We start from the raw sequence: 57,671 nt of genomic DNA on the forward strand, positions 1-57,671 counted from the left end.
GCCGACGACACAGCTCAGTTCCTCGGCCGGCGCGCGGAAGGCCACCGAGCGGCGCAGCCCCGAAACGTCCTCGAGCAGGCCGCGGACCGTGTCCTCCCCGCCCGGATCGATGGTGGCGACGAGGAACACCGCCGCCCTGGCCGGCGGGACGATGACGGGCTGCGGTTCGACCACGGCAGTACGCCTCCTCATGAGGTCCTGGAGACACGAGGGCCTTGGAACCAAGTCGTCGGGTCCTTGGAACCAAGTCGTTCCAGCATGGCGCTGCCCGGTCGGCTCGGCAGGTCGTACGCAGTCCGGCGCCGCGACCGGCGGAGGGGCCGACGGGCCGGGGTTGGCTTTACGGGGAGCGGTCGGGTACACCCGTGCCGTGCTCTTTCGTCAGCTGGAATACCTCGTCGCCCTCTCCCGGGAGCGGCATTTCGCCCGTGCCGCCCAGGCCTGCCATGTCTCCCAGCCCGCTCTGTCGGAGGCGCTGCGCAAGCTGGAGGAGGAACTCGACGTGCCGCTGGTGCGGCGTGGCCGCAAGTACGAGGGCCTCACCCCGGAGGGGGAACGCATCGTCGTATGGGCGCAGCGGATCCTCGCCGACCGGGACGCCCTCAAGGACGAGGTGGATGTCCTGCGCAACGGCTTGAGCGGCAGGATGCGGATCGGCACCGTGCCCACCGCGTCCGGTGCCGTCGCCGAGTTGACCGGCCCGTTCTGCGCGGCGCACCCGCTGGTCACGGTCGAGGTGACAGCGGACATGCAGTCGGGGGACATCCTGCGGCAGCTGCAGAACTTCGAGCTCGATGCCGGGGTGACCTATCTGCGCGAGGATGTGTCGGAGGGTGGCTTCCACACGGTGCCCCTGTACCAGGAGCGGTACGTGCTGCTGCTCACGACCGCCGACGGGCTGGCCCGGCGTACGTCGGCCACCTGGGCGGAGGCGTCGCGACTGCCGCTGTGCATGCTGACCCCGGCGATGCAGGGACGCCGGGTGCTGGACGAGCTGTTCGCGCAGGCGGGGACGCAGCCCTCGCCCCGACTGGAGACCGACTCCGTAGCGGCGCTGTTCGCCCACGTCAGGACGGGCCAGTGGGCGGCCATCGTGCCGCATGCCTGGCTCCATGTGTTCGGTGTCCCGCACGGTATGCGGACGGTGCCGCTGATCGAACCCGCCGCGGCCGTGCCCGTGGGCCTGGTGGTCGCCGCCAGGGAGCCCGGTTCGGTGATGGCGAGGGCGCTGACGGACATCGCCCGCACCACCGACGTGGCCTCGGCCCTGGAGCGCGTGCCGGGGGATCCGGGGCGGTAGCCGACGGCGCCGGGCGCGGCTGCGGCTCCCCTGGCGTGCACTGCCGTCGCCTTGGAACGGCCGACTGGTGTCTGCCGCCCGGTCCCGCGGAGCTGTCGGCCAAACGGCCCGGGCCCGCGGCCGCCGGACGCGGTGGCTCGACTCGGCGGTCGTTGGGCAGCCCAGCCCCCCGGTCGCTGGGCGCATCAGCTCAGCTCCACGACCGCCGGGCGCATCAGCTCAGCTCCACGACCGCCGGGCACGGCCACTCGGCTCCGGCGATACCCGGCACCGCGGCTCAGCCCCGCAGGGGTCACGCGCGACGGATCAGCGCCGCCAGTGCCGAGGGCGGCGGCCCGGCTCCGACTACGCCGGGCACGGCAGATCAGCAGCGCATGGCCGAGCGCGGCCACTCAACCCCACAGGATGCCGCACCCGGCAACCCAGCCCCGCAGCCGCCGAAGGCCGCAGCCCGACTCGGCGACGCCGGGCGCCACGGCCCAACCCAGCAGGTGCCACCTGGCAGCTCAGCCCCGCAGATGCCGAGCGCGGCCACTCAACCCCACAGGATGCCGCACCCGGCAACCCAGCCCCGCAGTCGCCGAAGGCCGCGGCCCGGTTCCGGCGACGCCGGGCGCCCCCGTCGGCCCCCACGTGAGCCCTCGCGTGAGCCCGCTTCAAACCCCCACCAGCACACGTCAGACCCCCCACCAGCACACTTCAGGCGCCCGCCGCCCCACGTCAAACCCGCCTCAGCCCACGTCAGCCCACCGGCTGCGGCTGGAGTCGTTCCGCACCGGCGTACACGTTCATCGACGTACCGCGCAGAAAGCCGACCAGGGTCAGCCCGCTCTCGGCCGCCAGGTCCACGGCCAGCGAGGAGGGGGCCGAGACGGCCGCAAGCAGGGGGATTCCGGCGAGCACGGCCTTCTGCACCAGCTCGAAGGAGGCGCGGCCGCTGACCATCAGCAGGGTGCCGCGCAACGGCAGCAGGTCCGAGCGCAGGGCGTGTCCGACGACCTTGTCCACGGCGTTGTGCCGGCCCACGTCCTCCCGCATGCACAGCAGTTCGCCGTCGGCCGTGAACAGTCCGGCCGCGTGCAGGCCCCCGGTGCTGTCGAACACCTTCTGCGCCGCACGGAGCTTTCCGGGCAGGGAGGCGAGGAGCTCCGGGCCCACGCGCAGCGCGTCCTCGGCCACGGACCACCTCGTGGCCATGCGCACCGCGTCCAGGCTGGCCTTGCCGCACAGCCCGCACGAGGAGGTGGTGTAGAAGTTCCGCTCCAGCGACGCGCCGGGCACGGCCACGCCCGGGGCCAGGCCGACGTCCACCACGTTGTAGGTGTTGCGGCCGTCCGCCGTGGCGCCGGCGCAGTAGCGGATGCCGGTCACCTCGCCGGCGGCATGGACGACGCCCTCGCCCGCCAGGAATCCGGCCGCGTGGTCGAAGTCGTCGCCCGGGGTGCGCATGGTCACGGTGAGGGGGCGCCCGCCGACCCGTATCTCCATCGGTTCCTCGGCGGCCAGGGTGTCCGGCCGGGCGGAGGGTACTCCGTCGCGGATCCGGAGCACCCGCCGCCGTACCGTCACTCGTCCCATGGACCTGCTCCTCTCCTGCGGATCCCAGGTGCTCCAGGTCGCTCAGCCGGCGGCGCGCGTGGGCTCCAGGCGGATCAACACGCCTTTGGACGTAGGGGTGTTACTGATGTCGGCGACACTGTCCAGCGGCACCAGGACATTGGTCTCGGGGTAGTAGGAGGCCGCGGAGCCGCGGCTGGCGGGATAGGCGACGACACGGAAGTCCTCCGCCCGGCGCTCCAGCCCGTCGTGCCAGACGGCGACCAGGTCCACCCGGTCGCGGTCGGCGAGCCCGAGGGCGGCCAGGTCGGCGGGGTTGACAAGCACCACCCGGCGGGCGTTGTGGATGCCGCGGTAGCGGTCGTCCATCGCGTACGGCACGGTGTTCCACTGGTCGTGGGAGCGCAGCGTCTGCAGCAGCAGATGGCCCTCGGGGATGTCCGGCATCGTGAACTCGTTGACGGTGAAGACGGCCTTGCCGCTCGGCGTCCGGAACACGCGCTGGTTCACCGGGTTGGGCAGCCGGAAGCCGCCGGGCCTCGCGACCCGGGCGTTGAAGTCCTCGAAGCCCGGTACGACCCGGGAGATGCGGTCGCGGACGGTGCCGTAGTCCGCCTCGAACTCCTCCCAGGGGATGGCGGGTTCGTCGCCGAGGGTGCGGCGGGCCAGCCGGCTGATGATCGCGACCTCGCTGAGCAGGTGCGGGGAGGCCGGCGCCAGGCGGCCGCGGGAGGCGTGCACCTCGCTCATGGAGTCCTCGACGGTGATGAACTGCTCGCCGGACGCCTGGATGTCGCGGTCGCTGCGGCCGAGGGTGGGCAGGATGAGGGCCGTATCACCGCAGACCGTGTGGGAGCGGTTGAGCTTGGTCGAGATGTGCGCGGTGAGCCGGCACCGCCGCATCGCCTCCTCGGTGACATGGCTGTCGGGGGTGGCCCGGACGAAGTTGCCGGCGACGCCGAGGAAGAGCTTCGCGGTGCCGTCGCGCATGGCCCGGATGCCGTCGACCGAGTCCAGTCCGTGCTTCGCGGGCGGGGTGAAGCCGAACTCGCGGCCCAGGGCATCGAGGAACGTCTGGGGCATGCGCTCCCAGATGCCCATCGTGCGGTCGCCCTGGACGTTGCTGTGGCCGCGCACCGGGCACACGCCCGCGCCCGGCCGACCGACATTGCCGCGCAGCAGCAGGAAGTTGACGACCTCACGGATGGTGGGGACACCGTGCTTGTGCTGGGTGAGGCCCATGGCCCAGCAGACGATGATCTTCCCGCTGCGCAGCACCCGGTCGTGGACGCTTTCGATCTCCTCCCGGGTGAGCCCGGTCGCGGTGAGGACGTCCTCCCATGCGACCTTCCGGGCGTGGTCGGCGAAGTCGGCGAAGCCGGTGGTGTGGGTGCTGATGAAGCCGTGGTCGAGTACGGTGCCCGGGCGCTCGTCCTCGGCCTCCAGCAGCAGCCGGTTGAGGGCCTGGAACAGGGCGAGGTCGCCGCCGGGCCGGATCTGCAGGAACTGGTCGGCTATCGCGGTACCCCGGCCGACCACTCCGCGTGCCTTCTGGGGATGCTTGAAGCGGATGAGTCCGGCCTCCGGCAGCGGATTGACCGCGATGACCTTGCCGCCGTTGCGCTTGGTCTCCTCCAGTGCGGTGAGCATCCGCGGATGGTTGGTGCCCGGGTTCTGTCCGACGACGAAGACGAGGTCGGCGGTGTGGATGTCGTCCAGGGAGACGCTGCCCTTGCCGATGCCCAGGGTCTCCATCAGTGCGGATCCGCTGGACTCGTGGCACATGTTGGAGCAGTCCGGCAGGTTGTTGGTGCCGTAGGCGCGGGCGAAGAGCTGCAGCAGGAAGGCGGCCTCGTTGTTCAGCCGGCCGGAGGTGTAGAAGAGGGCCTCGTCCGGGGAGTCCAGCCGGCGGAGCTCGTCGGCCAGTATGTCGAGCGCCTCGTCCCAGCCGATCGGTTCGTAGTGTTCCGCACCGGGCCGCTTGATCATGGGCTCGGTCAGCCGACCCTGCTGGTTGAGCCAGTAGTCCGACTTGGCGCCCAGTTCGGCGATCGGGTACTGGCGGAAGAACTCGGCGGTGACCCGGCGCGAGGTGGCTTCGTCGCTGATGTGCTTGGCGCCGTTCTCGCAGTATTCGTTGAGGTGCCGCTTGCCCGGTGCGGGCTCGGGCCAGGCGCAGCCCGGGCAGTCGAATCCCTTGACCTGGTTGATGTTCAGCAGGGTCAGCGCGGTACGTCGTACGGTCGTCTGCCCCAGCGAGTACTCCAGTGCGTGTGTCACCGCCGGGACACCGGTCGCCCAGCGCTTGGGCGGGGTGACCGACAGATCGTCCACGGGGTCCTCGTTACCGCTCATCTTCCGGTCCGCCTCTTTCTCCGATGGGCACTGCGGGGCAGCATCCGCCTCTTTCCGGAGACACGTCAAAGAGGTGTTTTCGATGGCGTGATAAGCGCGGGTTATCGGATAGGCGCCACCTATCGGCACCCAAGTGGGGCCTCTTTGACTTCCTCGGACGGCTCACCAACGATGACCCGCATGACGGCATCCCGGACGCACCCGGCCGATGGCCCGGCACCGCACGGACCGCGAACCCAGCCGGACCCGCTCCGGGCCGCGCGGGCCTGGGAGACGGCCCGCGCGATCGCCCGGTCCTGCGCCGGGCACCCGCTGCCCGCGGTCCCCCGCGTTCTCACCGACGCGCTGGGCCACGCACTGGCCGAACCGCTCGTCGCGCTCACCGACCTGCCCCCGTTCGCGACCGCCGCGATGGACGGCTGGGCCGTGGCCGGACCGGGCCCGTGGCGGCTCGGCGGCACCGGCGTCCTGGCCGGCCGGGAACCCGGGCCGCTCGCGCCGGACTCGGCCGTGCCCATCGCCACCGGCGCGCCGGTGCCGGCCGGCGCGACCGCCGTACTGCGGCGCGAGCACGGCGCGGCGAACCCCGAGCGCGGCCTGCTGTACGACCGCTCCCCCGCGCCGGTGCCCGAAGGCCGCGACATCCGGCCGCGCGGCCAGGAGTGCCGCTCCGGTGAGCCGCTGCTGCCCGCCGGCACCACCGTGACCGAACGGGTGCTGGGCCTGGCGGCCGCCGCCGGGTACGACCGGCTGACGGTGCACCGTCGGCCGAGTGTGGAACTGCTGGTCCTCGGCGACGAGTTGCTCCGGCACGGCGTGCCGCGCGGCGGACGGGTCCGGGACGCGCTCGGGCCGCTGCTGCCGCCGTGGCTGCACGCGTGTGGCGCCGAGCTGATCGGCCATCGTCTGCTCGCCGACGACCTCGACGCGCTCCGGGAGGCCGTACGCCGCTCGCCCGCCGACGTCGTGGTCACGACGGGGAGCACAGCGGCCGGACCGGTGGACTTCCTGCACGACACGCTCCGGGCGGTGGGCGCCCGGCTGCTCGTGGACTCCGTGGCGGTACGGCCGGGTCACCCGATGCTGCTCGCCGAGCTGCCGGCCACGGCCGACGGCCGGGCACGCCGACTGGTCGGGCTGCCCGGCAACCCGCTCGCCGCGGTGGCCGGCATGGTCACGCTGGCCGACCCGCTGTTGCGCCACCTCGGCGGGCACTCCGGCGCCGAGCCGGTCAGGCTGGTGGCCGGCTCCGCCCTGCCGGGGCATCCGCGGGACACCCGGCTGCTACCCGTGTTCACCACGGGGCAGGAGGTGACGCCGCTGCCGTTCGACGGTCCGGCGATGCTGCGCGGCCTGGCCCTGGCGGACGGCCTCGCGGTGGTGCCGGCGGCCGGCGTGCCGGCCGGCACCGGAGTGGACGTGCTGGAGCTGCCCGGCCGGTGAGGCCGGCCACTCACCCAGCTCGACGGCACGATTTGGCGCCATCTGGCGGCGCCAACCGGTGCCACCCAGAATGGTGCACCCTTCGCAGCACGTTCACCCCGTCCGAGGCCCCGGAGCAGACCGAGGACACCGTCAAGGTCCGCGCCCGGACGGGTTGGGGCAACATCGACATCCGCCGTGCCCAGGCCTAGCGTGGTGGGATGCAGCACGAGGTGACCGATGCCGACACCGCGGTGGCGGTGGGCAGCGGTGACGTGCCGGTGCTCGCCACCCCGCGGCTGATCGCGTGGCTGGAGGCGGCCACCGTGCGGGCCGCCGCCTGCTTCAGCGACTCCGGTCGGACCACCGTCGGCACCGAGGTGCGGGTCCGGCATCTGCGGGCCACGCCGGTCGGCGGCCGAGTGGAGGTGAGCGCCGAACCTTCCGCCTCCGTCGCGGGCGGGCGCCTCACCTTCGTGGTGCGGGCCGTCGACAGCTCGGGCCGGCTGGTCGCCACGGGCGAGATCGACCGGGCGGTCGTCGACCGGCAGCGGTTCCTTGCTCGCGCCCTGGACTCGGCAGACCACTGACGACCGGGCTCGTCATACGGGCGTGTGTCCCCGAAGGTACTCGCGTACGGCCGCGGGGAGTTGGACGTCGGCGGTCTCGGGGATCGGCGCCCAGCGCACCTGCTCCGGGGTGAGAGCGGCCCCGTCCGACGGCGTCCCGCTCAGCACCTGGCACACCACCGCCGCCGTACCGTCCGGGGGTGGACCGTCGTGTCGGGCCAGGGACTCCGTGCCGTCGACGAGGTACCCGGTGAGTTCGTAGACGACGCGCGCCGCGGTGGCCTCGGCGGGCTCGGCCGGGTCGGGAGTGCCGGACGGCAGTGCCCAGCCGTGGCCGTCCTCCACGAGCAGCAGCCGGCCGTCGTACAGGACGACCGCCTGCACCACGCCCTCGGCGGGCTCCAGCGTCATGACCGACCACCAATCCCCCGGCGCGCGCGGCCGGTTTCCCCTCCGCCTACCCAGACCTGGCAGGTCATGCACCAGCGCCGTGTCATTTCCAGCTGCTGGGCTCAGTACAGCACCGGCAGGTCTCCGGGTCGTACCCGCACCGTCACCGGCAGGGCGGCGTCGACCTCCCCGTCCGCGCCGTAGGGAACGGGCCTGTTCGCCTCGATGCGCAGTTCCCTGCCGCGCAGCACGCGCACCTCGGGGCGGTGCACATGACCGCCCGTCTTCAGCTCGTTCATGAGGGTGAAGAAGAGCCTGCGCGGTGCCTCGCGGATCATCACCACGTCCAGCAGGCCGTCGTCGACACGCGCGTCGGGGGCGATGAGCCGACCGGAGCCGTAGTAAGGGGAGTTGGCGGCCACGACGGTGTAGCCGCGGTGGGTGTGTTCCTCGCCGTCGACGGTGACGCTGTAGTCGGCCGGCCGCCACGTGGTGACGGCACGCAGGCCGCCCGCGTAGTAGGAGGCGGAACCCCGCAGCAGCCGGGCGTGGTTGGCGTGCCGGTTGGCCACCGCGTCCACGCCGGCGTAGACGCTGCCCAGGACGACCGTCCGCGGGTGGACGGCCGACTCCACCTCGATGGTGTCGACCGGCCGTGGCTCGGCGTGCAGCAGGATGCCGGCGAGTGCCGCGGGGTCGGCGGGCAGTTCGAGGGCGCGGGCGAAGTCGTTGCCGCGTCCCGCGGGCACCAGGCCGAGGACGGTTCCGGTGCCGCTGAGTGCGCCGCCGATGCCGCCGGCGATGCCGTCGCCGCCGACGGCCAGCACGATCCGGCCGCGCTCACCGGCGCGGCGGGCGATGTCCTGGGCGTGGGCGAGGCTGTTGCTGTACTCCGTCTCCAGTTCGGCCCCGGCCTCGCGCAGCAGCCGGGCCAGGTGGAGCAGGGTCGCCGCCCCGGTGGAGCCGCCCGCGGTGGGGTTGACGACGGCGGTGAACTGTCGCATCGGTGTGCCTCCGAAGCAGGCGGATCGGGTGGGGTCGGTCAGCGGATCGGTGGGTCAGTCGGTGGGGAGCAGGACGCCGGGGTTGAGCAGGCCCTCAGGGTCCAGGCGGCGCTTGACGGCACGCAGGGCCGAGATGCCGAGCCGTCCGGCCTCGCGGACGTACCAGTCGCGGTGGTCGGTGCCGACTCCGTGGTGGTGCGAGATGGTTCCCCCGGCCGCCAGTACGGCCTCGTTGGCCGCGTGCTTGGCGGGCGTCCAGTGCGCCACCGGGTCCTCACCCTGGGCGCTGACGACCGTGAAGTACAGCGAGGCGCCGTTCTCGTAGACGTGGGAGATGTGGCACATCACCAGGGGTGGGGTGCCGGCTTCGGTGAGGGTGTCGGTGAGCGCGCTGCGTACGGCCGTGTAGAGGTCGGGGATGCGGGACCAGAAGGCGGCGGTCTCCAACGTCTCGGCGAAGGCGCCGACGTCGAGGAGGGCGTCGCGCAGGTACGGCGCCGAGAAGCGGCCATGGGCCCAGCGTTCGCCCGGTTCCGCTCCCACGAGAGTGCCGCCGCAGGCGGTGAGGACGGCCGCCGCCTGCTCCCGGCGCTGTGCGGTGTCCTCGGCCGTGCCCTCGTAGCCGGTGATGGCGAGACAGCCGGCCGCGCTCTGCGCCAGGTCGCCGCCGATGGCGTCGGGCTGGGCCAGGCCGATGAGGGTCTCGGTCTCGTCGGACAGCCGCAGCACGGTCGGCCTGGGTCCGTCCTGGGCCAGCCTGCGCAGCGCGGCGGCGCCCTCCTCGAAGGAGGCGAACCGCCAGCCCTCGTAGATCCGCGCCCGCGGCACCGGGCGGATCCGTACGGTGACCGATGTGATCACGCCGAAGGCGCCCTCCGAGCCGAGGATCAGCTGGCGCAGGTCGGGTCCGGCGGCGGAGCGCGGGGCGCGGCCGGTCTCGATCGTTCCCTCGGGGGTGGCGAGGGTCAGGCCGAGGACCATCTCGTCGAAGCGGCCGTATCCGGCGGAGGCCTGGCCGCTGGAGCGGGCGGCGGCGAAGCCGCCGATGGTGGCCCACTCGAAGGACTGCGGGAAGTGGCCGAGGGTGAAGCCGTGTTCGGCGAGCAGGGCCTCGGCCTCGGGGGCGCGCAGACCGGGCTGGAGTACGGCGGTGCGCGAGACGGGGTCCAGGTCGAGCAGGCCGTTCATGCGGCGCAGGTCCAGGGCGATGAACGCGGTGCGCTGCGGGGCGAGTCCGCCGACGACCGAGGTGCCGCCGCCGAAGGGGACGACGGCGAGGCCGTGTGCGGCGCAGGCGCGCAGCACGGCGAGGACCTCGTCGTGGGAGGCTGGCAGGACCACGGCCTGCGGGACGTCCGCGAAGTCCCCGGTGCGGATGCGCAGCAGGTCGGGAGTGGACTTGCCGCGGGTGTGCCGGATGCGGCTCTCGTTGTCGGTGCGGACGTGGTCCTCACCGCCGACGGCCTCGGCGAGCGCCTTGAGCGCGGCCGGGGAGGCCGTGCTGGCGGGCAGTTCGATGTCCTCGAGGGTGAGGGCGGGGGTGGTGCGGGGCTTGACGCCGAGCAGGTCGCGCAGCAGTCCGGTCACCGAGTCGGGCAGCGGTGCCGCCTTGGCCGGGTCGCCCCAGCCGTTCCACAGCATGTCCATTGAACGGTCGTCCTCACAGGTCGGTGTACTCGGTGTCCTCGGTTCACGCGACGGCCGGCGGGCCGCGCCGGGGGGGACGGTGTCTGCTCCGCCCGACCCCGGGGCGTTACACTGTGACACATGACGCCTATTCGTCACAACGGCTCGGACAACGATCATGTGCTCGACGCGGTACGCGACTGTGTGCTGGCCGTCGGCGTCCGCCGCACCACCCTCGCCGACGTGGCCCGCCGCGCCGGTGTCTCACGGATGACGCTGTACCGGCGCTGGCCGGATCTGCGGACCCTCGTGGGCGATCTGATGACCCGCGAGTGGATCGACGTGGCCACCCGCGCCATCCCCGAGCCCGCCTCCCGCACGGACACCCGCACCCGGATCGTGGACGGACTGGTGGCAGGCGTCGAGACCTTCCGGGCGCACCCGCTCTTCCGCAAGATCGTCGACGTCGACCCGGAACTGCTGCTCCCCTATGTGCTCGACCGGCGCGGAGCCAGCCAGGAGGCGCTGCTGGCGCTGCTGGCCGACGGGCTGCGCGACGGCCACGCGGACGGCTCCGTGCGCCCCGGGCATGTCGAACGGCAGGCCCGCGCCCTGCTGTTGACCGTGCAGTCCTTCACCCTGTCCCTGCGCACGATGACCGACGAGGACGATCCGGAGCTCGACTCCGCCGCCTTCCTCGGCGAGTTGCGCACCCTCCTGGAGAGGACCCTCACGCCATGAGTCACACCCGGGCCGACGCCGGCTCGTCCCTCAGCGCACACCGCCGTCGCCGGGAACTGGCCGAGGCCGCCGACGGCAGGGTCGCCGACGTCCTGGTCGTCGGGCTCGGCGCCACCGGGGCCGGAGCCGCGCTGGACGCGGCGGCCCGCGGCCTTGACGTCGTCGCGGTGGACGCCCACGACCTGGCCTTCGGCACCTCCCGCTGGAGTTCGAAGCTCATCCACGGCGGGCTGCGCTATCTGGCCTCCGCGCAGTTCGACGTGGCGCACGAGAGCGCGGTCGAGCGCGGGGTGCTGATGACCCGCACCGCCCCGCACCTCGTGGCCGCCCAGCCCTTCGTCCTGCCGCTGACCCCCCTGGTGTCCCGGGCCCAGGCCTCGCTGGCGTGGGCCGGGTTCCGGGCCGGGGACATGCTGCGGCTGGCCGCCCGGACCCCGCGCCAGGTGCTGCCCGCCCCGCGCCGGCTGTCGGCGACGGAGGCCCGGCATCTGGCGCCCTCGGTGCGCTCGGCCGGACTGCGCGGCGGACTGCTGTCCTGGGACGGCAAGGTGACCGACGACGCCCGGCTGGTCACGGCCCTGGCCAGGACGGCCGCCGCGCAGGGCGCCCGGGTGCTGACCCGGGTCAGGGTGCTGGAGCTGACCGGCACCGGCGCCCGGATCCGCGACGAACTCACCGGCGAGGAGGGCGAGATCAGGGCCCGCGCCGTCATCAACGCGGCCGGGGTGTGGGCGGGCGAGCTCGTCGAGGGCATCCGGATCCGGCCCTCCCGCGGCACCCATCTGGTCCTGCGCTCGGAGCGGCTCGGCACCCTGCCGGCCGGCCTGCACATCCCCATCCCCGGCGAGACCAACCGCTTCGTCCTGGTCCTGCCCCAGGGCGACGGCCGGGTGTACGTCGGTCTCACCGACGAGCCGGTCGACGGCGGGATCCCGGACGTCCCTGAGGTTCCCGAGACCGACATCGGCTTCCTGCTGGACGTGCTCGGCTCGGTCCTGGACACGCCGGTGGCCCGGGACGAGGTCGTCGGCGCCTTCGCCGGACTGCGCCCCCTGCTGGACACCTCCGGCCACGACGCCCGAGACGGAGCCCCCGCCCGCACCTCCGACATCTCCCGCCGGCACGCCGTGCTGACGTCCCCCGACGGCATCACGACCATCGTCGGCGGCAAGCTCACCACCTACCGGCGGATGGCCCAGGACGCCGTGGACGCCGCGACCGCCGCGCGGGGCCTTCCCGCCGCGCCCTCCCCCACCGCCGCGCTGCCGCTGGTCGGCGCCGCCGCACCCGACCGGCTGCGCACCCTGTCGGCACCCCGGCGCCTGGTCCGCCGCTACGGCACGGAGGCGGAGGCCGTCCACGCCCTCGCGGCCGAGGATCCCGCCCTGGCCGAGCGGGTCCTGCCGGGCCATCCGGTCACCCGCGCGGAACTGCTGTGGGCGGTACGGCACGAGGGCGCACTGGACGAGTCGGATCTCCTGGACCGGCGCACCCGCATCGGGCTCGTACCCGAAGATCGCGCCGAGGCGCTGGCCGTGGCACGGGAAGTACTGGACGAAGCGGCCGCGCGACGCTGACGCGCCGACCGCCTTGCCCGGGCGAGGCGGTACCTGTTGTCGGTGGTGATCTCCGATGGAGGCGGCCTGGTCACGTCCCCGACGCAACCGGGCGGGCAGCGCGGCGGAGGCGCCCCTCCGCAACCGGGCAGGGCTCGCTGAGGCGCAGGCCGTGCGGCCTTGAGGTGCCGGCCGGCTGGACCGAACGGCGCAGGAGAGCGGGAGCGTCAGAGCAGGCGGCGGATGTCGCCGCGGACGCGGTAGAAGCCGCCGGCCGCGGGGTGCAGGGCGTCCACGACGTAGCGGGCGCCCGGCTGGCGTATCGCCCGCGGGAACTGGACGTTCCAGGAGGTGTCGTAGCCCTCGGACACCACATGCACCCGGAGTCGGCCGCCGTCCTGCACGCACTCGACCACGACGGCTCCGGCCGGTGCCTGTGTGACGGTGGCCACCGCGGCCACGGCGGTGGCGGGCTGGTAGGTCGGCAGAGCCGCGGCAACAGCACGCGGTCCGGGCTTCAGTCCCGCCGCCAGTCTTGCCCGCGACAGCGGCCGGCACGTGCCGGTGGCGCTCGGTCGGTGCGCGACCTCGAGGGTTCGCCCCTGGCGCATGTACTTTTTATCCGAGCGGCGCAGCTGCTTCTGCGTGCGCCGCGTCACAACGGCCATCACCCACCGATGAGTTCGGTGAACCGCCCGGTGTCGATGTTGCCGCCGGAGGCGATGATGCCGATGCGGCGCGGGAGGTTTTCGACGCGTCCGGCCAGGAGTGCGGCCAGGCCGGTGGCGCCGCTGGGTTCGAGGACGATCTTCAGGCGTTCGAAGGCGAAGCGCATGGCGGCGACGATCTCCGCGTCGCTGACGAGGGCGATGGCGTCGACCAGGCGCCGGTTGATCTCGAAGGTGATCTGGCCGGGCGTGGACAGGGCCTGCCCGTCGGCGATGGTCCTGGGCACGGGCACAGTGACGCGGGCGCCGCTCTCCAGGGACCGCTTGGTGTCGTCCCCTGCCTCCGGCTCCACGCCGATGACCCGGACAGCGGGGTGCAGGGCTTTGGCGGCGGTGGCGCTGCCGGCGATCAGGCCGCCGCCTCCGACGGGCACGAGCAGGGCGTCGATCGGGCCTGTCTCGTCGAGGAGTTCCAGGGTCGCGGTGCCCTGTCCGGCGATGACGTGGGGATGGTCGTAGGGCGGGATGAGGGCCAGCCCGCGGTCCTCGGCCAGCGCCGTACCGAGCGCGGTGCGGTCCTCGGTGTAGCGGTCGTAGGTGACGATCTCGGCACCGTATCCGGCAGTCGCCTCCCGCTTGAGGCGCGGGGCGTCCTCGGGCATCAGGATGACGGCGCTGGTGCCGAGTTCGCGGGCGGCGAGGGCGGTGGCCTGGGCGTGGTTGCCGGAGGAGTAGGCGGCGATGCCCTTCGCCAGCTGGTCCGGGGAGAGCTGGGCGGCCGCGTTGTAGGCGCCGCGGAACTTGAAGGCGCCGACGCGCTGGAAGTTCTCACACTTGATGAACACCTCGGCGCCGACGAGGGCGTTCAGGGTGCGGGAGGTGACCACGGGGGTGCGGTGCGCGACGCCTTCGAGGCGCGCGGCGGCCGCACGGATGTCGTCGTACGTTACGGGCGAAGCGGCGGCCATGGCGGTCTCCGGAAGCTGCCTGGACGGATTTTCCATTCTTGGACTCGAACTCTATGAAGATCGGCGCCCTGCTGTCCAGGGAGAGGCGGGACGGACGTTCGCTTCCGTCACTGACCAGGCTGCGCCTCAGGACCGGGCGAGGACGCAGAACTCGTGGCCCTCCGGGTCGGCCAGGCACGTCCACGGGACGTCGCCCTGGCCGACGTCGAGGTCGGTGGCGCCGAGGGCCCGCAGCCGGGCCACCTCCGCTGCTTTGTCGTCACCGGGGCAGGGCACCAGGTCAAGATGGACGCGGTCCGGCACGGTCTTCACGCCGGGCGTGCGGAGGAACTCGAGATACGGGCCGACACCCTTGGCGGAGCGCAGCACCGCATGATCGTCAGTCACCTCGCACAGGGTCCAGTCCACCGCCTCACCCCAGAACCGGGCCATGGCCCGCGGATCCGCGCAGTCGACCACCACCCGGGCGATCGGTCCGGTGTCCCGGTAGATGTCCCGCGGCTCCAGCACGCAGAACTCGTTGCCCTCCACGTCGGCGAGAACCGTCCACGCCACGTCACCCTGACCGACGTGCGCGGGCGTCGCACCGAGATCCCGGAGGCGCGCGACCAACTCCGCCCGATGGGCTGCGGAGGCGGTGGCGAGATCGATGTGCACACGGTTCTTTGTGGCCGTCTTGGGTTCCGGCACGGCGATGACGTCGACGCAGACGCCGACCGGGTCCAGCCAATCGAAGCCGGCGGGTTTGGCGGCGGTCGCGCCGGGTTCCGAGCTGGAAACGCTCCATCCGAGCGCCTCCGCCCAGAACCGGCCGACCGCCGAGTCGTCAAGAGCCTTTACGTTCACCAGAACCGGTCGCAGCGCCATGCCGGCGATCTTACGCATCCGCTCTGCAACGACATCCGCACTGTCGCCGAACGGAGATCAACGCACCGCCCTCATGCTCAGCTCGCCAACCAGACCAGGCCGGTTGCGGCGTGGTGATCGACGCGGCCTGGCTGCGAGCGCCGGGTCCGCCGGCCGGAGCGGGCGGCGCCGCGGCGGCGGCGAGCCTGGGCCACTCCGCTCTCGCAGGGGAGCCGAGCACGTGCTCGCCGTGCAGCCCGAAACGCGTTCGCCGGTCTCGCCGGTGCTCGTGGATGCCCGGATCAGCCCGTACCGGGCGAAACTGAAGTACAGCGCTTGCGTGGACTGCAAGTTGTAGGTCGTCCCCTGCCCAGTGGGCGCAACCGGCGAGGACGGCCCGTGCGACGCCCTGACCTGTACGGCCACAACCAGACCGCACGACGTACCCGGATGGACAGGACCAGACCACGGAGCGCGGACACCCCCGGCGCACGCACCGAGCGGCGGCGAGGCCCGGACGAGCCGGGGTGGGAGGGGCGGGGAACGACCCGAGCGCAATGGATTCACCGTTCCCCGCCCCCGGCGCGTCGGCCCGCCTCGTCACGGACACGGAGGGACGACCCGCGACCGGTCGGACGAAGCTTCGACTCACCGATCTTGTTCCGACCTTCCGACGCCCGCGACGTGCAGGCCAGCGGAGCCGGTCCGGCCGGGTGACGGGCCCCTCCGCGCAGGGGACGGGACGGCGGTTGAGGGGCGCCCCGTACAGGGGGCGGGACGGCGGGTGACACTTGGGCCGCGCACGTCACGCTGAGGCCGGCCACGGATGCCGCCTCCGCTCGCACGGTGACCGGAAGCAGGCCACGGGCGACACCACGCCGAGCCAGGCAGCAGGCGTACGGCGCCCACCCTCGCACGGGGTCCGGAGCCATGCCGCTTGCGACATCCCGCGCCGGACGGACCCTGGCCGGCGGAGAGAGGCAGATGGAGCCGCCGCATGAGCCGCGCCCGGCGGGCAGCAACTCTGGCCGTTCTCCGCCCCCGCCCCCGCCTCCCAGGTGTGCCTCATGCTCCCCTCACCACTGCGTCCCCATCGCCCAGGACGGGGCCCTCATCCCTGTCCGACGGCTCCACTCGGCGGAACCTCCGCTGGTCTCGGTGCCGGCCCGCGCTGGACAGCGCCGCTGCCGGCTGAGCCGGACGCCCAGCGCCTCCTGGGCAGGGCGCGGGCGAGGGCGGCACCGGTCACGCCCACGCCGTAGGCGGAGGTGAGGAGGGTGAACTCGCGCGTCTCGGCGGCCGGATCGACGTCGGCCTGGCTGTCGAAGACCCACACGAGAAGCTCGCACGCGCTCGCACTGCGGTCGCGCTGCGCCTGGCCAACGCCCCACAGCTCGGCCAGGCAACCGTCGTTGCCGCAGGTGCCCGAGCCCAGGACGTCCCCGGGGCGCACACCCGATCCGTTGCCACTGCCAGCCGCCACACGCCGCACCGCACCATCCTGAGCTCGGGGAACTCCCCGCGCACCCCGGATAGTTGATGTGGGAAGCTTTGGCCAACCGTTTGCGGGACCGAGGCCGTGACGGTCGTGGAGAGGAGCACAGCGTGACTCAGGACGGCGGCCAGTCCGTGCACATCGACACCAGCAAGCCGCATCCCGCACGGATCTACGACTACCTCCTGGGCGGCAAGGACAATTACGAGGTGGACCAGCTGGCGGGCGACCAACTGGCCGCGGCGGCCCCCGAGGTGTGGATCTCCGTGCGGGCCAACCGCGCCTTTCTGCACCGTGCGGTCCGGTACGTCATCGACAGCGGCGTCCGCCAGATCCTCGACATCGGCACCGGGCTGCCCACCTCGCCGAACGTGCACGAGGTCGCCCAGGAGCTGGCTCCGGACGCGCGCGTCGCCTATGTCGACAACGACCCGATCGTGAAGGCGCACGGCGACGCGCTGCTCAGCCGGGCCGGCACGACCAGTATCGTGCTCGCCGACCTGCGCGATCCGCAGTCCGTCATCGATCATCCCGAGGTCCGCCGGATCATCGATTTCGACCGGCCGGTCGCCCTGTTCCTCGTCGCCATCCTCCACTTCATCCGTGACACGGACGAGCCGGAGCGGATCGTGGCCACCCTGCGCGACGCGCTTCCGGCCGGCAGCTTCCTGGTGCTCTCGCACGCGACGGGAGACTTCGCCGACGACCGCAGCGCGGCCGAGGCCGTCTACAACAGCGCGACCGCCACCATGAACCTGCGGTCCCGCGACAGGGTCGAGGGGTTCTTCGACGGGTTCGAACTGGTCGAGCCCGGCCTGGCCCAGGTTCCCTTCTGGCGCCCGGACACCACCCCGCCGCCCGGCTCCGAGGCCATCGGTTTCTACGGCGGCGTGGCCCGCAAGAACGCCTGAAACCTGGATCACCGGGTTTCAGGCGCGGGTGCACCGGCACTGTTCGCCGGCGCGGTTTCCACGGCTGCGCTCCGCTCGTCGACCGCATCCGGCGTTGACACGGGCTGTGCACGGCCGTGCACACGGCCCTCGGCCCGCCGTGCCCGTGCTCGTGCGCCGCCTCGCCGGGGACGGCACCGGAGCGTCCCGGGGACGGCGTCGGCCCGCACGTGCCGGCCGTGCCTGGTGAGGCTCGCGTGTTGGTGCGACGCTGGGTGAAGAGGTCTGCGACGAGGGGCATCCTGGAGGGCCGATGGGACGCGACGTCCCGGCGCTCGTCTTCACCCGCGAGGACCGCCGCCGGTACCGGATCAAGATGCACGCGTGCCTGGACACGTTGGCGCAGATGCTGCGCGAGGCACGGTTCGAGTCCGAGCGGCCGCAGGTCGGTCTGGAGATCGAGCTGAACCTGGTCGGCGACGACGCCGAGCCGGCGATGCGCAACACCGATGTGCTGAAGGCGATCTCCGACCCCGCCTGGTCCACCGAGCTGGGCCGGTTCAACCTGGAGATCAACGTGCCGCCCCGGGGGCTGACCGCGGGCGGACCCGACGCGTGGGAGTCGGAGATCCGCGCCGCGCTGAACCACGCGGACGAGCGGGCCAGGTCGATCGGCACACGGCTGATCATGATCGGTATCCTGCCCACCCTGCGCCAGCAGGACATCGGCGAGGAGACTCTGTCGGAGAACCCGCGCTACCAGTTGCTCAACGACCAGATCTTCGCGGCCCGCGGCGAGGACCTGCGCATCGAGGTGGACGGCGAGGACCGGCTGCGCACCTACGCGGACACCATCACCCCGGAGGCCGCGTGCACGAGCACGCAGTTCCATCTCCAGGTGTCCCCCGAGGAGTTCGCCCCGTACTGGAACGCGGCACAGGCCATCGCCGGGGTCCAGGTGGCGCTGGCGGCGAACTCACCGTTCCTGTTCGGCAAGGAGCTGTGGCACGAGACCCGCATCCCGCTGTTCGAACAGGCCACGGACACCCGCCCGGAAGAGATCAAGGTGCAGGGCGTACGTCCCCGGGTGTGGTTCGGGGAGCGCTGGATCAACAGCGTCTTCGACCTGTTCGAGGAGAACCTGCGCTACTTCCCCGCTCTCCTCCCGCTGTGCGACGAACAGGACCCGGCGGAGACCCTGGACAGCGGGGACATCCCGGAGCTCGGCGAACTGACCCTGCACAACGGCACGATCTACCGCTGGAACCGCCCGGTGTACGCCGTCTCCCACGACCTCCCGCACATCCGGGTGGAGAACCGGGTGCTGCCCGCTGGCCCCACCGTCGCCGACACCCTCGCCAACGGCGCCTTCTACTACGGCCTCACCCGGGCCCTGGTGGAGGAGGAGCGGCCGGTGTGGTCGCGGATGTCGTTCGCGGCCGCCGAGGACAATCTGCACACCGCCGCCCGGCGCGGCATCGACGCCCCGTTGTACTGGCCCGGCATGGGCGAGGTGCCGGTGCCGGAGCTGGTACTGCGCCGGCTGCTGCCGCTGGCGCACCAGGGGCTGGAGCAGGCCGGCATGGACGAGGCGTGGCGGGAGCCGCTGCTCGGCATCATCGAGCAGCGCTGTGTGACGGCACGCAACGGCGCGGTGTGGCAGAAGGAGATGTTCCACCACCTCGACGCCACCACGCGCGCCGGCCGCCATGAGGCGCTGCGCCGGATGACCCAGCTGTACATCGACTACATGCATCTGAACGCGCCCGTCCACACGTGGCCGGTGGACTGAGCCTGCTGAGCCGCACCAAGCCGGTCTGCCGTGAGGTGTCACCCTTGAGGCGGCTGACGTCGCCCACGAGGTGGGCTATCGCACCGGCCCGCACTCGTCGACGAGCACGGTCGGTTCCCCGAGGAACACGTCACCGTCGACCGGGCCGTAGGCGACGTTGAAGGTGTTGAGCGAGTACGACCAGTCCGCCGTCCCGGAGCTGCTGCTGTGGCGGTGGTTGAGCTGCCACCGCACCCACTGGCCGGGCCGCGGCCGCACCGCCGGCGGCCTGCGGGGCCGGAGCGGCACACGCTGTGGGCGAACACCCGGAGGCCGCAGTCCCGTTCGCACAGGCTGACGGGCATGCCGTCGAGATCCGTCCGGCTCTCCTCGGCCGTGAAGTCCTGCCGCTCGGTCACCCATACGACGTGCGCGCGGTCCAACGGCACGTCGGGCAACGGGAATCCGACCGGCACCGCGTTCCGCCGGGCCGCGGCCGCGCCACCGCGTGACCGCTTGGTCCAGACGGTCCGCACCCACTGTGCGGTGATGTCCATGGCCGGACCGCGCCCTACGCGGGCGAGCCGGCCGGCCGTCGGCGCTACGCGCCGGGGCACGGCGGGGTGTCCGGCAGGTGGGCCTTCGCCCACTCGCCCAGTTCCCGAAGCGCCGGCTCCAGGGCGGCCCCCGCCTCGGTCAGCCGGTAGGACACGCGCAGCGGCGGTCCCTCGTCGACCTCGCGGAGCACGAGTCCGGCCGCACCGAGTTCCGCGAGCCGGTCGGACAGCATGCGCTCGCTGATGCCGGGGACGGCCCGGCGCAGGTCGGCGAAGTGTGCGGGCTGTTCCACCAGGACGGCCACGATCGGGCCGCTCCAGCGTTTTCCGAGCAGCTGGAAGACACGGGTGATGCCATCGTCCACCCGTTTGCACGCCGCGCTGTCGTGTGTCACGTCCGCCGCCATGCGATCAGGGTACTACCTCGATGTAGGGGGATGAAAAAAAGTAAGCCCCTGTGCTAAAGATAGTCCTGTACGAAAACTCAGCCAGTGCTGAGCCACGGGGATAGCCCTGTCCCTTTTGTCTTCTTTCTGGAGTCACTATGGCCACCTTGCTGCACATCGACTCGTCCGTGTTCCCGACCGAGGCCTCGGCCTCGCGCGCCGTGGCGGAGGCCTTCCGCGCGCACTGGCAGGAGCAGCACCCGGACGGCACGGTCGTCCACCGCGACCTCGCGGCGCAGCCCGTCCCGCACATCAGCGCCGCCGCGCACACCGCAGGCTTCGCCGACCCGGCCTCGCACACCCCGGAGCAGGCCGCGGCCTTCGCCGAGCGTGTCCGGCTGATCGAGGAGCTGGAGCAGGCCGACGCGGTGCTGATCGGCGCCCCGATGTACAACTACTCGATCCCCTCGACCCTCAAGGCCTGGCTGGACAACGTGATCCTCTTCGGCCGCACCGCGGGCGAGACCCAGTCGGCGAAGGGCACCCCGGTGACGGTCGTCGCCAGCCGGGGCGGCGCGTACGGGCCGGGCACCCCGCGCGAGGGATACGAGTACGTGCAGAACTACCTCTCGGCCGTCCTCGCCGACGCCCTCGGCCTGGACCTCGACTTCATCGTCCCGGAGCTGACCATGGCCCCGCAGAACCCGGCGATGGCCGAGCTCATCCCGCTGTACGAGGCCTCCCGCGACCGCGCCCTGGAGGAGGCCGCCGCAAAGGCCAAGCAGCTCGCGGAGCGCCTGGCGGCCTGACCAATCCACCCCGGCCCCGGCGCCGTCCTGAACGCGGCGCCGGGGGCGGTGCGGCGGCGTGGGTGAGCGGCAGGTCGCGCAGGCCGTACGCGACGAGGACCGCCCACGGTCCCGGCGGGCAACCGGGGCCGGAGGTCGCCATGCGGACGATCGAGACCGGCCCGAGAACCGGTCGCGGCCACGGATGTACTGTGCAACGACCTGCTCAACGCCCCCGTGCACGGACACCTGAGGAGTGGCACCCGTTGGCCGCCAGCTACTTCGAGCGCATAGATCAGCATCGCTACAAGCCCACCCCGCACGCGAGCGGCGCGTGGGACACCGACGAGATGCACTTCAGCCCGCTGGGCGGACTCGTGATCCACGCGATCGACCAGTACCGCGCCGAGCGCCCGGCGAGCGGACTGCTCCTGTCCAGGATCAGCTTCGACATCCTGGGGCGCCTCGCCCTGGACGAGTGCGAGATCCAGGTGGAGTCGATCCGGCCCGGCCGCACCATCGAACTGCTCGAAGCGGTCGTCCGCATCGCGGACCGGCCGGTGGTGCGGGCCCGCGCCTGGCTGCTGACCGAGGTGGACACCAGCGCAGTGGCCGGCGATGCCGAGGCGCGCCTCACCCCGCCGGACGGACTCGCCGGTCACTCCCTGGCCTCGCTCTGGCCCGGCGGCCACTGCGCGTCCGTGGACGTCCGGCCGGTCACCCCCTCGGAGCCGGGCCGCGGCACGGTCTGGATCTCCACGGACCTCGACCTCGTCGCCGGCGAGCCGTGCAGCCCGGTCGCCTCCTATGTCGCCCTCGTCGACACGGCCAACGGCATCGCCGTACGCCGGCCGCCGACCGAGTGGATGTTCCCCAACGTCGACCTGACGATCCATCTGCACCGGCAGCCGGCGGGCCGCTGGGTCGGCCTGGACACCACGGTCGCCTTCGGCCCCACCGGCCAGGGCCTCACCAGCAGCGTCCTCCACGACGTCCACGGCCCGGTCGGCCAGGCCCAGCAGACGCTCACGGTACGGCCACTTCCGGGCCGGTGACCGCCCGTTGGGCCGGCTCAAGGGTCGAGGTTCCATCGCTCGGGAAGGTCGGCGTCACAGAAGACACAGACGAAATGCTCCTCCCGGACAATGTTGTGCTGCCCGCAGGTGCAACACCGGCGGAACACCACCTCATGGGTGAAGGCCCCGGGGCGTTCGAACCCGGACCGGTCGAGCGCCTGCGCGACCGCCGGCCATGAGTCGGTGTCCGGGCAGTAGCCCGTCGACTGGTTGCTCACCTCCCGCACCACCCATCGGCCGGTGTCCTCGCCGAAGCGGATCTCTCCCGCGCTCAGCACCGGCTCGCCGCCGGCACAGGCCACATGCTCGGACCGGCGCGGGGCCAGCCGTAGCGCGCCGTCCAGGCCGATGACGTAGGTGAAAGGCTCGGCCAGTTCCTCGCGCGGCCGGGTGGCGGCCCAGTCCGCGAACTCGTCCGCCGTACGAATGACGGTGCCGGTGTCTCCCGGCCGGACGGCGGCCTTCACGTCCTCGGGGCCGACATATCGATAGCTCCGAAGGCTCCGTCCCGACGCGTTCATGCCGGTCACGGTAGGGCATGGGGCGGTCCGCGCGACCGGCCCGTCCGCGACCGGCGGCGCTCGGCCTGGTCGCACCGGCCCTGAAGCGCGGCGACGAGGACACGGTGGACCGCTGGACCCCGACGATCCTCGCCCAGGAAGGCCCGGGCGGCGACCGCGGAGCGCATGAGGTGACACCACGCGACCACTCCGACGCCGGCCCGATCCGGGTGGCCGGGCGCTCCCTCACTCCCGAGCGGCCTCCGCCGCATCGCTCAGGTCCTGCGTACCGGCCTCCCCGTCCGTACGCGTCGCCCCCACCGAGGCCAGCCCCACCGCCGCGACCCCCGTCCACTGGGCCACCGCGAGGTGCTGCCGCAGGAACACCAGTCCGATCAGCGCGCCGACCGCCGGTTCCAGGCTGGTCAGCACCCCGAAGACGCGCGGTGTCAGGCGACGCAGTGCCTCCAGCTGGAACGTGTAGGGCACGACGCTGGACAGCACGGCGACCGCCGCGGCCACGGCGAGGGTGCCCGGGTCCAGGAGGCGGGTGCCCGCCTGTGTGATGCCGTACGGAAGGCTGAGCAGCGCTCCGAAGGTCACGGCCAGCGCCAGGCCGCGGCCGTCGGGGACGCGGCCGGCCAGCCGCTTGCCGGCCAGGATGTATCCGCCCCAGCAGCATCCCGCGACGGTGGCGCAGGCGATGCCGGTCCCGTCCAGGGCCGTGCCGGTGCGGCTGAGCAGGAGGACGCCGGTGACGGCGAGGCCTGCCCACAGCAGGTCGGGGACGCGGCGCGAACCGCACAGGGCGATGGCGAAGGGACCGAGGAACTCCAGGGTGGTGGCGGCGCCGAGCGGCAGCCGGGCGACCGCCTCGTAGTACGCGAGGTGGTGCACGGCGAGCAGGGTTCCAGCGGCAGCCGCGATACCGAGGACGGCCCGGTCGCCGCGGATCCGGGGCCGCCACAGCGCGGTGAGCGCGAGCGCGGCGATGGTCAGCCGCAGAGTCACCACTCCGGCCGGTCCCACGGCGGGGTAGAGACGGGTCGTCAGCGCCGCTCCGCCCTGCAGGCCGAGGATTCCGCCGAGGACGAGCCCCGGGGCCGGTACGGCGGCGAGTCCCCGGCCCAGGGCGAGGACGGCGCGCGCACGAGGTGTCAGGCACTGACTGATGGTTATCGGCTCCCGGTACGGCTGTCCTCGTACCCTAGGGTGGCGCCCCGTCGGTGATCAACACGGTGGGCCGGGTGGCACGGCCCCGGGCGCCACCGCTTGGCGTGCTGTCATGCGCGTGGACTACTCACCCGAGTCCATGACGACCGGGGCGTTCTACCGTCTGCTCACCTCCGTCGTCGTACCCCGGCCGATCGCCTGGGTCTCGACGCTCGCGCCGGACGGCGAGACGGCGAACCTCGCCCCGCACTCGTTCTTCACCATCGCCTGCACCGATCCGCCCGTCGTGCGGTTCATGTCGGTGGGGCGAGTTGACGGCTGACGATACGGTCGTGGCGCAAGGGAGGGTCCACCTCTGACGAGGTGTGATGCTTCATCGCCACGGCCAACGGCGTGTCACCAGGGCGGCCAGATGTACCGCCAGCAGAGGAAGAACCTCCTGGTCTCGTACTCGCCGAAGAAACTTGGCTTCTTCTGAGTGCCCAAAGAACTGAGCCAGACGTTCTCGGCCGTTCAGTGCTGAAGAGGCTTCAGTACGCCCAGGCGTTGCAACTCCACAATGTGTTCGGCTGCACGTCGGGGCGCTTCCCCGCCGGTGATCAGCACACCGGCTTCGATGTTGCGCCTTGCGGCGGACTCGGTCAGGTTGGCGCTGCCGAGGAAGAGGGTGTGACGATCGGCGACGGCGAGCTTGGCGTGCTGACGGGAGCGGGCCTGCCGGGCCGGGTTCCGGGCCCAGGTCCACAGCTTCACGCCGGGCGCCGACGCGAACGCGTCGGCGGGCTCCTTCCCCGACAGAAGTCCGCCGGCACCGGCCAGGGTCTCGACCACGACGTGCGTCTGCACGCCTCTGTCCACGGCCTCTGTCAGGGCACGTATCAGGGCGGGGTAGGGACGAGCCGCGTACGTCATGGCCAGCAGTTCGTGCTCGGCCGCGTTGATGACCTCGATGAGCACCTGGGCGGTGGCACGGACGGGTACGGCAGGTGTGGAGGGACCACTCCACACCGTGCGGACCCGGACGGTGTCCCGGGCCTTCTGCCGGGCGGCGACGTAGCCGCGCAGATAGGCAGCCGCCTCGGCCGGCGGCACCGACTCCGACTCGATGGCGTCGCACAGTCGCGCCACGGCCTCGCCGGCCGCCGGCGTGGCCAGTGCAGTCAGGATCCGTTCCCGGGAGCGTGCCTGAGCGAGCAGCCCGACCAAATCCTTGGTGCGGGAGAGCCCGAGGGCCGCCACGGCGGCCTCGGCAGCGGCCTCGAACCCAGGTCGGCTCACGGCAGCAGACCGACCGGCGTCAGCACCGGTTCCTTGTCCCCGGCCAACGGGACGAGGAAACGACGGTCCAGGAACCGGTTGCCGCGTTCGCACGTCGTCTCCGAGACGAAGAGGCAGACGTGGCACGCGGCTCCGTGGAGGAAGTCGGCCGGATCGTGCGGAAGGCGCTCGGCGCAAAGCGGATCGGCCGAGCAGTGACCGGCGTCGGTCAGGGCCCGGCGCACGATCCGGTCGAACTCGCGCTCCTCGGCGAGGGAGACCAAACCACCCAAGGTGCCCTCGGAGTCGGGAACCGCGGTGTATATGAGGATGCCCGTCCTCGGATTCTGCTCGTCTCCCGCGTATATACGCTCGGCGAGCGAGGCGGAGTTGTACCCGCATTCCAGGGCGATGGTGCGGATCAGCAGGTGGGACAGGGTGTGCAGGGCGATGTACCGTGCTCCGGGCCAGCCGTAGTAGGGGTCGAAGTCACTCGTCTTGCGGTCCGACTTCCGGTTGGCCCGGAATCGTGCGTAAGCCTCTCTGTGTGCCTCCATCTGCGCGGACTTCTCCATGCGGACGGCCCACTCCGCCATCAGACCGTCCCGCACGCGCAGGAAGATACCCTCGCCGCGGACCTCACTCGCTGGCACCCAGTTGCGGACTCCGCGGGACAGTTCCACTCGCGTGGCGATCTCCGGGGATTCCGGGTCAGGTGCGTCGAGCCGGGTGAAACCGATCAGCGCCCGTGCCTCACGCAGCCGCTCGACCTGCCTGATGTCGGCGAACAACTCGCTCAGACGGGCCGGCACCGGGACCTGCCGCAGTGCGAAGTCGTCACTGGGAGCAGGGACGGGTCCTGAAAGCGCATCCCATTCTGGGCCGAAGAGGTCGGCCTGAACGTCGGGCGCGGAGGGAGCCGGTCCGGCCGTCCCCTGTTTGCGCGCTGCGATGGCCGCGACCGCGGCGTCGGCGTCGAACTCCTTCAGGAAGGCGAACTTCGGCATGCGCGCCATGAAGTCGAACTGGATCCGGTCTTCGATGAGTTCGAGGTCAGGCCAGTGGTCGTCGAGGAGCTTGTCGATGTCTCCGCCCTGGACCTTGGGCAGGGCCAGCGCGCTGAGAGTCAGCGGGAACCACTGGTTGGAGGCGCCCGCCACCATCAGGACGGCCTCCTGCGCGCAGCCGTTCGAATCGAAGGTGCCCAGGTGCGGATGCCGCCCGCGGCATGAAGGCAGGTTGCGGCGGCCCCGCTCCCCCATGGCTTCCCGGATGTTGCGCTTGACGCCGCAGGCGACGCATTCGATGGTGACGTTGGCCGCCTGGTTGCCGCCGTGGTCCTTCATGCGCAGCTTCGGACGTGGGGTCTTGCCGCAGGGCTGGCCGTGGTGCACGTACGCGGTGTACGGGAACTCGTCGAGATGCCCTGCGGTGCAGACCAGGGTGAAGCGGGCGGCCACAGCGAGTGGCTTGCCCCGCTTGCAGTCGTGGACGAACTTGGCCTCGTGAGGTGTCCGTGGGTTGGAGTTGAAGAACGCGAACTCTCCGGAGTCGACGGCCGCCAGCACGTTGCACGCGGTGCAGCGCAGCCACTGCGGGAAGGGCGTGACGGGCACGCCGACTCCCTGGGCCGCCCAGCCCTTCGGATCCGTGTCGGCGCCCTCGAGCCAGGGAGCGGCCCGCAACTGCTCGACCTGGCCGCGGCCGTAGCGCTGGAGGGACCGGTTGACCGCGGCGCGGAGGCGGGGCTCGTCGATGTCGTAGTCGGTGATCCCGGAATGGCTCCAGGAATCGATACCCCGGATGAGGACCGAGAAGTTCGGCAGGTCGACGAGGGCGCCGACACCGGCGGTGAACATGAGGTGGCTGGGCCGTACAGCACCGACCCTGCGGTTGCCGGCATGGGTGCTCATCGCTGTGCCTTCCTGGTCGTGTCGGCCGTGAGGGGCCCGTACTCGTCACTGTCCACGGTGGTCACCGTTTCGGGGTCGGCGTCGGAGTCGGTCGCGGGCGTGCCGAACGTCCAGGCGGGTCCACCGCCCGAGGCTTCTTCCAGGAACGCTCCGCCGCCGGGCAGGAGCAGGTTGATCTCGTTCTCCGTCTCACGCATCGACATGCCGACGGTCAGCTCGGTCCACCGGGATCCGTCGGCCCGTCTGAGCAGTCCGTTCACGACGGTCGTCTTGTGCTTCTCCTTGCGGTAGCCGAGCGCTGAGCTGCTCTCGTCGCGCTTGCGGCGCCATTCGTCCTTCAGCCGGTCCAGCCGTTCGCTCAGGTACTGGCGCGGCCGGTCGCCGCCCACCCGTTCGGCGCGTTCCAGAAGCCGCCGTTCGATGTCCTGCGCGAGCGGCCCGTCGAGGTCGACGTGGTGGGCGTCGAGGTTGCGGGAGGTGTCGTAGGCCGCGTGCCGCAGCGCGGCGACGTAGGTGGCGGCGACGCCACGGTCGAGTGCGCGGCGGGTGTACGGGGTGACGGAGAGGGCCTCCACCTGACGGTAGAACGTCGCGTGGTAGTGCTCGAAGTCCTCGTAGTGCGCGAGGTCGCGGGGCCGCGACCAGTTGTAGAGGGTCACCACCAGTCCTGGGCGCCTGGCGTCACGGCCGACGCGGGAGGACGCCTGGATGTACTCGGCGGTGTTCTTGGGCTGGCCGACGACCAGCATGAGGCCGAAGCGGGAGACGTCGACACCGACCTGCAGCATCGAGGTGGCGAGGACCACGTCGACGGCCTGCCGGACGGTCGGTGTCATGGAGGCGCGGGGCTCTCGCTTCTCTTTCATGGCGGCGGCGTACTCGCGGATGAAGGCGCGCCGTCGCACCGAGGTGTCACGCTCGGGATCGAACTCGATCTCCAGCCGCTTCAGGGCGGCTCCGATGTCCGCCGAGGAGATTCGGGAGGTCAGCTCCTGAATGCTGAGCATCCCCGTTTTGCTCACGATGCGGTCCGAGAGCGTGTCCTGGCCCTTGCGGCTGCCGTTGGCACGCACCCGGGTGGTGATGTCGTCGTCCATGTACCTTCGCATGCCGGCGAGTTCGCGGGTCGCGTTGAAGTACCCGACGAGCGTCATGTACGGGTCCGCGGGGCTGCCGTAGTCGTCGAAGAGCTGCTGTCCGGCGAGCAGCAGGATCTCCGCGACGCGGATCTCGGCGGCTTTCAGTCGCGTGCCGTGCGCGCACACTCCGAGGTAGCGACGGCCCGGGTTCTCCCGGCTCAGTTCCACCTGCCGGGAGAAGAAGGTGTCGCCGACGTCCAGCACCTGGGGCGGGAAGACGGCGACCTCGCGGCCGAAGACACCGCGCACCTGGTCGGCGGCCCGCTTGGTGGTCGCGGTGGACGCGACGATCTTGGGGCCGGTCTCCTGACGTCGTCCGTGGGCGTCGGTGAAGCTCCACGTGCACAACTGGTCGACGGCGCCTTCGAAGAGGCCCACGGTGGTGCCGAGTGCCCCGGATATCAGGTGCAGCTCGTCCTGGATGATCAGGTCCGGGGGTCGCAGGCGGGTGACGGGCTGGGCGGTGACGCCGGGCAGGGCGCCCCGGGCGTTGTGCCGGCCGCCGCAGCCGGTCTTGGCGTCCAGGTCGTCGTGCCGGTACCCGTGGCGGGGGCAGAGCTCGGTGACCCTGCCGAACAGCAGGCCCGCGTAGCCGTTCCAGGGGAGCTGGGCGAACTTGTCGACCGTGGCGATCAGCAGCGAGGGCGCCAGCCGGTAGATCTCCTCGTCGACGGTGAGGACCGGAATACCCTCCCCGAGCGATTCGCGACGGGAGAAGGGGCAGCAGTCCTCTCCCTCCCCGCGCGGACAGTACAGCAGGATGCGACGGCGGCCTTCGTCGTACTCCATGTTCGAGCGGGCCGTCAGTCCGCTGCCGCACCAGGGGCAGGTGAGGACCTGAAGGACGCGGGCGTGCTTGTCGCTGGCGCTCTCCTTGGCCTCCGCGATCTGTTCCTTCGCCTCGTCGAACCAGTTCGGCGAGACGGAGGTGCCCACCCAGAGCCCGATGCGGAAGGGTGTGGAGCCCCAGCGCCGGTCCCGTCCGAACTCCTCGCGGCGCAGCACCTCGCAGGCGCTCACCAGTGCAGCGGCGCGCTGGAACTGCTGGGCCGTCAGCAGTCGCAGGGTGTAGCGCATGAGCACGCCCACCCCGGCCTCGCCGCTGCGGGCCTCGGCTCCCGAGCCGATCGTCCCCTGCAGGCGTCTGAGCGCGAAGGTGTAGGCGGCCAGGCCCAGATACGCCTCGGTCTTGCCGCCGCCGGTCGGGAAGAAGAGCAGATCGACGAGGGCTGCCCGGCCGGTGCCGCGGTGCGGGTGTCCGGGCTGGGTGAGGGAGCCGATGTTCAACAGCACGAAGGCGAGCTGGAACGGGCGCCAGCTGGCTGCCGCCTTGCCCTTGGCGTGGACCTCCTCCTGGGCCTCCCGGTAGGAGAGGGGGTCGTTCTCGCGGCCGGCACGGGCGGCCGCGACGGCGGTGTTGCGTCGCTGCAGGGCCATGGCCCGGTTGGCGAACCGGAAGGCCGCCAGGGCCGTTTCGTCGGCCAGGAGCCGGTCGATGCCGAGGGTGATGCGGTCACAGACCTCGAGTGCCTGCTCGATCGCGACCTCGGCCGATTCGCGCAGGTCGCCGGGGAGTGAGCGGGCTGCCCGGCGCTGCTGTTCCAGCCAGGCGCCGTACCCGTCGGCCAGCGGAGCGAGGGCCGCGCCGAGATCGGACCGGCGGCCGGGCACGGCGAGCGCGGCCAGTTCGTCCATGCCCAACTCCAGCCCCCGGAGCAGGCCCTGGTCCTCGAGTGCCGGGGCGGTCGTGGCCCTCACGTCGTACTCGGGGAGCCAGACGGTGGTCAGGCGATGGGCGTTGCGTTCGCCGTCACGGACGTGCGCGTGCACGGCCACGTTGCGGCCCTTCGCCTGGCTGAGGCTGTCCCGGTAAAGGAGACGCAGCCGCCGCTCCTCGGGGTCCTCGGGAACCTTGCCGGGGCCTGCCGTGTCGAGCGGATCGTCGACCGGCAGGAAGACCGCGGCCTGGTCGTCGGGGAAGGCGGTGACGTCGATCTCGGTCTGGAAGAGCCAGTGGGCGTCGCGTGCGTCCCGGCTGTCCGGCTGCCGGTTCACCAGGGCCAGCTCGACTATGCGCAGGTCTTCGGCATCCGTGCGGCCAGTGTGCCGGCGTACCTGCACGTCGAGGACGACGGCTTCGCCGTCGAGTTCGACGGCCCGGTCGCCCCAGCCCGTCACGTCGATGTCCACCAGGTGCTCCACGGGCTCACGCGACCAGACCCTGCGGGTCGTCCCCCGCTCGGTGGCTTCCTCCGACTGCGTGTACCGCCCCCAGCGGACCACGGCGCTGAGCGTGCCGACGGAGGCCGGGACGGTGAAGGACAGCCCCATGGACGACGCCCAGATATGCCCGGCGGCCTGCGGGCTCAGCCGGTCCTGCAGGTCGCTGTCGTCACCTTCCTGCTCGTCGCCCGACTCGCCGTCCGCGCTCTGTGCCGCCGCCCGGGCGATCCGTTCCGTGGTGACGGCCTGGGGGCGGGGACCGAGCATGCCGACCAGGTAACGGTCACGCGGCCCGGAGGAGGCACTCGGCAGGGTCTCCGTCTCGCCGTCCCAGGGGCCGAGCAGGTCCCGGCGGATGTAGCTGACGAGTGCGTCCCGGACCGCGTAGGAGTCCCCCGCCCGGAACGTCTGGGGAACTTCGTCGAGGGGGTGTGGGACAGCGGCCTGGGCAGGCTGGGCCGGCATACGGTGGGTCCTTTCGGACAGTCCGTTGGGATTCGGGCGTGCGCCGATGGTGTGACGGCATCAAAAATATAGAATGTTGACTGAGTTCACACAATGATTCCCGGAGGCTCCGTCTCCCGGCATCCCGATCAGTCTCTAGTCTGGTGCCCGCCCGCCGTCCGCCCGTGACCCGAGGACGCCCATGCCCCGTCTCGCCCTCTCCGACGACTTCGTCGCGGATCTGATCTCGTTGCAGAGACCGGTTCAGAAGGACGTCAACGACGCGATCCAGATGTTCCGGGGCCTGACCGTGCCTCAACTTCACGCCAGCAAGGGAATGCATCTGGAGAAGCTCGAAGGAGCGCGCGACCCCCGGATCCGCACGATTCGGATCACCCGGTTCTACCGAGGGGTTCTCCTCGCCCCAGACGACGGGAGCGGGCTGTACACGCTGCTGCGGGTCGCACCGCACGACGAGGCGATCAACTGGGCCTGCAAGCGCGCCTACTCGGTCAACGGGGCCACCGGCGGACTGGAGGTCCGCAATGTCGAGGCGCTCGAACAGATGGAGACCTACTTCGAAACGAAGGCGGTCGAGGTACCGGCACGTCTGTTCGCCCAGCACTCCGACACCGTGCTGCGCGACCTGGGCATCGACGATCAGGTGCTGCGGCTGGCGCGAGTGTGCGTCACGGCGGACGACCTGACCGTCATGGCGCCGCCCATGATGCCCTCCGACCAGTACGAGGTGCTGGAGTACCTGGCGGCAGGCTACTCGCCCGAGGACGTCTGGGAGCAGCTGATCGCTCCGCGCGGGCAGACGGTCCGCACGGCCGAGGACCGGCCGTCCGTCACGCTCAGCGAGGCGATCCTCAACACGCCGAACCGCATCGTGGAAGTCACCGGCCCCGGTGAGCTGGAGCGCATCCTCACCGAGGATTTCACCCGCTGGCGCGTCTTCCTGCACCCCGCCCAGCGCCGGTACGCCTACCATCCCGGATTCAACGGACCCGCTCAGGTGACGGGCGGCCCAGGCACCGGCAAGACCGTCGTCGCGCTGCACCGGGTCCGGCATCTGCTGCGCTCCGGGCACGAGGGCGACCGGATCCTGCTCACCACCTTCACCAACGCCATGGCGGCCGCCCTGCGGGACAGCCTCGCCCTGCTGCTCGGCGACGCCGACGCCCACCTGCTCGACCGGGTCGACGTCACGACGGTGGACTCGCTGGCCGCCCGGGTCATACGTGAGGCGAGGGGCAGTTCGCCGAAGCCGTTGTCAGCGGCAGCCGAGAAGAGCGCCTGGACCCGTGCCGCCGCCCGCGAGGACCTGCCCTGGTCCGAGCGCTTCCTCTCCCAGGAGTTCCGGAGCGTCGTCCTGGCTCAGGGCCTGCGGACGCCCGAGGAGTACCTGCGCTGCGTGCGCAGGGGGCGCGGGACGCAGGTCGGACGGGTGCAACGGGCGCGGCTGTGGCGGGTGATGGAACGGTTCACGGCGGACCTGACCGCGCGCGACTCGGCGACGTACACCATGCTCTGCGACCAGGCCGCCCGGATCCTGGCCGAGAAGGGGCCGCGCTACCGTCACGTAGTGGTGGACGAGGCGCAGGACCTGCACCCGGCCCAGTGGCGGGTACTGCGCGCCTGCGTCGCCGAACAGGACGATGACCTGTTCCTCGTCGGCGACCCCCACCAGCGCATCTACGACTCCCGGGTCTCGCTTCGCTCGCTGGGCGTTCATGTGCGGGGACGCACGTCCCGGCTGCGCATCAACTACCGCAGCACTGAGGAGATCCTGCGCTGGTCGGCGTCGCTCCTGGACGGTCAGCCGGTGGGTCGGCTCGGTGAGGACGACGACGATGAGGGCGCCCCCGACTCGCTGCGGGGCTACCGGTCAGAGCTGCACGGCCGCGTTCCGGTGGCCCGCGGCCACGCCGGCCAGGACGACGAGCTGCGGGCGCTGGTGGAGCAGATCCGGGTCTGGGTGGACCAGGACGGCGTCAAGCTGTCCGAAGTGGCGGTGTGCGCCCGGTTCAACACGCTGGTCGACGCCGTCATCACGCGTCTGCGCCGGGAGGGCCTCCCGGTGGTCGCGGTAAAGGACGACCCGGGCCCGCACGTGTCGGGTGTGCGCGTGGCGACGATGCACGCGATGAAGGGACTCGAGTTCCGCTGCGTGGCCGTCGTGGGCGTGACGTCGAGCGTGCTCCCCTTCGCTCCGCAGGTGACGCCCGCAGACGAGGACGCCGTTCAGCACCGTTCCGATCTGCTGGCCGAGCACTGCCTGCTCTTCGTCGCCTGCACGCGGGCGCGTGACGCACTGGCCATCTCCTGGAGCGGTCAGCGCAGCCGCCTGCTGGACCCGGTCGCCGGCTGAGACACGCGCGGCCCTGTCACTTGCGCGGTACGTGTGACAGGGCCGACGGTCGAAGAGCTCAGGCCCTTATCTCCCGGACGACGACCGAGCGCTTCTTGCCCTGGGACGCGTCGTACGAGATCTCGCGTCCGGCGGGCTGCCACATCAGCGCATGGCCGAGGGGGGACGACGGAGAGACGATGTCCGCCTCCTCGGTGGATAGTTCGGCGACGGTGTACAGGGTGTCCTCTTCGAGTTCGCCGTCGAACTCCAGGACCAGTAGCGCGCCCGGGATCACCACGTCCGGGGCGGTCGGTTCCCGTCCGACGCCGACGGCGTCGAGGAACGTCCGCAGGAATGCGAGGCGCTTCGTGCGCCGGTCACGCTGGTCGGCCCGCGTCTTCCTGAGGAAGACGAGCTGCGCCGCGTCGGCCCCGTCGGGTGTCTCGTCGGGGGCGTCGAGGGCCGCCTGCAACTGCTGCGCCTCCCGCACCAGCCGCTGGAAGGCCGCGGCGGGGATCTGCCGGACCGGTAGTGAGCCCGGCGTGACCGGCGCCGGCACCGGACCCTCCGCCGGCCGGGCCGGGCCCCCGGAGGGCGCGGTGCCGGCTCGGTTCTTCGAAGAGACCATGGACGGCTTCGCGGGGGCCGGCATCGCCTCCAGGACCGGTCCGCGCAGCGAGTCGCGCGGATCCACGGGCGCCGGTACGGCCTCCACGGCGACGGCGGCGGCTTCCGTCGCCGTTGCCGTACCGCCCCAGTCCTCGCTCGGTTCGCTCCCGCGCTCGGTCACCACGCTCTCGTCGTCCGGCTGCGTCCCGCCGCGCCCGGTGTCGGGTGCGGTGTCCGACTGCTCCGTCTCCTCCCGCACCGGCTCGATGCCCAGCCGTTCCAGCTCGGCCCACAGGGGCGCCAGCGCCTGCTCGCGGTCGAGGTGGAACCGGCTGCCCCGGATCCGGACGAACGTCCAGTCGACGCGTTCCAGGTCTCGCTGTCGGGCCGCCGCGGTGGAGGCGTCCTCGCCTTCGGCGAAGGCGTCGCCGTCGCAGGCGACCGCGAGCCGGCGCGTCCCGCCCTCCACCACCAGATCGAGGGTGTGGCGCCCCACCTTGTATCCCGGGCGGACCCGATAGCCCCGAGCCGTCAGTTCCAGGTAGACCTTCTGCTGGAACAGACTGTCGAACGCTTCGTGCCTGGCGTCGGGCAGGACCTCGCCCTCGACGGCGGCGGTGTCCTCCTCCGCGGGCCGGGTGAGGTGGTCGAGCCACCGTCGGCGCAGGTCGTTCTCGTGGAACTGTTCGGCGCGCGCGCTGTGGAACACCCACACCTGGTCCTGAGCGCGCGAGGCGGCCACATTGATCCGCTGCTCGTAGGTCTTGCCGTTGAAGCCGCCCGGCACGGTTCCGGCGCCCGTGGACGGTGAGTTGACGCAGGAGACGAACATGACGTGCCGCTCGTCGCCCTGGAAGTCCTCGGCGTCGCCGACCCGGATGCGCCGCTCCTCTCGCTGCTCGTAGTCGAGGCGGTCGGCCAGCAGGTTTTCCAGTTCCGCCAGGTGGCCCTTGCTGGCGCGGAGACTGATGACCCCCATCGTCTTCCCGTCGTAGGCCGGGTCGGCGCAGCACCGCACGATGGCGTCGACGAGCGCCTCGGCCTCGGCGGGGTTGCACAGCCGGGAGTTGGCGCCGAGGGCTTCACCGTGTTCGACGTGCACGGTGCGGACCGGGGGCAGCCGGTCGGCACCGTACTGCCGCAGGGGCAGCAGATCGCGGTTGTAACAGAGGTCGTTGGAGAAGGAGATGATCTCCGGCATGCACCGGAAGTGCTCCTTGAGCATGAGCGTGCCGCGGCCCGCCGAAAGGGCTTCGGTGAGGTCGAAGAAGCTGGAGTCGGGGCCGAACAGGCTGCGGACGTCCGGTTCCAGCGCGGTGAGCAGGCGGTCTCTGAGGTGGAAGTACTCGTCCTGCTTGAGGCCGACGTTGGACGGGCTGACCTGCTTGCTGTCGCCGACGACGACCATCCGGTCGGCGAGCCAGCTCAGCAGCATGGCCTCCAGGCCGGACTGGCTGGCCTCGTCGACGATGACGACGTCGAACATGCCGGGCCGGTCCATGGGCACTGTCTCGGCGACCTGGTGCAACGGCATGATCCAGGCCGGCACCGCCGTCTGTGCCTTGCGCAGTGCGGCCTGGGCGTCGCGCCGGTAGCGGTGCTGGTACTTGCCCTTGATGCGCCGGGCGGCCTGCTGGTAGGCGCTGAGCGCCCGGGACTGGTCGCCGGTGAGCAGGCCGAGGCAGCGGTGCCAGGCACGGGCGGCGGCGAGCCGGGCGAGCATGATGCGGGCCTCGTCGTCCGCCTCCGTCAACCGCTTGCGCAGGGCACGTTCGGCCTCGGGGTCGGTCAGCCGCTCCATGCGCTCACGCCACGCCGACCAGGCCCAGGCCTTGGCAAGCGCGGGCAGCCGGGTGTCCCAGGCGGTGTCCTCGTGGGTGGCCGTGATGCGCTCGGCCAGAGCCGGAAACGCCTCGCGGACACAAGTGAGGGCCGTGTCCTGTTCGGCCCGCAGCCGCGCGGCTTCCCGCACCTCGGCCATCTCTTCGCTGAACGAGCGGTAGCCTTCGGGATCCCGGTCGCGTACGGCTTCGAGGGCGCGCACGACCGCGGGTGCGGCACTGGGCCGGTCGCTCCAGGCACGCAGCAGTTCCTCGGTGTCCGCGATGACCTTGCGTGACTCTTCGGCCGCGCGCAGCGTGGTCGCCGCGCGCAGCAAGGTGCGCACGGCGTGCTCGATGGAGGCGTTGTGCCAGGTGGCGACGGCGAGCGCCGGTGAGGTGGCCGCGGCGGTCAGGACGTCGGTACGCGCGGCGGCGACAGCGAGCAGCGCGTCGAGCACCTCCGCCTCCTGACGCAGCCGTGCGAGACGGGGCCCGTGTCCGTGCCAGGCGGTGGCGGGAGTGCCCCACTCGGACTCCACCTGGGCCAGGCGCAGTTCGAGCCGAATGCGGGCGAGGACGACAGCCGCCGTCGGGACGTCCTCCGGAGTCCGTCCGTCGACCCGTACGGCGTCCACGAACGCGCCGACCGTCTTCGCCAGCTTGGAGCGCATGCCGAGGGGCCCGCGCAGCTTCTGGCCCTGACCGAGCCCGTCGTGCAGAGCGGTGGCCTGGGCGAGCGCCGTGGCCGGGTCGTACTGGTCCAGGCCGCTGACCATGGCCGTGCCGAGCGTGGCGAGCGAGGCGTCGACGGCGGCGAGGGCATCGGAGACGGCGGCCCGCCGGCTGCGCGCCTGCCAATCCTGGCCCTCGGTCACCTCTTTCAGCAGCACCGCGGCCCAGTCGCCGGCCGGAGCGGCGAGGGACGCGGCACGGGCGCGGGCGGCGGAGAAGGCGTCGAGCGCCGAGGACAGCCGCTGCTGTTCGGCCTCGCTCAGGCTCCGCACCGCGGCGTCGTGCTCCGCGCACAGGGGATCCCGGCGCGCGGCGGCATGCGCGTCCTCAGCCGACCGCACGACCCGCACGGCCTCCTCGAAGTCACCGGGACTCGGCAGCTCGGAGGGTCCGGGCACCTCGGCGGCCAGGGCCTGGTGGTCCGGGGTGTACGCGCGGGTGGCGTGCAGCAGGCGCAGGGCCTCGTCGGCGGTCAGGGCGGGCTGCTCCTGCGGGACGGGGCCGAGCCAGTCGTATCGTCCCGTCTCCGCGGTGAGCCGCTCGGCTATCTCCTGGAGGCTGCCGCTGTAGTCGCCGATCTCCGCCTCGAAGCGGTGGGTTTCCTGCTCGCGCAGCACCGCGAGGTCGCGCAGCATGGCCTGCTGAGCTGCGCGGGCCTTGGCGAGTCGGGACTGGAGCGCCTTGACCGCCTTCCAGGAGGCCTTCTCGTCGTAGCCGGCGTACTCGCTGAGAATCTTGTGCACGGACGCCTCCAGCTCGCGCTGGGCGGCCGCGCCGTCCTCGGTACGGCTCACGCACAGGTCGCGGACGGACTCCGGAAGCTTGTCCCGCAGCACGCGCAGGGCACGCGGGGTGTGGCTGGTGATGAGGACCCGCTTGCCCTGGGCCAGCAGGTCCGTGACCAGGTTCGCGATGGTGTGCGTCTTGCCGGTGCCGGGCGGACCCTGGACGACGACGAGCCGGTTGGCGCGCAGGCGTTCGGCGATCGTGCGCTGCTCCTCGTTGGCGGGCAGGGCAAAGTACATCTCGTCGCCGTCGGTCGCGGTCCCGCCCTCCGCCGCCGCGAGGTCCGCCGCGGTGAGCGCGCCGTCGCGGCCCGCGATGTAGCTGAGCAGTTCGGTGGGCGGGGTGCCCGCGTCGATCTGCCGGGCGATGGACTTGAGCGCGTCCATGGTCGAGCGGCGGCTGCGTTCCCGCAGGACGAGCGCGGGGGTGAGTCCCACCTGCGGAACGTCGAGGCTGCGCGGCTTGGCGCGCTCCACGGTCGGTGCGTAGCCGCCGGCGCTGTGCGCGGCGTTGACCCAGCTGCGCAGGGCGGTGTGCACGGCGTCGAGGTGTTCGGGGTCCGTTACGTCCGAGGCGCCTTCCAGTACCTCGACGATCTTCTCCCGCACGGGACCCGGCACGTGCTGGGCCCCTTCGAGCATGCCCTCTTCGAGTTCCAGTCCGGCGCCGGTCGGATCGGGGGCGGCGGTGAGCGTGCCGGTGGACGGATCGAGCCGGAGGGTGGCCCGGTGGGTGACGAGGTGCCGTTCCACCCGCTGCCCCGCGGCCGTCTGCCAGGTCAGGCGGCCGAGACCGAGCACGAGTTCGTAGGCCTCGCCGAGGTTGGCGGCGTCCTCGTGCATCTTGTGCAGCCGGTCATACAGCCTGACGACGGGGTCGATCGCGCGGCGCCGCTCCGCCCACGCGAGCCATTCCTGTGCCCAGGCGGCGTACAGCTTCTCGATCTTCTCCCGCTGGGGGTGCTCGTCCAGCTCGTGGTAGGTCTTGTCGAGCGGGATGCCCTGCGACCAGTCGGGAAACTCCGGTTCGATGCGCCGGCGCAGGTGTGGGGCGCTGGTCTGCTTGAAGTCGCGGATGCGGTTCTCGTCCACCCAGGGGGCGAGCAGAGCCTTGGGGTGCGGCGCGTCCTCGCGCTCGGGGCGGGTGACGGTCAGCCAGGCCGGCTCGTCGGTGCCGAGCATGCCGTCGATCATCACCTCGACACCGTCGTCGTCGGGCAGTTCGTCGAACCACACGGTGCCGGCCGCGCCGTCCAGCGTACGCACGGGGCGTGTCTTCGACTCCTCCGCCTCGGCGAGGAAGCGGAAGATCTGCCGCACGCGTGCGGCGTCGAGCTCGTCGGCGGAGAGTTGAGGTGCGGGTGACGGCGTGGCCTGGCGCCCCGGGCCGGCCGGCTGCGCGGGGACGGCGTCGAGCGTGGCACGGGCGCTGTGCTGCTGCCCGAATCCGCCGGTGCGGATGCCGGGGTCGCCGGGCTCTGCCTGTGTGGGGCTGACACGGGACAAGGACGCGGCGGCGGTGCCCAGGGTGGCCGGCACCGCAGTCGCGGCCGTGGTGAAGGTGACACTCTCCCGGTCGTGCGTCCCCCGGAAACGGACCTCGATGTCCAGGTCGTCGGCGGTTCCGGCGGGGATGCTGTAGGCCCACGTGGCGGAGAGCCTGCGTCCCGTGCGCAGGGTGCCCTCCAGCTCGCCGTCGAGCAGATCACCGCTGTAGTCCTGCACCTGACGGGCCGTCTTGCCGTACGGGCCGCCGCGCACCAGCAGGGTGATCCCGTCCACGTCGACGGGCCGCCCGGTGCCGTTGCTCAGGTGCAGGGTGCAGCGCACCAAGTCGTCACCCGGCCGATACCCGTGACTGTCGTCGGCGTCGGCCAGATCGTAGGGCATGACGTCGTCCACCCGTACATACAGGCCGTCGTCGTACTGGTAGACGGAACCGACCGGCCGCAGGCCGTCACCCGGCACGCTCTCATCCTGACTCACACGCCCCACCCCACTGTGTGCTGAGGGCCAGCTCATGACCCGTTCAGTGACATCTCGCCCAGCCGCCTCAAGCCGCCCACAAGGCGCCCCCCAGCGCGCGAACTTGAGTGTGAACTGAGCACACGCGGGGAGCGTATCAGCAACTCCTGACAGCACTGCCGCCTTGAGACCAGCCGGGCCGCAAGCTCAACGTTGAGCGATCAAGCAGCGACTTCAGGGCGCCCCGGCGTCAGGACAGACGTCGGCGTCGGCGACGGAAAGGCCATTGACTCAGTACACAACCTCACGGCAGGATCTCGATGGCGTCACCCGTGCATTGTGCGTGACGTCCCTCCCGGAGAAGGGCAATCGCGCCATGGACATGCAAGTGGTCGACGTCTCGCCCCAGTTGGCGGCACAGTGGCTGACCCGAAACACCAACAACCGACCGCTCAGCAAGGGCACGGTGCAGCAACTGGCCGGCCAGATCCAGCGTGGTGAGTGGCAGTTGACTCACCAGGGCATCGCCTTCGACGAAGACGGTGTCCTGATCGACGGGCAGCACCGCCTGGCGGCCATCGTCAAGGCGGGAGTCACCGTGCAGCTGACCGTCGCGCGCGGTGTGCCGCGCACGGCGTTCACCGTGATGGACACAGGCCGCAAGCGCACCGGCCGCGACGCACTCGCCCTCGCGGGTGAGGCCAACGCGACCCATCTGGCGGCCGCCCTGCGAGGACTGCATCTCTATCGGACCGCACCGAACTCCGCGTGGAGCGGCGGATCGTCGGTCACGAGCAACGACCAGCTCCTGGACGTGCTCGCCAAGCACCCCGGTGTCCGCGACGCCCTGCAGCACGGCATCGCCTTCAACCGCGGATGCCGCATCACCGTCACGGCCGCGACGATCGGCTGGTACGTCACCACCGAGGCCCGGCCCGACATCGATCAGTCCGCCTGGGAGGAGGGAGTCCTCACCGGAGCGCGTCTGGAGCCGGGCGACCCGCGTCTCACGCTGCGCAACACCATGCTCAGCCTGGCACTGGGCAACGCACACCGGCGTCGGGACGACTCACGTGAGCACCTGCTCTACTACCTCAAGGCGTGGAACGCGTGGGTGGAGGGCCGCAGCATCAAGCTGCTGCGCCGCTCCCCCAACGAGACCATGCCCCGCGTCTCCAGTCGCTCGGCCCTGACATCGGCGGACAACAGCGCCTGAAGAGGCATAGATTCAGCGGACAGCCGCCCCTGGCGCGAGAAACGCCGGGACATGGATGGGCCGGGCCTGTGGCACTCGGCAGGGGGACACATGGGAAAGGAGGCGCATGCGCGCCCAGGAGATCACCTTCCTCAAGCTCGTCCAAGGTGACAAGCAGTTTCAGGTCCCGCTCTACCAGCGCACGTACAGCTGGGGCAGGGAACAGCTCCAGCGGCTGTGGGAGGACGTCGGGGAACTCGTCGAACAGCATCTGGCCGGTGAGGCGGCGGCGCCGCACTTCCTGGGTTCGGTGGTGCTCGCACCGGGCCAGATCCAGGCGGGCGGCGTGCAGAGATGGCTGGTGGTGGACGGGCAGCAGCGTCTGACCACGCTGATGCTGGCCTTCACGGCGCTGCGTGACCATCTGAAGGAGACGGGTGACGCGCGGGGTGTGGACCGGGTGCACCGCCAGATACTGGTCAACGAGTTCCACGAGGGTGCGGACCACTACCGTTTGCTTCCCACGCAGGCGGACCGCGAGGCGTACACCGCCTGCGTCCAGTCCCGGGCCGAGGCCGGCGGCAGCGACAACATCGGAGCCGCCTACCGTTTCTTCCGCGGTGCGCTCGCCGAGGGTCACGAGGCGGGCGACGAGCGGTGCACCGCCACGGTCGAGACGGTCCTCGAGGATCTGCTGTCCATCGTGGAGATCACCGCCGAGTCCGGTGACAACGTCTACCGGATCTTCGAGTCGATCAACAACACGGGTGTCGGGCTCAGCCAGAGCGACCTGCTGCGCAACTACGTCTTCATGCTGCTGCCCAAGCGAGGCGAACGGATCTACCAGGAGCTGTGGCTGCCCATGCAGCAGAGCCTGGGCCCGAAGAACCTCGAACTGCTGGTCTGGCTCGACCTGGTGGTACGTGGCCACTACAAGACCAAGCAGAGCGAGATCTACCGGGAACAGCAGAAACGGCTCCAGCCGCTGGCCGGCGACGAGGACGCGCTACAGCACGAGATCGAGCAGCTGGCCGAGCGGGCCGGCAGGTTCCTGCGCATCGTCGAACCCGCCCGTGAGCAGTCCCCCGCCCTGCGCGCGGTCCTGGAACGCCTGGCCGCCTGGGGTGGTCAGACGCACTACCCGCTCGCACTGCACCTGCTGGACCTGCTCGCGGCCGGCCGGACGACTCCGGACGACGCGGCGCAGGCGCTCGGCTACGTCGAGTCCTATCTGGTACGGCGCCTGATCTGCCAGACGCCGACGACCGGCCTCAACCGGATCTTCATGGAGGCGCCGAAGGAGCTGGAGGCCGACCGGCCCGCCGCCGAGGCGGTACGGCGGTTCCTGTCCGGCCGTCGCCGTCGCTGGCCGAGCGACGAGGAGCTGCGCGAGGCGATCCGCACCAAGCCGTTCTACTGGAGTGGCCGTCCTCCACAGCGCAGTTACATCCTCCGCCGCCTGGAGGAGAGCTACCGTCCCTCCGAGCCCGTGGACTTCGCCAAGGCGTCCCTCAGCGTGGAGCACGTCCTGCCGCAGCGACCCGCTCCGGCGTGGTTCGACCTCCTCTCCGAGGAGACGGAGCCGAACCAGACTCCGCAGGAACTGCACGACCTGCTGGTGCACACCCTCGGCAACCTCACACTGACCGGCGACAACGGCAAGCTGTCCAACCACCCCTTCGAGCGCAAGCAGCAGATCCTCGACTCCAGCGCCCTGCGCATGAACCTCGAGATCGCCTCGGCGCAGCGCTGGGGCAAGGCGGAGATCCTGGCGCGTGCCGACCGCCTGTCCGAGCGCGCGGTGGAGCTGTGGCCCGGCCCGATCGGCGGGGTCAAGCCAGCCGGTGAGGAGTCCCCGGGCTGGGCCGAGCTGCGGGCCGCGCTGGTGGCGATGCCGAGCGGCACGTGGACCACGTACGGCGATGTCGCCGAGCTGATCGGCAGCCACCCGGTGGCCGTCGGAGCGTACCTGGGCGGCAACTCGACGGTGATCGGCGCCTACCGAGTGCTCACCTCGGAAGGCAAGATCTCCCCTTCCTTCCGCTGGGCGGACGGCGACGACCGGCAGCCGCCGCAGGAGCTGCTGACGAGCGAGGGCGTGCGCTTCGACACCTGGGGCCGGGCGCACCGTTCACAACGCCTGACGGCGGCGGAGCTGGCGACGCTGCTGGGTAAGGACGTGGCACAGGAGCCCGCGGCGCACGATCCGCTCCCCGAAGGCGAGGACGCGGCGGCGGCCGAGCGCTTCCACACCCAGTTGCAGGAACACTGGCCGGATGCGCACCCCGGCGTCATGGGGGCCCTCGAGTTCTGGCGCCGACAGGGCGGTTACGTCAACTACGGCCGCCATGAGGAGACCAGTTGCTTCCCGATGCTGGACGCCGGGACGAGCCGTAGCCCCCACCTGCTCTGGCCGCTCGCGATCTATCCGGTGAGCGGCACGGTCGAGGTGGTCTTCCAGTACCTGAAGTCCCGCACCCCCTTCGACGACACCGAACAGCGCCGGGAACTGCTGAACCGCCTGAACAAGATCGACGGCATCGACCTGCCCGAGGCGAAGCTGGAACTGCGCCCCTCCTTCCCTGTGACGGTCTTCGCCGAGCACGGTGACGAGATTTGCGAGGTGCTGGACTGGTTCGTGGGAGTGGCGGCACTGGATCTGGCTCGGCGGGACTGAAGCCAGGAGGGCTGAGGACCTTCACCCCCACACTCGCACGACGGGCCGTCACATCGTGGATGGCACCTGTGACGCCGGGGGCACCAGCCGGGGTGGCACTGGACGGGACGGGTTCGCGTAGGCGGCATGCGCGTGTTCCTGTTCCCGTAGCCAGATCGCCTGCAGAGCCTCGTCCGTCTGGGGAACGGCGAGTCCGGCGGACCTGAGGACATCGCGGAAGAAAGCCACGGGGCCGCCCTCTGCCCCGGTGACGAGGGCCGACAGCAGCGGGACGCCGGGGGCGAGTGTCCTGTCGACGGCGACGAGCACGTCCCGGGCGCTGAGGAGCCCCGACTCGGCGCTCAGGCTGTCGAACGTCACCGTGCCGCCTCGGGCCGCCACATCGACGAGCTCGCGGGTGAGCCTTCCGACAGGATCTTCCTTCCGAGGGGGTGCGGCGGGGCGCTTGGCGCGCGCGGCCAATTCCTCCACGTGTCGATGGCGCTCAGCCCGGGCCAGTTGCTTCGCCTCCTGGTTCTGCTGAGCCCGCTTGGCGGCTCCGGCGCTTTCCCTTGCCTCTTTCAGCGCCTCCTCCGTCGACTTGACGTAGTGGCCCAGGGTCATGCCCGCGACCACCGCCCGCTGTGACGGCGGAAGCGTGGCGCCGTCGTGCTGGGCGAGCCAGGTCTGCGCGGCGCTGAGAGCTCTCCGTGCCCGCTTGCGCGGTGCCTTGGTCAGGTTCGGCACGAGACCCTCCAGTTCGCGCACGAGGGAACGCAGGTACTGCACCATGGACGCGCCTGGCGCGGCGGCGGTCCGCTGGTGCCGGAGCAGCAGCGCCTGCCGATCCACGGGGGGGGGTGGGTGCTCACAGTCCTGGCCGACTTCAGGCGCGCCGGTATCTCGACCGTTCTCCTCGGCCGGGAAGTCGTGGGCTGTGCAGGTTTCAGCGACAGCCGGGCCGGCATGGCGCGCGGCGGAACACCGTATGCCGCGAACGCCCGCTCGGTCTCGACGGCCGCCCAGCGCTTGATACGGGTCGATACGCCGGAGTACAGAACTCCGATCCGGGAAAGCACCTGAGGCAGGTACGGGAGCGGCTCGCCATTCTCCCGGAGAAGTGCGGAGAGGACGGGGACGTGCTCCCGCAGCGGGCTGTCGACCTCGACCAGCAGCGCCTGCCGTTCAGCGATCGAGTATGCGGCCAGTTGGGGGCTGACCGTGCGGGCCAGGGTCTGCCATGTGGTGGTGGTCTGCTGACGCGCGTGGTGGGCCAAAGCGTCACGCATGGCGGTGACCAGTGCGGCCTTGGTGAGAGGTTCGCGGGCCGCAGTGGCACCGTCGACGGGAGCGACTGTCGCAGTGAACGCGGGCTCGGGCGAGCGCTTCGCCGCCGACGACGCGGACTCACTTCGGCGGGGCGCCGGCACAACCACCTCTTCCCGCACGGCGTCGACCGCAGGCGTCCACAGCCCCGTCCGCTGGGCCTCGTGAGCGTTCAGACGTACGTACCGGTTCGCCTCGATCGCCCAGCCCGCTGTGCCCTCGGCGACGAGCAGCCGTGCTCCGTCGGCGACCCGGTAGACGTGCTCGGCGGGTGGTGCCTGGGTGTCTGCCGGCAGGGAGACCAGGGCCCGGACGATCGGGCTGTCGACGGGCTTCACGTCGGCGACGAGCAGGTGCCGGTCCCCGGCCGCGAACGGGGAGTCGGCGGGTGCCTCGGAATCGGGCGCCAGAGCGAAGACGAGTCCACCCTGGAGGGGGAATGCGGCCGGCCTGGGCCGGGGGTGACTCAACCGGATCCGTTCGGTGGCCGGTGTGACGATGCCGGACGGTGTCAGCGCGCAGTCCTCCAACGGCGTCCAGGACACCGTGCGGTCCCGTGTCTCGGCACCGACGTGGACGCGGCGTTCGCCCCCCACGGTCTCGCAGCGGACCCGGAGGCAGTAGCCGTGACGGCCGAGGAACTGCTGGGTGATTGGCCCGTCGGCCGCGAAGATCCAGTCGATGTCGTCAGCGTCCGCAGCGAGTTCGTCACCGGCCCGGCGCCATGTCCGGTAGTCGAGGGAGCTGAGCTGGAAGCGCAGGCGGCGCCGGCTGTCCGGCAAGTGCACGTCCACGGCGTCACCAGGGCCGGTGCCGAGGTCCCGCGTCTTCACCTGTCCCCGCAACTTGCGCTTGCTAAGGAGGTTTTGGACACCACGCTTGATGAAGAGGTGGTCCGCGCTCGATTCGCCGGTGTTCCTTCGGCGGCAGACGGGGGCCGTCGGGTGGTGGGCGAAGTGGCAGACCTTGGTCGTGTAGCGCCGGTCACTCAGCTCGCCACCACAGCCGCCGAGTTGCAGCCCGCACCAGTAGGTGTAGTGCGGATGGGCCTTGCGCCATCTGTCCAGTTCCCAGGCGTCCATCGGCAGGATGACGGGGTGATCCGAGTTCCTGTTGCCGATCACGGCTGTCTGTACGAGACGGTGGTCGTACATGAGACCTCACAAGCGGATCCCCGGGGCAACTGAGCATCGCGCCCTAGGGCAGCTAACGCGAACATCCTCAGTATGATGCGCATGTACTCAGTTCACAATGATTCTTGTTCAAGTTCGGTACTCAGGCTGTCCATTGACGTCTACGAGGCATAGGCTCGTCAGTACAAGGGGCGACGGTCGGGGAGGGGGCCGCTCAATGCGGAAGCGCGGTGTCGCGCGTGTCCGGCCCGCTCAGGCTGCTGACTCCTGCCTCTGACCAGCCCGTCATGTCCTTGAGTCCTGCTCAGGCCACCGCACTTCGAGGAACATTCGTGAGTGAACTCGGCCCCGCCGGCAGAGTCCAGCCGGCGCGCCCCGGCGACCCCACCCGCATAGGCCCCTACCGCATCGTCGGCCGTCTCGGCGGCGGAGGCATGGGCACCGTCCATGCCGGAGTCACCTCCGACGGAATGCGGGTGGCGGTCAAGGTGGTTCACCCCGAGCATGCCCAGGACCCTGAGTTCCGGGCCCGGTTCAGGCGTGAGGTGGAACTGTCCTCCCGGGTCACCGGGCCGCACCTCGTCCCGCTGCTCGCCGCCGATCCGGACGCGCCGACACCGTGGCTGGCCACCGCCTACGTGCCCGGGCCGACGCTGAACCAGCACGTGAGCGCGCACGGGCCCCTCGACGAAGGAAGCCTCTACGCCTTCGCCGCCGCCACGGCACAGGCGCTGGCCGCCATTCACGCCGCGGGGGTGGTGCACCGCGACGTGAAGCCGCAGAACGTCCTCCTCACCCCCTCCGGGCCCCGTGTGCTGGACTTCGGCATCGCCCACGCCGCCGACGGCACCAGCGTCACCCGTACCGGGGTGATGACCGGCACCCCCGGCTGGATCAGCCCCGAGCAGTACCGTCAGGGCACCGCGGGTCCGGCGGGCGACGTCTTCGCCTGGGGAGCGCTCGTTGCCTACGCGGCCACCGGGCGGCTGCCGTTCGGGGTGGGCGCACCCGACGTGGTGGCCTTCCGTGTGATGTCGGGTGAGGCGGATCTGGACGGCGTCCCCACCGCCCTGCGCGGGGTCGTGGAGAAGACACTGTCCAAGGAACCCGCCGACCGCCCGTCGGCCGCCGAAGCCGCCCGTGAGTGCGCGGTCCGGCTGGCCTCCGAGGCAACCCAGGTGGGAAGCGCCGGCTCGAGACCGGCGACGGCCGTGGACATGGTCGCGGCAGTGTGGCATGTGCCGGCCGGGGATGATCCCTCATGGCATCTGACCGCGGGCCGGAAGCGGCCGAGGAAACAGCTGATCGGCGGCCTGGTCCTCGCGGCGGGCGTCATCGGCGGCCTGGCCGGAGGGGTGGCGGCGCTGCTGCCCGGGGACACGGGGACCGACACGCACGCGTCGTCGTCGGCGGCCTCGGCCTCGTCGTCCTCGTCGTCTTCTTCGGCCGGATCCGCGCAGCCGTCCGCGAAGACGGCGAAGGGCGACGCGGCGGCGAAGCAGCAGACCGCGAGCGGCGACTCGGCGACCGCGGAGAGCTGGAGCCAGGCGCGGGAGGCTCAGGGCGCGGGCGAGCACGACGTGGCGCGCGCGGTCCTGCACGACGAGGGTGTCGTCGCCCAGGAGCTGAGTGCCGGCGCCCACTTCTCCCCGGAGGCCGTGCGGTTCCACGAGTCGCGCCGGGAGGTCTACCTCTCGTACACGCTCAGCTCCGACGAGCAGGGCGCGATGTACGCGGAGACGGAGATCGCCAGGAACATGTGTCTGACGGCGCGGGATGTCGTACTCCGTCTGCACCCGGACCTTCCGTACCGCCGGTACGTGATGGTGAAGGAGGAGCCCGGCCGGGATCCCGAGGTCACCTGGCAGGACGACTTCGTCACCAACTCCAAGTGCCAGGTGGCAGCCGACGACGGCACCGGGCAGGACTCGAACGGCAACGCGCAGGACTGGGCACCGGACGAGAACGGCCTCGGTCAGGCGATGATCCCCAGTACCGACGGCGACGAGATCCGGGTCGCGGACCACCTCGCCCGGAGGATCATCCAGCGGAGCAACTCCATGCGCCAGGTCCTCGGCACCGATCGCGTGCTCGGCAACGCGGAGATCAAAGTGGGCTTCGACCCGGGCAACTCGGTGATGTACGTCTGGTCGGACTACGCACCGTGGGCCCAGGGCAAGGCCGAGTCATGGGCGGCCATGGCCGCCGGCGAGGCGTGCCGGGCTCTGGTGGCCCAACGGGAAGTCGCGGGTGACGCATGGCCGTACGCGCGCTACGCCGTGGCGCAGATCGGCGGCAACCACTACCTGATGATGCGTTGGGGCAACGCCACCACAGGGGCCGCCTGCCCTGCCTGAGCGGTAGGCCGGAGTTGAGGCGGGGTTGACCCTCGACCTTGTCGAGGGCCCAGAGTTCCGGGTGTGGAGAACGAGATGCGCAGCATCGGGGAGATGGCCCGGGACAGCGGACTGCGCGTGAGCGCGCTCCGGTTCTACGACCGTGCCGGCGTCCTGATCCCTGCATGGGTGGACCCTGTGAGCGGGTACCGTTGGTACGAGCCGGAGCAGCTCGAAGAGGCCCGGCTGCTGGCCCGGTTGCGCCGGGCCGGTATGCCGTTGGCGGATATTCGCCTGGTGCTGGCCGGTTGGGCCGGCGCGGACACGGACCTGGTGCGCGGGCTTCTGCAGGCGCATCTGCGCCGCCTCGAATTGGGACTGTCCGACGCCCACAGCGAGTTCTCCACCCTCCGAGCCCTTCTCGACCGCAGGGAGAACCCCATGAGGTCGCTCCGCACCGCCACCGTCCGGCTGTCCGTCCCCGCACCGGAGCTGGCCGCCGCGCTGGACGCGGTCCGTTTCGCTGCCAGTACCGACCCGGAGCTGCCGGTGCTCGGCGGAATCCTGTTCGACATCGAGGGCGGGGAACTCCGCGTCGTGGCCACCGACCGTTACCGGATGGCTGTGGCACACGCGGGCACCACTGGTTACGGCGGTCCCCGCGTGGAGGTCGTCGTGCCCCTCCCCCTCGCCGACGCGATGCGGGCGCTGCTGAGCGGCGAGGTACCCGTCCGGCTCGCCGTGGACGGTGACCGTGTGACGCTGGAGGCCGATGACCGCCGGGCGGTCGGCCAGTGCCTCGATCACGAATTCCCAGACTACCGCCGCCTGATCCACGTGCCCGCCGGGCGGCGGGCCCTCGTCGGCGTGACGGCCTTCCGGAACATGCTCGAGTCCGGCCCGGTCCGGGCGAGCGAGGTGCGCGAGCAGGACGGCGTGTCCTACGACCTCAGTGTGCTCAGGATGACGGACGACGGCACGGTCGCCCTCTGCGAGGAGGGCGACGGCGGCCACAACAACGTCGCCGTCAACCGCGAGTTCCTGCTGCAGGCGCTCGCCGCCGGGGCCAGGGACGAACTGCTCCTGGAGTTCGGCGCCCCCACGGCACCCCTCGCGATCCGCCGGGTCGACGACGAGCTGACGTTCTCGCTGCTGATGCCGGTCCGTCTGGAGGACTGACTCGGTCATCTCGACCACTGTGACCGCCTACCACCTGTGGCCCGGAAGTGGGCGGTCGCCGTTCATCCGGCCCTGCTGCCTCTTCCTTTTGCTCTTGGCGCTGCGTGCGGTAGCGGCCCGTGCGGACTGCTCGGACTTGGCGTTCTTCTTCTTGCCCTTCCTCGCTCCCTTGGCCAGGTGGCTCCGCAGCCAATTCCGGGCGTCGACGACCTCGGCGCGCAACTGAGCACTCTGCGCCCTGGACAAGAGGGGAATCACCTCCTCACCTTCCCTGATCAGCGCGGCCACGAGTCTGAGGGCTCGGTCGTTGCGCGCCGTTGCAAGGTCCCGTCGGAGCTTCTCCGCACGGTTGAGGTCACGAGCCTGGCGGTACCGGTCGTCCTGCAGAAGCTCGCCTCTGCTGTGCACGATGACGCGGGGCTGTTGCGGCGGGGCGCTGTCCGCAGCGATGTGACCGTCCCTGTCGATCTCGAGCCGAGGAGGAGGCGTCCGGGGCGGGGTCCCGTGCACCGCGAAGGCACGGTCCACCTCGCGTTGGCACCAATGTTTCAGGACGGCGGCCGTCGCCGGTGATCCACAGCCGACTGCCCGGCTCACCTGTTCGAGGTAGACCGGTGTGCCGCCCTCATCGGTTCGCAGCAACGCCGACAGCAGTGGCCTGCCTTCCCGTCCCGCCGTCTCATCTACCTCCACGAGCAGCCGAACCCGCTCTGCGTCGCAGATCGCCGACAGATCCAGGCCAGCGGCTCTGGACAGTGATTCCCAAGTCGGGCGTGTCCGCAGCCTCGCCGCACTCACGAGCGCTTGCCGCACGGCTGCCACCAGTTCCTCGCGCGACTGGGGCATCCGGGCGGCGCTGGGGGCGGGGACCTTCGGCACGGAGACGGCAGGCCTGGTATGGCGGCGAGGTCCCCTCATACCCGGCAGTCGTAGGCCCTCGGGCGTCATCACGCATGCGTCCAGCGGCACCCAGTCGGTGCTGCGCCGCGGATCCTCCGCGCGCAGGCGGACACGGCGTGCGGCGCCCTGTGTCTCGCAACGGAACCTGAGCAGGTAGCCGTGCACGTCGTACAGCTCCTCCATCGTCGCCGGATGTGCGGCACCCGGTCCGAACACCCAGTCGACAGTGACCGAGTCCCGGATCAGGCGCCCGGCGGCATCCGCCCATTCGGCATGGGCGAGTTTTCGGAACTGGAACCGTACGTGCTGGCGGGCCTCCCGAACCCGGAAGTCGACGGCGTCACCCGGGCCGGTGCCCAGATTGCGCAGCGAGGCGCGTGCCTTCAGCCGCCGCCGGCCGGCCCAAGCGGTCAGGTCGCCCTTGACGAAAAGGTGGTCGGCACTGCTCGCTCCGGTGGCCGTGCGGTGGCAGGAGGTGTGGGCGTGGTGAGCGAAGTGGCAGACCTTGTCCCGGTAAAGGCGGTCGGAGAGTTCGTTACCGCAGCCGCCGAGGAGCGTGCCGCACCAGTAGCTGTAGGTGGGGTGACGACGACGCCACCGAGCGAGTTCATCGGCGTCCGTCGGCAGGATGATCGCGCGGTCGGACCCTCGGCTGCCGATCACCGCGGTCTGCACGAGCCTGCTGTCCGCGTAGGTCATGTGCGCCCCCCTCAAGGCCTCGCGCCCGGGAATGCAGTCTCGACGCGACAGTCGCAGTATGCGCTCTGTGCACTGAGTTCACAAGACACCATCGGTCGGGCCACACAACCGACTTGACCACGAAGGTGCTACGGAGCGCAGGCGTATCGGAACGGAACTCCTGCACGCCTCTGCCTCTTTCCGTGTACCTGCCCCATACTTCGAAAGGGTGGCCCCGAGTTCGTCCGGGGCTTGGGGGTTGGGGGGCGATCGATGGCTGACGCACGTCTTCATTGGCTCCGCGAAGCCGTTTCCGTCTTCGGCTCGGAATGCAAACGGAACCTGACGGGTCCCGGTGACCGCGAGGCAGCCATCCGCAGCCCTTTGGAGCAGCTGTTCCGCACCATAGCCACGCACCACGCCATACCCGAGATCAGCTGGCACCCGGAGACCCGCATCCCACACCTCGGTGTGCGTCCCGATTACGCCGTACGCGTCGACACGAACGTGACCGGCTACATCGAGGTGAAGCGGCCGGGCAAGAGCATCGACCCCGGCTCCTTTACGGGTCACGACAAAAGACAGTGGGAACGCCTGCGGGACCTCCCCAACCTGCTCTACACCAACGGCACCCATTGGCGTCTCTTCCAGTACGGCGTGCAGATCGGTGAAGAGGTCGTGCTGCAGGGCACGTTGAAGAGCACCGGAGAGAAGCTGACCGCCGGCGACCTGGCCGCCTTCGATGCGCTGGCCCAGGCCGTGCTCAGCTGGAAACCGGCGGAGATCCGGCGCGTTTCGGTACTCGTCCAGCACATCGCGCCACTGTGCCGCCTGCTGCGCGAGGCGGTACGGGAGCAGTTGCGGGCCGAGGCCGGGCTGGACGCGGCCGACTCCGCCGCCGACCGTCCGTTCACCGGTCTGCGGAGCGACTGGCGCCGGCTCCTCTTCCCCACCGCGGCCGACGCGACCTTCGCCGACGGCTACGCCCAGACGGTCACCTTCGCGCTGCTCCTCGCTCACACCGAGGGCATCCCGGTGACCGGCACCAGCTTCCACGAGATCGGCCGCCGTCTCAACGCCGGCCACGCTCTGATGGGCAAGGCCCTCCAACTGCTCACCGACAACGTCAACGAGCGGTTCGAGGTCACCTTGGACCTGCTCGCCCGTACCGTCGAGGCCGTCGGGTGGGAGACCATCCGCCAAGGCAATCGGGACGCCTACCTCCACCTCTACGAGTCGTTCCTCTCCGTCTATGACGACGGCCTCCGCCAGCGCAGCGGCTCCTACTACACGCCGCACCAGGTGGTGGAGGAGATGGTCCGGCTCACCGAGGAGGTGCTGCGCACCCGCCTGGGCAAGGCACGCGGCTACGGCGACGAGAGCGTGCGCATCGTCGACCCCGCGATGGGCACCGGAACCTACCTGCACACCATCATCGAGCGGGTGGCACGGCAGGCGGCCGAGCGGTACGGCGACGCCATGGCACCCGACGCGATCGGCCGCCTCGCCGAGCGCCTGTACGGCTTCGAGCTCCAGATGGGCCCGTTCGCCGTCGCCGAACTCCGCACCGCCGACCTGCTGAAGAAGCACGGAGCCCAGCTCCCGCCGGGCGGGCTCAACCTCCATGTCACGGACACGCTCGACGACCCGTACGTCCAGGAGGAACAGCTCGCGTCCACGTATGCGGCGCTGTCGGTGTCCCGTGCCCGCGCCAACCACGTGAAGGCCAACGTCCCCGTCACCGTGGTCATCTCGAATCCACCGTACGACGACAAGGCCGAGAACCGCGGCGGGTGGATCGAGAAACGGGTGAAGGGCCAAGGCCGCCCTCCCCTCGACGACTTCCGGCATTCGGGCAACGGGCGTTACGAGCACGCGCTGAAGAACATGTACGTCTACTTCTGGCGCTGGGCCACCTGGAAGGTCTTCGACGCCCATGCGTTCGACCGCCACGGAGTGGTCTGCTTCATCACACCATCGGCGTTCGCCACCGGCCCCGCCGGACGGGGCATGCGCGGCTATCTGCGCAGGACGTGCGACGAAGGGTGGATCATCAGCCTGTCTCCGGAGGGCCAGCGACCGGACGTGGCCACCCGGGTGTTTCCGCACGTCGCCCAGCCGCTGTCGATCTGCGTCTTCGTACGGCGCGCTGACCACGACTCCGAGCGTCCTGCGCGCATCCACTACCGGGCGCTGCACGGCAGACGCACGGAGAAGTTCGCCCAGCTTCGGGCGGTCCACCTCGACGACGGGGGCTGGCGGGACGCGCACGCGCAGGGGGTACGGCCCTTTACGCCGGCCACCTTGTCGGGGTGGGACGACTATCCGGCGCTGGACGATTTGTTCCCTTGGGGCAGCCCCGGCAACAAGACCAACCGGTCGTGGGTGACCTCGCCCTCCGACGCCGTCCTGCGGCGCCGGTGGGCGCGTCTCACCGGTGAGTCCGATTCCGAGATGAAGGCGCTGCTGTTCAAGGAGACAGGAGATCGGCAACTCGGCAGCCGGCCCGCGTGCTTACCGGGGTTCGCGCACCCTGACCGGACCATGTTTGAGGAGTCAGGCACTCAGCCGCGGCTGCTCCGGATCGCCCAGCGCAGCTTCGACCGCCACTGGATCATCGCCGACAACCGGGTACTCGACCGCCCACGGCCGGATCTGTGGGAGTCCCTGCAATCCGGGCAGTTGTTCCTCAACCAGCAGAGCAGCCACGAGATCAGCGCCGGCCCCGCCCTTGTCGCCACCGCGTTGCTACCCGACACGCACCACTTCAACGGACGTGGCGGCAGAGTGCACCCCGTCCTCCATCCGGACGGCACCGCGAACGTGCCCAGCGGGCTGCTCCGGTACCTGGCAGGCGTTCTCGACGTGGGTGATGTGCCTGTGCACGACCTCGCGGCCTACGCCGTGGCCGTCGCCGGGCACAGCGCCTTCACGGAGCACTTCGCCGAGGACCTGCTCACCCCTGGAGTCCGCTTGCCCCTGACCCGTGACCCGGATCTGTGGAGGGAGGCGGTCCGCGTCGGCCATGAGTTCCTGTGGGCGGCGACCTACGGTGAGCATGCCATACCCGGTGAGGTGCAGCCCTCCGACCAGGACGGCGTCCGTTTCTCCCGGGGAGATGTACGGCAGGTGCGGTACTCGACCGGGATAGGCACCGAGGTGCCCGACACCCTGGCGTACGACGAGGAGCAGAGCACTCTGCACGTGGGCCCGGGTGCTTTAACGGGCGTGCCGCCTGGCGTGTGGACGTACGAGGTCGGCGGCATGCGTGTCGTGAAGAAGTGGTTCGGCTATCGCAAGGCGTCCCCCACCAGCCGGAGGACCAGCCCGCTCGACGACATCCACGTCACGGCGTGGCCGAGCCCGTGGACGGAAGAACTGATCGACCTGCTGTGCGTCCTCCGGCGGCTGGTCGACCTCGCACCCGCGCAGCAGGCGCTCACCACGAAGATCGTGAGTTCGCCGGTCATCACCGTCGCCGACCTCACATCGGCGGGCGTCCTCCCGCCGCAGCCGGGGGCCGGCCGGGCACGGCGCCGCGTCGTCCTGGACTTCGGTCAGACGGACGAGTCATGAACGGTCGCCGCCCGCCTCTCCCGTGCGCACATAGGCCTCCGCCTGCTCCAGGTTCCACGTCCCCTCTGCGAGTCGTTTCAGGGCGTGCCCGGTGAGACGGGGCGGCGCACCCCTCGACACGGTGTCCGCGAAGGACGCCACCGCGCTCAGACGGGCCGTCAGCTTGTCGCACTCGGCTTCGCGCAGGGTCGCCGCGCCGAGCGGAGTCAGCGCGAGGGCGCCTCGGTCGCCGCCACGTTGCTCGACCAGCCCGGACCACAGCAGCGTTGGCAGGGCGTCCCGGACCTCGTCCGTGTCGAAGTCTCGGGCCGCGTAGGACTCCGGCGCCGTCTCGGGAGCCGGGAGGTCACACAGGTCCAATTCCCGCAAGAGGTGTTGTTGGAGCGGAGAGAGTGGGCCGCTGGGAACGAGCATGCGCCCAGTATGGCCCGCAGCCCATGCCCTACCACTCCGAACCGAGGTGTTGATGATGCGATGCAGAACCCTGAAAGCACGAAAGCAGCCAAGGCGACCATGACGCCGCCCGGGATTTCCGTCCCCGCCCGTGAGGATGTGCTCGGCCAGGCGATCCCGTTCGATCCGGCGCGTTGGCTGACCCTTCTCCCCAGCCACGACTGGTGGCCCTCGGAACTCGACGGCTGCCGAGTGGAGGCAGGTCGACCAAGAGTCGACCGCAGCACAGTGTTCGGCATCGCCCGCCGCTCGGACACCACCGAAGGCCGTCGGCATCTTCTGACCGCCGCCCTGGTCTGGGGCACCGGCACCAAGGCCCAGTCGGTCGCCCGGCGCGCACGCATCTTCGAGGAGTGCACCCCTGAACACATTGACGCGCGCCTGGAAACCGGGCTGCGCATACTCCGGGAGGAGGGAGCCATCGCGGCGTATTACGCCTTCAACAACGACCACCGGATCAAGTACCTGGGCCCGGCATTCTTCTCCAAGGTGCTGTACTTCGCCGGTCACGAACAGTTCGTGGGGGCGCGGCGTCCTCTGATTCTCGACCGTTTCGTCGCCATCGCACTGGGGGCCGTCGACGCCGAGGAGAAGTGGCGCAGAGGCGGCTGGACCACACCGTGCTACGAACGGTACCTGGCTTTCGCACATGACCACGCACGGCGAGCGGGTGTCCTGCCGGACCAAGTGGAGGCCGCGTTGTTCGCCCACGGTAGGCAATTGACCGAACTCGGACGACAAGGCCCGAGGCGTGGTCGGCCAGCAGGCCGACCACGGCGGTGACATAGGCGGGAGCGCCGACAGACATTCCGAAGCCGGTTGCGATGCGGGCGAGAGCGTCCTGACGGCGCAGGTCCGTGCGCGGCCCTCGATCGAGATGTCCAAGCATTCTGGGAAATGTGGCAGGCCTGCTCCCCCTACGCCGGTGATGTTCGAGCGCCGGCTGGCCTTGCTTGGTCATGTCCTTCCGCTCGGTCCTGCGACGGGTACGGCGGTTGGAGCGCCACCGTGGCCCAGACGGTCTTCGTGTACGCGTCCCGGCGCTCCCAGCCCCAGCGTTCGGCGTACGCCTCCACGAGTAGGAGGCCGCGTCCCGCGGGGGCGTCGGGCGGCGTTGGCTCGCTGGTCTTGCGGCCGGGGAGGCGTTCCGGGCGGGTGTCGGTCACCTCGACACGGAAGGTCTCGGGCAGGTGGAGCAGCGTCAGGCGGAAGTCGCGGCCGGGGAGGCTGCCGTGGCGGATCGCGTTGGCCGCGAGTTCGGCTGTCACGAGGGCGACGGTTCGGGCGGGGTCGGAGTCGTACGGGAGGCTGGTCCACTCGGTGAACTGCTGGACGGCGAGTTGGCGGGCCAGCCGGGCGCCGCGTCTGGTGCTGCTGAAGCGCAGGGTGAGGTCGTGGGTGGGGGTGCGGCGCTGCGCCTCGTCGGCGAGGTGGGGCTTTGTCACGTCGTCAGCGTGACGGGGTGGAAGAGGCGGTGACCAGGTACCACGGCCGTACGTCGCGGGCGTCGTACGGAGGGCACGGTGTGGGGTGGCGTCGGTTGTACGGGGCTTGTACGGCCGTTGTACGGGTCTCGGGCCGTGTCCCTGTTTCTTCGGGCCGCGTTGGACATGGCCCCGGTGGTGTGCGGGGTGACGCGCGCTGCCGTGGGTGGTGTGGGCGGGGTCTGCTTCGGGACGGAAGGGCGTGGGCGCGTGACGACGGTACGGGATACGCGGAACAGGCGGGCGGTGAAGGCGAACGAGGAGGGGCCGGACCTGCCGGGCGTGTGGGCGGCGTACGGGGTGCTGCTGCAACACCTCCGCAAGCGAGCTGGGTTGAGCCAGCAGCAGCTCGGGGACGCGATCGGATACTCGCTGGAGCAGGTGGCCTCGGTCGAGCAGGGACGGCGGCCGGCGAAGGCGGCGTTCACGGCGGCGGCTGACCGGGTGCTGGAGGCCGGTGGGGTGTTGCTGGTGCTCCAGGACGAAGTGGACCGGGCGAAGTTGCCTCGGTTCTTCCGGAACTTCGCGGTGATCGAGGCGGAGGTGGTGAGCCGGTTCTCGTACGATCCGCTGCTGGTGCCGGGGCTGTTGCAGACAGAGGCGTATGCGCGGGCGGTGTTCGCCGGGCACTGCCCGCCGCTGAGCGAGGAGATTGTCGACCAGCACACGGAGGGGCGGCTCAGTCGGCAGAAACTGCTCACGCGGGTGCCGCTCGCCGAGTTGTCGTTCATCATCAGTGAGGAGGCGCTTCGGAATCCGGTGGGCGACGGGGAGGTCATGCGCGAGCAGTGGCATCGTCTGCTGGAGGTTGGTGCGTTGCGCAACGTCGAGGTGCAGGTCATGCCTGCCGGGCCTGGTTTCCACTCCGGTCTGAACGGGCCGTTCGTGATGCTGGAGACCAAGGAGCACCGGCATCTTGGATATATCGAGTCCCAGGAAGTCGGGTGCGTCGTCCAAGATCCGGCGGAGGTCAGCGCCTTCGGGTTGCGGTATGGCAAGCTGCGATCGCAGGCTTTGAACGCTGTCGAGTCTGCGCGGCTCATCGAACAGCTGGTGGGAGAGACGTGAGCGTGGAGCAGGTATCCGAGAACGTGAACGGGCTGCACTGGTTCAAGAGCAGCTACAGCGGGTCCGGCGGCGGCGACTGCTTGGAGGTGGCCGCAGGTGTGGACGCCGTGTACGTGCGGGACTCCAAGGCCGCGGGTGCCGGGCCGATGCTGCGGGTCGGCCGGGGCGAGTGGGCGGCGTTCGTGGCGCTCGCGGTGGAGTAGAGCGAGCAGGCTTCTGAGAGGAACAACGGGCTCGCTCAAATCACTTGGAGTGACGTGAGCAAGCCCGTTGTCATGCCACCAGCTCAGAAGAGGGCGCCCTCGGCGCCCTCACCGAAATCCGAGCCACCTCGTGCGGCCAGCTGCTCCCTGCGCTTCCGGATGGCCACCGGGGAGGGCGAGGGCAGGTCGGGGTGCCTCTCCCTCGCCTTGATCTCCGTCACTCCCTTGTGCAGCTCGAGGTGAACCTCGTCGGCGTACTCCTGGTGGTTCAACTGGCGCAACCGGTCGATGATCTCAGTCCGGGCGAGCAGCCCGATGGTGTAGCGGGTGCCCTGGTCGGTCTCGTGAAAGCCGTGGTCGAGAGGGAACCTCTCATGGGTCGGGTCGGCGGGCGGGGTTTGCCCGGAGTCGTCCAGGAGGTCGTGCCAGCCGTATGCCTCGAGGGTTGCCTTATCGATCTCCTCATGGATGCCACGGAGTTCGACGATGTCCCTGTCCTCGCAGTCGGGATCGTGAACTAGGTTGTAGGTGTCCGTAAGCCCCATGTCGCGTGCGAGCATCAGATCACGACGGTAGACGTCGAGGCGGTGACCGATACTC

General features: G+C 71.0%; 41 protein-coding genes and 3 pseudogenes (2 of these 44 running past the window's edge). 19 read left to right on the forward strand and 25 right to left on the reverse strand.

What is annotated here, in order from left to right:
- Positions 1-174, reverse strand: the 5' portion of a protein-coding gene (locus ACFYOH_RS29470) for a Dyp-type peroxidase (protein ID WP_388631541.1). The gene continues 765 nt to the left of window position 1, outside the view; the window shows 174 of its 939 coding nt (coding positions 1-174); its start codon is at positions 172-174; its stop codon lies off the left edge, out of view.
- A 196-nt stretch (positions 175-370) separates the two neighbouring features.
- Between ACFYOH_RS29470 and ACFYOH_RS29475 the strand changes: the two genes are divergently transcribed.
- Entirely contained in the window at positions 371-1,300 is a 930-nt protein-coding gene (locus ACFYOH_RS29475; protein WP_388631544.1) for a LysR family transcriptional regulator, read from the forward strand.
- A 741-nt stretch (positions 1,301-2,041) separates the two neighbouring features.
- Here ACFYOH_RS29475 and fdhD read toward each other — a convergent pair.
- Both fdhD and ACFYOH_RS29485 read right to left on the reverse strand, forming a co-directional pair.
- On the reverse strand, positions 2,042-2,878 hold the full coding sequence (gene fdhD, locus ACFYOH_RS29480; protein WP_388631547.1) for a formate dehydrogenase accessory sulfurtransferase FdhD: 837 nt from the start codon (positions 2,876-2,878) through the stop codon (positions 2,042-2,044).
- 42 nt (positions 2,879-2,920) lie between these two features.
- Entirely contained in the window at positions 2,921-5,212 is a 2,292-nt protein-coding gene (locus tag ACFYOH_RS29485) for an FdhF/YdeP family oxidoreductase (protein WP_388631550.1), read from the reverse strand.
- Positions 5,213-5,392: 180 nt separating this feature from the next.
- Here ACFYOH_RS29485 and ACFYOH_RS29490 point away from each other — a divergent pair, with 180 nt between their 5' ends.
- Together ACFYOH_RS29490 and ACFYOH_RS29495 are read left to right on the forward strand one after the other, a co-directional pair.
- Entirely contained in the window at positions 5,393-6,655 is a 1,263-nt protein-coding gene (locus ACFYOH_RS29490; protein WP_388631553.1) for a molybdopterin molybdotransferase MoeA, read from the forward strand.
- Between the two features lie 200 nt (positions 6,656-6,855).
- A complete protein-coding gene (locus tag ACFYOH_RS29495) occupies positions 6,856-7,224 on the forward strand; it encodes a thioesterase family protein (protein WP_388631556.1) in 369 nt (122 codons plus the stop codon).
- 12 nt (positions 7,225-7,236) lie between these two features.
- Here ACFYOH_RS29495 and ACFYOH_RS29500 read toward each other — a convergent pair whose 3' ends face one another.
- From ACFYOH_RS29500 to ACFYOH_RS29510, 3 genes are all read right to left on the reverse strand, one after another.
- A complete protein-coding gene (locus ACFYOH_RS29500) occupies positions 7,237-7,614 on the reverse strand; it encodes an NUDIX hydrolase (RefSeq protein WP_388631559.1) in 378 nt (125 codons plus the stop codon).
- A 101-nt stretch (positions 7,615-7,715) separates the two neighbouring features.
- Positions 7,716-8,597: a diacylglycerol kinase family protein gene (locus ACFYOH_RS29505; protein ID WP_388631562.1), complete on the reverse strand. Its 882-nt coding sequence runs from the start codon at positions 8,595-8,597 to the stop codon at positions 7,716-7,718.
- Between the two features lie 54 nt (positions 8,598-8,651).
- Positions 8,652-10,244: an FAD-binding oxidoreductase gene (locus ACFYOH_RS29510; protein ID WP_388631565.1), complete on the reverse strand. Its 1,593-nt coding sequence runs from the start codon at positions 10,242-10,244 to the stop codon at positions 8,652-8,654.
- A gap of 120 nt (positions 10,245-10,364) precedes the next feature.
- Here ACFYOH_RS29510 and ACFYOH_RS29515 point away from each other — a divergent pair, with 120 nt between their 5' ends.
- Positions 10,365-10,964, forward strand: coding sequence for a TetR/AcrR family transcriptional regulator (locus tag ACFYOH_RS29515; RefSeq protein WP_388631568.1), 600 nt, complete (start codon positions 10,365-10,367; stop codon positions 10,962-10,964).
- The gene (locus ACFYOH_RS29520; protein ID WP_388631571.1) at positions 10,961-12,541 is read left to right on the forward strand and encodes a glycerol-3-phosphate dehydrogenase/oxidase; all 1,581 of its coding nucleotides are present in this window, start codon (positions 10,961-10,963) and stop codon (positions 12,539-12,541) included. The genes ACFYOH_RS29515 and ACFYOH_RS29520 overlap by 4 nt, the downstream gene beginning before the upstream one ends.
- A 206-nt stretch (positions 12,542-12,747) precedes the next feature.
- On the opposite strand, the pseudogene ACFYOH_RS29525 reads toward ACFYOH_RS29520, so the two are convergent.
- From ACFYOH_RS29525 to ACFYOH_RS29540, 4 genes and pseudogenes are all read right to left on the reverse strand, one after another.
- Positions 12,748-13,077: pseudogene (locus ACFYOH_RS29525) on the reverse strand (molybdenum metabolism regulator); the annotation flags it as partial.
- Between the two features lie 110 nt (positions 13,078-13,187).
- Complete coding sequence (locus ACFYOH_RS29530) at positions 13,188-14,156, reverse strand: threo-3-hydroxy-L-aspartate ammonia-lyase (RefSeq protein ID WP_388631574.1); 969 nt, start codon at positions 14,154-14,156, stop codon at positions 13,188-13,190.
- Positions 14,157-14,282: 126 nt separating this feature from the next.
- Entirely contained in the window at positions 14,283-15,023 is a 741-nt protein-coding gene (locus ACFYOH_RS29535; RefSeq protein ID WP_388631577.1) for a VOC family protein, read from the reverse strand.
- A 1,090-nt stretch (positions 15,024-16,113) separates the two neighbouring features.
- Complete coding sequence (locus ACFYOH_RS29540) at positions 16,114-16,485, reverse strand: hypothetical protein (protein ID WP_388631742.1); 372 nt, start codon at positions 16,483-16,485, stop codon at positions 16,114-16,116.
- A gap of 122 nt (positions 16,486-16,607) precedes the next feature.
- Between ACFYOH_RS29540 and ACFYOH_RS29545 the strand changes: the two genes are divergently transcribed.
- Entirely contained in the window at positions 16,608-17,408 is an 801-nt protein-coding gene (locus ACFYOH_RS29545; RefSeq protein WP_388631580.1) for an SAM-dependent methyltransferase, read from the forward strand.
- Between the two features lie 292 nt (positions 17,409-17,700).
- Positions 17,701-19,179 (forward strand): glutamate-cysteine ligase family protein, encoded by a 1,479-nt coding sequence (locus ACFYOH_RS29550; protein WP_388631584.1) that lies wholly within the window; start codon positions 17,701-17,703, stop codon positions 19,177-19,179.
- Positions 19,180-19,254: 75 nt separating this feature from the next.
- Here the strand turns inward: ACFYOH_RS29550 and ACFYOH_RS29555 are convergent, their stop codons facing one another.
- Both ACFYOH_RS29555 and ACFYOH_RS29560 read right to left on the reverse strand, forming a co-directional pair.
- On the reverse strand, positions 19,255-19,437 hold the full coding sequence (locus ACFYOH_RS29555; protein ID WP_388631587.1) for a hypothetical protein: 183 nt from the start codon (positions 19,435-19,437) through the stop codon (positions 19,255-19,257).
- A gap of 322 nt (positions 19,438-19,759) precedes the next feature.
- On the reverse strand, positions 19,760-20,122 hold the full coding sequence (locus ACFYOH_RS29560) for a winged helix-turn-helix transcriptional regulator (RefSeq protein WP_388631590.1): 363 nt from the start codon (positions 20,120-20,122) through the stop codon (positions 19,760-19,762).
- Positions 20,123-20,259: 137 nt separating this feature from the next.
- Here ACFYOH_RS29560 and ACFYOH_RS29565 point away from each other — a divergent pair, with 137 nt between their 5' ends.
- Positions 20,260-20,910 carry an FMN-dependent NADH-azoreductase gene (locus ACFYOH_RS29565; RefSeq protein ID WP_388631593.1) on the forward strand — a complete coding sequence of 217 codons (651 nt, stop codon included), beginning with the start codon at positions 20,260-20,262 and terminating at the stop codon, positions 20,908-20,910.
- A gap of 245 nt (positions 20,911-21,155) precedes the next feature.
- A complete protein-coding gene (locus ACFYOH_RS29570) occupies positions 21,156-21,944 on the forward strand; it encodes a thioesterase family protein (RefSeq protein WP_388631596.1) in 789 nt (262 codons plus the stop codon).
- A gap of 17 nt (positions 21,945-21,961) precedes the next feature.
- On the opposite strand, the gene ACFYOH_RS29575 is transcribed toward ACFYOH_RS29570, so the two are convergent.
- Positions 21,962-22,486, reverse strand: a complete 525-nt coding sequence (locus ACFYOH_RS29575; protein ID WP_388631598.1) for a hypothetical protein — start codon at positions 22,484-22,486, stop codon at positions 21,962-21,964.
- Positions 22,487-22,711: 225 nt separating this feature from the next.
- Entirely contained in the window at positions 22,712-23,476 is a 765-nt protein-coding gene (locus ACFYOH_RS29580; RefSeq protein ID WP_388631601.1) for a DMT family transporter, read from the reverse strand.
- A gap of 274 nt (positions 23,477-23,750) precedes the next feature.
- Between ACFYOH_RS29580 and ACFYOH_RS29585 the strand changes: the two are divergent.
- Positions 23,751-23,954: pseudogene (locus tag ACFYOH_RS29585) on the forward strand (flavin reductase family protein); the annotation flags it as partial.
- Positions 23,955-24,151: 197 nt separating this feature from the next.
- Here the strand turns inward: ACFYOH_RS29585 and drmC are convergent.
- From drmC to drmA, 3 genes are read right to left on the reverse strand one after another with little or no spacing between them, the layout of a single operon-like run.
- Positions 24,152-24,916 (reverse strand): DISARM system phospholipase D-like protein DrmC, encoded by a 765-nt coding sequence (gene drmC, locus ACFYOH_RS29590; protein ID WP_388631604.1) that lies wholly within the window; start codon positions 24,914-24,916, stop codon positions 24,152-24,154.
- Complete coding sequence (gene drmB / locus ACFYOH_RS29595) at positions 24,913-26,808, reverse strand: DrmB family protein (RefSeq protein ID WP_388631607.1); 1,896 nt, start codon at positions 26,806-26,808, stop codon at positions 24,913-24,915. Before drmB ends, drmC begins: the two co-directional genes overlap by 4 nt.
- Positions 26,805-30,635, reverse strand: coding sequence for a DISARM system helicase DrmA (gene drmA, locus ACFYOH_RS29600; RefSeq protein WP_388631610.1), 3,831 nt, complete (start codon positions 30,633-30,635; stop codon positions 26,805-26,807). The genes drmB and drmA overlap by 4 nt, the downstream gene beginning before the upstream one ends.
- 181 nt (positions 30,636-30,816) lie before the next feature.
- Between drmA and ACFYOH_RS29605 the strand changes: the two genes are divergently transcribed.
- Positions 30,817-32,988: a UvrD-helicase domain-containing protein gene (locus tag ACFYOH_RS29605; RefSeq protein WP_388631613.1), complete on the forward strand. Its 2,172-nt coding sequence runs from the start codon at positions 30,817-30,819 to the stop codon at positions 32,986-32,988.
- 58 nt (positions 32,989-33,046) lie between these two features.
- Here the strand turns inward: ACFYOH_RS29605 and ACFYOH_RS29610 are convergent, their stop codons facing one another.
- Entirely contained in the window at positions 33,047-38,905 is a 5,859-nt protein-coding gene (locus tag ACFYOH_RS29610; protein ID WP_388631616.1) for an AAA domain-containing protein, read from the reverse strand.
- Positions 38,906-39,260: 355 nt separating this feature from the next.
- On the opposite strand from ACFYOH_RS29610, the gene ACFYOH_RS29615 reads away from it, so the two are divergent.
- Together ACFYOH_RS29615 and ACFYOH_RS29620 are read left to right on the forward strand one after the other, a co-directional pair.
- Positions 39,261-40,100 (forward strand): hypothetical protein, encoded by an 840-nt coding sequence (locus ACFYOH_RS29615; protein WP_388631619.1) that lies wholly within the window; start codon positions 39,261-39,263, stop codon positions 40,098-40,100.
- A 106-nt stretch (positions 40,101-40,206) separates the two neighbouring features.
- Positions 40,207-42,756: a DUF262 domain-containing protein gene (locus ACFYOH_RS29620; protein ID WP_388631622.1), complete on the forward strand. Its 2,550-nt coding sequence runs from the start codon at positions 40,207-40,209 to the stop codon at positions 42,754-42,756.
- Between the two features lie 48 nt (positions 42,757-42,804).
- Here the strand turns inward: ACFYOH_RS29620 and ACFYOH_RS29625 are convergent, their stop codons facing one another.
- Together ACFYOH_RS29625 and ACFYOH_RS29630 are read right to left on the reverse strand one after the other, a co-directional pair.
- The gene (locus ACFYOH_RS29625) at positions 42,805-43,482 is read right to left on the reverse strand and encodes a hypothetical protein (RefSeq protein WP_388631625.1); all 678 of its coding nucleotides are present in this window, start codon (positions 43,480-43,482) and stop codon (positions 42,805-42,807) included.
- On the reverse strand, positions 43,470-45,215 hold the full coding sequence (locus ACFYOH_RS29630; protein ID WP_388631628.1) for a hypothetical protein: 1,746 nt from the start codon (positions 45,213-45,215) through the stop codon (positions 43,470-43,472). The genes ACFYOH_RS29625 and ACFYOH_RS29630 overlap by 13 nt, the downstream gene beginning before the upstream one ends.
- A gap of 311 nt (positions 45,216-45,526) precedes the next feature.
- On the opposite strand from ACFYOH_RS29630, the gene ACFYOH_RS29635 reads away from it, so the two are divergent.
- Positions 45,527-47,551, forward strand: a complete 2,025-nt coding sequence (locus tag ACFYOH_RS29635; RefSeq protein WP_388631631.1) for a serine/threonine protein kinase — start codon at positions 45,527-45,529, stop codon at positions 47,549-47,551.
- A gap of 75 nt (positions 47,552-47,626) precedes the next feature.
- Positions 47,627-48,709 carry a MerR family transcriptional regulator gene (locus ACFYOH_RS29640; RefSeq protein WP_388631634.1) on the forward strand — a complete coding sequence of 361 codons (1,083 nt, stop codon included), beginning with the start codon at positions 47,627-47,629 and terminating at the stop codon, positions 48,707-48,709.
- A 27-nt stretch (positions 48,710-48,736) separates the two neighbouring features.
- Here the strand turns inward: ACFYOH_RS29640 and ACFYOH_RS29645 are convergent, their stop codons facing one another.
- Complete coding sequence (locus tag ACFYOH_RS29645; RefSeq protein WP_388631636.1) at positions 48,737-50,308, reverse strand: competence protein CoiA family protein; 1,572 nt, start codon at positions 50,306-50,308, stop codon at positions 48,737-48,739.
- Between the two features lie 363 nt (positions 50,309-50,671).
- On the opposite strand from ACFYOH_RS29645, the gene ACFYOH_RS29650 reads away from it, so the two are divergent.
- Positions 50,672-53,863 (forward strand): type ISP restriction/modification enzyme, encoded by a 3,192-nt coding sequence (locus tag ACFYOH_RS29650; protein WP_388631639.1) that lies wholly within the window; start codon positions 50,672-50,674, stop codon positions 53,861-53,863.
- Here the strand turns inward: ACFYOH_RS29650 and ACFYOH_RS29655 are convergent.
- Positions 53,858-54,232 (reverse strand): hypothetical protein, encoded by a 375-nt coding sequence (locus ACFYOH_RS29655; protein ID WP_388631641.1) that lies wholly within the window; start codon positions 54,230-54,232, stop codon positions 53,858-53,860. The genes ACFYOH_RS29650 and ACFYOH_RS29655 overlap by 6 nt on opposite strands.
- A gap of 144 nt (positions 54,233-54,376) precedes the next feature.
- Here ACFYOH_RS29655 and ACFYOH_RS29660 point away from each other — a divergent pair, with 144 nt between their 5' ends.
- Positions 54,377-55,099: a hypothetical protein gene (locus tag ACFYOH_RS29660; protein ID WP_388631725.1), complete on the forward strand. Its 723-nt coding sequence runs from the start codon at positions 54,377-54,379 to the stop codon at positions 55,097-55,099.
- Here the strand turns inward: ACFYOH_RS29660 and ACFYOH_RS29665 are convergent.
- Together ACFYOH_RS29665 and ACFYOH_RS29670 are read right to left on the reverse strand one after the other, a co-directional pair.
- Positions 55,041-55,169: pseudogene (locus tag ACFYOH_RS29665) on the reverse strand (IS5/IS1182 family transposase); the annotation flags it as partial. The gene ACFYOH_RS29660 and the pseudogene ACFYOH_RS29665 overlap by 59 nt on opposite strands.
- Before the next feature lie 64 nt (positions 55,170-55,233).
- Positions 55,234-55,761: an ATP-binding protein gene (locus ACFYOH_RS29670; protein WP_388631644.1), complete on the reverse strand. Its 528-nt coding sequence runs from the start codon at positions 55,759-55,761 to the stop codon at positions 55,234-55,236.
- A 285-nt stretch (positions 55,762-56,046) separates the two neighbouring features.
- Between ACFYOH_RS29670 and ACFYOH_RS29675 the strand changes: the two genes are divergently transcribed.
- Positions 56,047-56,868 (forward strand): helix-turn-helix domain-containing protein, encoded by an 822-nt coding sequence (locus ACFYOH_RS29675; RefSeq protein ID WP_388631646.1) that lies wholly within the window; start codon positions 56,047-56,049, stop codon positions 56,866-56,868.
- Positions 56,865-57,071 (forward strand): DUF397 domain-containing protein, encoded by a 207-nt coding sequence (locus tag ACFYOH_RS29680; RefSeq protein ID WP_388631648.1) that lies wholly within the window; start codon positions 56,865-56,867, stop codon positions 57,069-57,071. Before ACFYOH_RS29675 ends, ACFYOH_RS29680 begins: the two co-directional genes overlap by 4 nt.
- An 83-nt stretch (positions 57,072-57,154) precedes the next feature.
- On the opposite strand, the gene ACFYOH_RS29685 is transcribed toward ACFYOH_RS29680, so the two are convergent.
- Positions 57,155-57,671 carry the end of an Eco57I restriction-modification methylase domain-containing protein gene (locus ACFYOH_RS29685; protein WP_388631650.1) on the reverse strand. The gene runs 3,812 nt beyond the window's last position, so only the last 517 of its 4,329 coding nucleotides appear in the window; its start codon lies beyond the right edge, outside the window; it ends in the stop codon at positions 57,155-57,157.

Origin of the sequence: Streptomyces sp. NPDC007856, from assembly GCF_042868225.1 — a bacterium.
Taxonomy (GTDB): Bacteria; Actinomycetota; Actinomycetes; order Streptomycetales; family Streptomycetaceae; genus Streptomyces.

Bases quoted from the DNA above. Each gene is read 5' to 3' on its own strand.
- fdhD (WP_388631547.1), bottom strand. From the start codon at position 2,878: ATGGGACGAGTGACGGTACGGCGGCGGGTGCTCCGGATCCGCGACGGA.
- ACFYOH_RS29485 (WP_388631550.1), bottom strand. From the start codon at position 5,212: ATGAGCGGTAACGAGGACCCCGTGGACGATCTGTCGGTCACCCCGCCC.
- ACFYOH_RS29490 (WP_388631553.1), top strand. From the start codon at position 5,393: ATGACGGCATCCCGGACGCACCCGGCCGATGGCCCGGCACCGCACGGA.
- ACFYOH_RS29495 (WP_388631556.1), top strand. From the start codon at position 6,856: ATGCAGCACGAGGTGACCGATGCCGACACCGCGGTGGCGGTGGGCAGC.
- ACFYOH_RS29500 (WP_388631559.1), bottom strand. From the start codon at position 7,614: ATGACGCTGGAGCCCGCCGAGGGCGTGGTGCAGGCGGTCGTCCTGTAC.
- ACFYOH_RS29505 (WP_388631562.1), bottom strand. From the start codon at position 8,597: ATGCGACAGTTCACCGCCGTCGTCAACCCCACCGCGGGCGGCTCCACC.
- ACFYOH_RS29510 (WP_388631565.1), bottom strand. From the start codon at position 10,244: ATGGACATGCTGTGGAACGGCTGGGGCGACCCGGCCAAGGCGGCACCG.
- ACFYOH_RS29515 (WP_388631568.1), top strand. From the start codon at position 10,365: ATGACGCCTATTCGTCACAACGGCTCGGACAACGATCATGTGCTCGAC.
- ACFYOH_RS29520 (WP_388631571.1), top strand. From the start codon at position 10,961: ATGAGTCACACCCGGGCCGACGCCGGCTCGTCCCTCAGCGCACACCGC.
- ACFYOH_RS29530 (WP_388631574.1), bottom strand. From the start codon at position 14,156: ATGGCCGCCGCTTCGCCCGTAACGTACGACGACATCCGTGCGGCCGCC.
- ACFYOH_RS29535 (WP_388631577.1), bottom strand. From the start codon at position 15,023: ATGGCGCTGCGACCGGTTCTGGTGAACGTAAAGGCTCTTGACGACTCG.
- ACFYOH_RS29550 (WP_388631584.1), top strand. From the start codon at position 17,701: ATGGGACGCGACGTCCCGGCGCTCGTCTTCACCCGCGAGGACCGCCGC.
- ACFYOH_RS29560 (WP_388631590.1), bottom strand. From the start codon at position 20,122: ATGGCGGCGGACGTGACACACGACAGCGCGGCGTGCAAACGGGTGGAC.
- ACFYOH_RS29565 (WP_388631593.1), top strand. From the start codon at position 20,260: ATGGCCACCTTGCTGCACATCGACTCGTCCGTGTTCCCGACCGAGGCC.
- ACFYOH_RS29575 (WP_388631598.1), bottom strand. From the start codon at position 22,486: ATGAACGCGTCGGGACGGAGCCTTCGGAGCTATCGATATGTCGGCCCC.
- drmB (WP_388631607.1), bottom strand. From the start codon at position 26,808: ATGAGCACCCATGCCGGCAACCGCAGGGTCGGTGCTGTACGGCCCAGC.
- drmA (WP_388631610.1), bottom strand. From the start codon at position 30,635: ATGCCGGCCCAGCCTGCCCAGGCCGCTGTCCCACACCCCCTCGACGAA.
- ACFYOH_RS29605 (WP_388631613.1), top strand. From the start codon at position 30,817: ATGCCCCGTCTCGCCCTCTCCGACGACTTCGTCGCGGATCTGATCTCG.
- ACFYOH_RS29615 (WP_388631619.1), top strand. From the start codon at position 39,261: ATGGACATGCAAGTGGTCGACGTCTCGCCCCAGTTGGCGGCACAGTGG.
- ACFYOH_RS29620 (WP_388631622.1), top strand. From the start codon at position 40,207: ATGCGCGCCCAGGAGATCACCTTCCTCAAGCTCGTCCAAGGTGACAAG.
- ACFYOH_RS29630 (WP_388631628.1), bottom strand. From the start codon at position 45,215: ATGTACGACCACCGTCTCGTACAGACAGCCGTGATCGGCAACAGGAAC.
- ACFYOH_RS29640 (WP_388631634.1), top strand. From the start codon at position 47,627: ATGCGCAGCATCGGGGAGATGGCCCGGGACAGCGGACTGCGCGTGAGC.
- ACFYOH_RS29645 (WP_388631636.1), bottom strand. From the start codon at position 50,308: ATGACCTACGCGGACAGCAGGCTCGTGCAGACCGCGGTGATCGGCAGC.
- ACFYOH_RS29660 (WP_388631725.1), top strand. From the start codon at position 54,377: ATGACGCCGCCCGGGATTTCCGTCCCCGCCCGTGAGGATGTGCTCGGC.